This window comes from Actinokineospora sp. PR83 (genome assembly GCF_021056305.1).
Classification (GTDB): Bacteria; Actinomycetota; Actinomycetes; order Mycobacteriales; family Pseudonocardiaceae; genus Actinokineospora; species Actinokineospora spheciospongiae.
On sequence record NZ_JAJCXD010000031.1, the window covers coordinates 1 to 56,968 of the forward strand.

Consider the following 56,968-nt stretch of genomic DNA (forward strand, 5'->3'; position numbering starts at 1 on the left):
GTCGGCTCAGTCGTCGTGGTCGTCGGCTCAGTCGTCGTCGTGGTCGGCTCGGTGGTGGTCGTCGTCGGTTCCGTCGTGGTGGTCGTCGGTTCCGTCGTCGTCGTGGTGGGCTCGGTGGTCGTGGTGGTGGGGTCGGTGGTGGTCGTGGTCTCCACCGGCGTGATCTGGAACGTGGCCAGCGTGTTGTTCTGGCCCGGCACCTGGGTGCACGCCGAGTCGAAGGTGCCCAGGCCGGTCAGCGTGCCGTCGGCCCGCTTCGGCGACAGGGTCAGCTTCAGGTTGCCGACGGTGATCTTCGCTTCGCCGGGGGTCTGGAACGACAGCGAGGGAGTCTGCCCGCCTGCCGGGATGTCGAACTCGCCCTTCGCCGGGACGTTGGTCTTCGGCACCGTGATCGGGACGTCGACCGGCAGCGTGATGTCCGGGGCCGCCACGGTCGCGCCCGCCAGGGCGGTGCCCTCCACGGTGGCCGCGCCGACCAGGGTCAGGCCCTGCGTCGCGGTCTCCGGGACGGTGGTGATCGCCTGGATGTCGAACGCACCGGTCTGCTCGCCGACGCCGATCGAGGTGGGCAGGTCGGTGTTGATGACAACCTTCAGGTTCTGGTTGCCGATCAGCGGGAACGGGCACGAGTAGTTCAGGGTCAACGACACCGGGGCCGCGGAGCTGGTGCCGCCGCCGAGCAGCAGCCCGGTGGCGACCAGACCGACGGAGGTGGTGGCGGCGAGACCCGCCAGCACCTTCTTGGAAACCTTGGGACGCATCAGGGTTTAGACCTTCCTGGGGTATCAGCGGTGATACAGGGAAATACTTCCAGGCCCGCCCGGCCCGAATGTTCTTTCCGAGGGGTCCGCAGGGGAAACGAAACCACGCTCACCTGTGCCCGCGCAAGGAGCGTTGTTTCTTTTCCGTTGTGTACACCTATCGGTTACCAGGCAACGACGCTGTGTGGTTTACAGCGCTCGATCCGTTGTCCCGCTTGGCAATTGCCGAACTGCGCGAAGCGTCCACTTCCTCGCCCGCGTTTCGTCCGGAAGTGATGAAAAACGTTCCGGCGATCACCAGCCACAGGCTCCAGAGGACATAACCGGCGAAATTGACCGTATCCGCGAAACCGAGGCCGAGTGGCACCAGGACGCCCGCCGCGATCATCGGCGCCGAGGTCGCCGCGAGTGTAAGGGAGAACCGCCCGCCCGGCATCCGGCGCCCGAGCGCGACCACGGCGAGGGTGGTCCACACGGCGGTCAGCAGGTACCCGATCGTCTCGCCGAGCACCGTGCCGAGCACGGTGTGGGCGACCGGGAAGGACTCGACGTCCAGGAACGGCACCAGCAGCGGCCAGCGCAGCAGTCCGACGACCTGGACCGCCGCCGCGGCCACGCCGATCACCGCGAGTGCCCGGCCGTGTCCGCCCGCGTGGCGGCGCAGGCGCAGCGCGATCGGGGCGAGCAGGCCCGCGCCGACCGCGAGCAGCAGGAACGCCGAGCCGATGAGGACGGGGTGCCGGTGGAAGCGCCCCAGTACCTCGCCCGCCGGGTGGCCGAGCACGTCGGGGTAGTCGAACACCGCGCCGAGCACGGCGAAGGCGGTGTTCGCCGCCGCCGCTCCGGCGATCATCAGCGTTCCGGTGGTCCGGTCGCGCACGGCGACCCCCTTTCTGTACGACGTACAATTTGTACGCTGTTCAGAGTTAATCCTGTACGCTGTCCAACGTCAAGTGCGGATTCGAGGAGGAGCCGAATGCCGGGACGCCCGGGACCCCGGCGCACGCTGTCGCCGGAGGCCATCACCGACGCCGCGCTGCGCCTGCTCGACGAGGGCGGGGCGGAGGCGCTGTCGATGCGCGGGATCGCCGCCGCGGCCGGGGTCGCGCCGAACGCCATCTACACCTACTTCCCGGACAAGGCTGCGGTCGTGCGCGCGGTCTTCGACCGGCTCCTCGGCAGGCACGGCATCCCGCCGTTGACCGGACCGGGGCGCTGGGACGAGCGGCTGCGCGGGGCCGCCGTGGGGTTGCGGGAGGGCGTGCTGGCCCACCCCGGCTCGGCGGCGCTGCTGATGTCGGCCCCGCTGGACGGACCGGAGGCGCTGCGGCTCGGCGAACTGGTGCTCGACGCCCTCGGCGAGGCGGGCCTGGACCGCGAGACCGCCGCGCGGGCGTCCTACTCGGTCATCGTCCACGTGCTGGGCTCGATCGCGCTGGAGGCCGCCGACCAGGGGGCGGCGCCATCGGAGGCGGAGCGCATCGGCGGGCGGCGGGCCGGGCTGGCCGCCCTCCCGGCGGACCGGTACCCGCGCACGGTGGCCGCCGCCGACGTCATCGCGCGGTACAACACGGTCGAGCAGTACCTCTGGGGCCTCGACCGGCTGCTCGCCGGGATCACCGGCTGCTGACCCCCGTCCGTCCACAGGGGACGTTTCGGTCGCGGGCTCGACACGTCTGGTAGGACAGGCGCATGCAGTGGACACTCGAAGTCGTCGTCGTGCCGGTCTCCGACGTGGACCGGGCCAAGGAGTTCTACGCCGAGCGGCTCGGCTTCACCCTCGACCACGACGCCCGCGTCAGCGAGGACATGCGGGTGGTGCAGCTGACCCCGCCCGGCTCCGGCTGCTCGATCGTGATCGGCACCGGCGTCGGCGTCATGGAACCCGGGTCCCTCAAGGGGTTGCAGCTCGTCGTCGGCGACATCCGCGCCGCGCACGCGCAGCTCGCCCAGCGGGGGGTGACGACCACGCCGGTGCAGGTCGCCGGACCCGGCGGGTTCCGCCCCGCCGAGCCCGACGACGACCTGAACAACCAGGGCTTCCTGTTCTTCGACGACCCCGACGGCAACGGCTGGGTCGTCCAGCAGATCACCGCCCGCCTCAACCCGCCGGGTACGTCCGAGGGGTGAACACGGCCGTCGAGCCGTCGCCGCGCTCGACCACCCTGGTCTGCGACGAACCGATCAGCAGCAGGCAGCGCATGTCCACGGTGGTCGGGTCCAGCTCGCCCAACCGCAGCACCCGGACCGTCTCCTGCGGACCGCCCACGTCGCGCCCGACGACCACCGGGGTGTCCGGGGAGCGGTGGCGCAGCAGCACGTCCCGCGCCTCGCCGAGCTGCCAGGTCCGTGACTTCGACGCCGGGTTGTAGATCGCGATCGCCAGGTCGGCGGCGGCCACCGCGTCCAGGCGGCGCACGATCACCTCCCACGGCTTGAGCCGGTCCGACAGCGAGATCGTGGCGAAGTCGTGCCCCAGCGGCGCCCCGACCCGGCTGGCCACCGCCTGCGCGGCGGTCAGCCCGGGCAGCACCCGCACCGGCACGTCCTTCCACTGCGGGTCGGTCGCCACCTCCAGCACCGCAGCGGCCATGGCGAACACGCCCGGGTCACCGGAGGAGACCACCGCGACCCGCCGCCCGCGCTTGGCCAGGTCGAGCGCGAACGCCGCCCGCTCGGCCTCCACCTGGTTGTCCGAGGCGTGCCTGCGCTGCCGCGGGTTCGGCGCCACCCGCGCCAGGTACGTCGTGTACCCGACCAGGTCGTCGGCCACCGCCAGCGCCTCCTGCGCCTCCGGCGTCAGCCACGGCCGCCCCGCCGGACCGGTGCCCACGACGGTCACCGATCCTTCGGCCGATTCCGCCGCCACGTACGGGGAAACCCCGGCCGCGACCCCGTCGTTGACCGGGCTGGGCAGCAGCGCCAGGGAGAAGTACGGCACCGACGCCGGGTCCACCTCGGCCAGCGGCAGCGCCCGCCCCTGCTCCCAGGTCGCCCGCTCCACGTACAGCGCCCGGTCGAGCTTCCCGGCCGCCTCGAACGCCCCGCGCACCTTGTCGAAGTTGCGCCCCAGCTTGAGCACCGCCGCGGAGTCGGTGGCCGCGAGCTGCGCCGACAGCGCCTCCGCGGGCAGCGTCCCCGGCAGCACGGTCAGCACCTCCTCGCCCTCGACCAGCGGCACGCCCAGGACCGCCGCCGCCGCGCTGACCGAGGTCACCCCGGGCACGACCTCGGTGGCGTAGCGACCGCAGAGCCGCTTGTGCATGTGCATGTAGGAGCCGTAGAACAGCGGGTCGCCCTCGGCGAGCACCACCACGTCGCGCCCGGCGTCGAGGTGCGCGGCCAGCCGGGCGGCGGCAGCTTCGTAGAAGTCGGCCATCGCGCCCGCGTAGCCGCCGGGGTGGTCGGTGGTCTCCACCGTCAGCGGGTAGACAAGCTGCTCCTCGATCTGCCCCTCCCGCAGGTAGGGGGCGGCGACACCGCGCGCGATCGACCGGCCGTGCCGGGCCGAGTGGTAGGCGACCACCGCGGCCGAGGAGATCAGCCGGGCCGCCTTGACCGTCACCAGCTCGGGGTCGCCGGGGCCCAGGCCGACCCCGTACAGCGTGCCGGTCATTCCTCCTCGCTCGCGATCGCGTTGACCGCGGCCACGGCCATCGCGCTGCCGCCGCGCCGACCGCGCACCACCAGGTACGGGATCTCACCGGGGTACGCGGCCAGGGCGTCCTTGGACTCGGCGGCGCCGATGAACCCGACCGGCAGGCCGAGGACCGCCGCCGGGCGGCCCGCGCCCGACTCGATCAGCTCCAGCAGCCGGAACAGCGCGGTCGGCGCGTTGCCGATCGCCACCACGGCGCCGTTGAGGTGGTCGCGCCACAGCTCCAGCGCCGCCGCGCTGCGGGTGTTGCCCAGCTCCTCGGCCAGGCCCGGCACCCGCGGGTCCGTCAGCGTGCAGAGGACGTCGTTGTCCGCGGGCAGCCTGCGGCGGGTGATGCCGGAGGCGACCATGTGCGCGTCGCACAGGATGGGGTGCCCGGCCAGCAGCGCGGCGCGCGCGGAGCTGACCACGTCGGGGGAGTACGCGACGTCGTCGACCAGGTCGACCATGCCGCAGGCGTGGATCATCCGCACCACCACCCTGGCCACGTCCTCGGGCAGCCCGTCCAGCCGCGCCTCGGACCGGATCGTGGCGAACGACCGCCGGTAGATCTCCTGGCCGTCCTTCACGTACTCGGGCACCGTGTAGCCGTTCTCGCTGTACTCGCTCACCGCTGTTCCCTTCCCTGGGTCGCCGCCTCGACCACCCGCTCGCCGGGCACCGCCCGACCGTCGACGAGGTAGCCGGCCTCCGTGGCCACCACGTCCAGCACATCCCCGGCGGGCCGCCCGCACCGCCGGTCGCAGCCCGACCAGTGCACCGCCCGCCCGCCGACCCGCAGCCCGCGCGCCGCCGCCTGCACGTCGGCGTGCGCCTTGGCGCAGCCCGGCCGCCCGGTGCACGCGGTCACCCCGATCCCCGGGTCGTCCGCCGAGGTCAGCAACCCCACGTCGGCCAACCCGGACCCGTCGCCGCGCACCACCGCACCCCGCCAGGGGGTGAGCACGACCTCGCCGCGGTCCGCCAGCGCGGCGGCCTGCTCGCGGGTGATCCGCCCCAGTGGCACGGCCACCGCGTACCCGGCACCGCCGTCGCCGAACCCGACCGGCCCGATCGGCCCGGCCGTCACCGGCGGGGTGACCGTAACCCGCGCGGGCCCCGCGCCCAGCCGGGTGGCGATCTCCGCCACACCCGCGCCCAGCTCGCGCACCCGCCACTGCCCGTCGCGCAGCTCCAGGAACGCCCGCGCGGCGGCCAGCACCGCCCCGACCACCTCGTCCTGGCGCACCCGCACGCCGTGGTCGGCGCCGCCGAGCAGGACCGCCACCGCGTCGCCGACCGGCAGCGCGGCCACGTCGGCCCCGGCCCAGGCCACGTCGCCGCGCCCGTCGTCCAGGCAGAACAGGAACCGGCCGGGCAGCCCGGCGAGGGCGGGGTCGGCGCACAGGCCCGCGTCCAGCTCGGCCACCCACCGCTGCCCGCCCAGCGGGGAGGCCATGATGTTGCGCACTTTCTCGTGCGTCGGCGACGGCAGCAGCCCCACCCTGGCCAGCCGGTCACCCAGCTCGACCTCCGCGCCCGGGGCCAGCCCGCGCACCTGGAGGTTCGCCCGCGAGGTCAGCTCCAGCACGGGAGTGCCCAGGTCGGCGGCCGCTTCGGCCACCGCGAGCAACTGCTCGGGCCGCAGCAGACCGCCCGGCACGCGCACCCTGGCGAGCCCGCCGTCGGCCGCCGCGTGCGTGTCGAGCGCACCGGGGCAGGCATCGGCGCCCGTTCGGCGCTGGGGGAGGGGCACCCGGCGAATATAGAGTGAGCGCGACACAGCAATGGCACGTGGAGGAAGCCGGTGCGAAACCGGCGCGGTCCCGCCACTGTCACCCGGGCACCCGCCCGGGGAGCCAGGAACTCCGGCCATTGCCCACCGATCCAGGGGCGCGGACACCCCGGGAAGGGACTTGATGATCCTGCTGCTGTCCACCTCGGACACCGACCTGCTCTCCGCCCGCGCCAGCGGCGCGGAGTACCGGCTGGCCAACCCGGCCCGGCTGCACGTCGACGACCTCCCCGGCCTGCTCGACGGCGTCGGCGTGGTCGTCGTCCGGCTGCTCGGCGGTCGCCGGGCCTGGGAGGACGGCCTCGACGCGCTCCTCGCGGGCGATCGGCCGGTGGTCGTGCTCGGCGGTGAGCAGGCGCCGGACGCGGAACTGATGGAGTGCTCCACCGCCCCCGGCGGGCTGGTCGCCGAGGCCCACCGCTACCTGGCCTACGGCGGCCCGGCCAACCTGCGCGAACTGGCGCACTTCCTGTCCGACACGCTGCTGCTCACCGGCCACGGCTTCCAGCCCCCCGTCGAGCTGGCGCCGTGGGGCCGCCTGGACTGGACGCCCACCCGCACCGAGGGCCCGCGCGTCGGCATCCTCTACTACCGCGCGCACCACCTGGCCGGGAACACCGCGTTCGTCGCCGCCCTGGCCGACGCCGTGGAGGCCAAGGGCGGGCAGGCCGTACCGGTCTACTGCGCCTCGCTGCGCACCGCCCCGACCGAGCTGCTCGACGTGCTCGGCACGCTGGACGCCCTGGTCGTGACCGTGCTCGCCGCGGGCGGCACGCTGCCCGCCGCCGCGAGCGCGGGCGGCGACGACGGCGCCTGGGACGTCGGCGCCCTGGCCGACCTCGACATCCCCATCCTGCAGGGTCTCGCCCTGACCTCCTCGCGCTCGGCCTGGGAGGAGAGCGACGACGGCCTGTCCCCGCTCGACACCGCCACCCAGGTCGCGGTGCCGGAGTTCGACGGTCGGCTGATCACCGTGCCGTTCTCGTTCAAGGAGCAGGACCGCGACGGCCTGTCGGTCTACGTGCCCGACCCCGAGCGGGCGCTGCGGGTGGCGGGCATCGCCGTCGCGCACGCGCGCCTGCGGCACGTGCCGCCGGGTGAGCGCAAGGTCGCGCTGATGCTCTCGGCGTACCCGACCAAGCACGCCCGCATCGGCAACGCCGTCGGCTTGGACTCCCCGGCCAGCGCGGTGCGCCTGCTCAAGGCACTGCGCGGCGCCGGGTACGACATCGGCCCCGCCGAGGGCCCGGACGCGCTGCCCGGCATCGCCGCCGACGACGGCGACGCGCTGATCCACGCCCTGATCGAGGCCGGTGGGCAGGACCCGAACTGGCTCACCGAGGAGCAGCTCACCGGCAACCCGGTGCGCATCTCCGCGGCGGAGTACCGCGAGTTCTTCGCCACGCTGCCCGCCGAGCTGCGCGAGTCGATGGAGGAGCACTGGGGCCCGGCCCCCGGGTCGCTGTTCGTCGACACCTCGAACGACCCCGGGGGTGAGATCGTGCTCGCGGCGCTGCGCGCGGGCAACGTCGTGCTGATCGTGCAGCCCCCGCGCGGCTTCGGCGAGAACCCGGTGGCGATCTACCACGACCCGGACCTGCCGCCGAGCCACCACTACCTGGCCGCCTACCGGTGGGTCGCAGCCACCTTCGGCGCGCACGCCATGATCCACCTGGGCAAGCACGGGAACCTGGAGTGGCTGCCTGGCAAGAACCTCGGCCTCTCCGCCGCCTGCGGCCCCGACGCGGCGCTGGGCGACATGCCGCTGGTCTACCCGTTCCTGGTCAACGACCCCGGCGAGGGCACCCAGGCCAAGCGGCGCGCGCACGCCACCCTGGTCGACCACCTGGTGCCGCCGATGGCCCGCGCGGAGAGCTACGGCGACATCGCCCGGCTGGAGCAACTGCTCGACGAGCACTCCAACATCGCCGCGATGGACCCGGCGAAGCTGCCCGCCATCCGCGCGCAGATCTGGACCCTGATCCAGGCCGCCAAGCTCGACCACGACCTGGGCCTCGACGACCGCCCGCACGACGCGGAGTTCGACGACTTCCTGCTGCACGTCGACGGCTGGCTGTGCGAGATCAAGGACGTGCAGATCCGCGACGGCCTGCACACCCTCGGCGACCCGCCGGTGGGCGCGGCCAGGGTCAACCTGGTCAACTCCATGCTGCGCGCCCGGCAGATGTGGGGCGGGCAGGCCGCCGCGCTGCCCGGCCTGCGCGAGGCGCTGGGCCTGTCCGAGGACGGCACGGAGACGCGCACCCGCACCGACGAGATCGACGCGCAGGCCCTCGCCCTGGTCCAGGCCATGGAGGACCACGACTGGGACCCCGACGCCGCCGCGCGCGTCTCGGACGACCCGGCCGTCATCGAGGTGCTGACCTTCGCCGCGGTGGAGGTCGTGCCCCGGCTGGCCCGCACCACCGACGAGATCGACAACGTCCTGCACGCCCTCGACGGCGGCTACGTGCCCGCCGGGCCCAGCGGCTCACCGCTGCGCGGGCTGGTCAACGTGCTGCCCACGGGTCGCAACTTCTACTCCGTCGACCCCAAGGCGGTGCCCAGCCGCCTGGCCTGGGAGACCGGCTCGGCCATGGCGGAGTCGCTGGTGCAGCGCTACCGGCGCGACACCGGCGAGTGGCCGCGCTCGGTCGGCCTGTCGGTGTGGGGCACCTCGGCCATGCGCACCGCGGGCGACGACATCGCCGAGGTGCTGGCCCTGCTCGGCGCCCGCCCGGTCTGGGACGAGGCGTCCCGGCGCATCAGCGGCCTGGAGGTCATCCCGCTCGACGAGCTGGGCCGCCCCCGCATCGACGTCACCGTCCGCATCTCCGGCTTCTTCCGCGACGCCTTCCCGCACGTGGTCTACCTGCTCGACGACGCCGTGCGGATGGTCGCCGCCCTGGACGAGTCCGAAGAGGACAACTACGTCCGCGCCCACGTCCAGGCCGACGCCGACCGGGGTGAACGCCAAGCCACCACCCGCATCTTCGGCTCCAAGCCCGGCGCGTACGGCGCGGGCCTGCTCCCGCTGATCGACAGCCACAACTGGCGCGACGACTCCGACCTCGCGGAGGTCTACGCGGTCTGGGGCGGCTTCGCCTACGGCCGCGACCTCGACGGCGTCGCCGCCCGCGCGGACATGGAATCGGCCTACCGCCGCATCAACGTCGCCGCCAAGAACGTCGACACCCGCGAACACGACATCGCCGACTCCGACGACTACTTCCAGTACCACGGCGGCATGATCGCCACCGTCCGCTCGCTGACCGGCAAGGCCCCCGCCGCCTACATCGGCGACAGCACCAACCCCGACGCGGTCCGCACCCGCTCCCTGTCGGAGGAGACCAACCGCGTCTTCCGCTCCCGCGTGGTCAACCCCCGCTGGATCGAGGCCATGCGCCGCCACGGCTACAAGGGCGCCTTCGAACTGGCGGCCACCGTCGACTACCTCTTCGGCTACGACGCCACCACCGGGGTCGTCGCGGACTGGATGTACGACAAGCTCGCGCAGACCTACGCCCTGGACCCGGAGAACCGCAAGTTCCTCACCGAGTCCAACCCGTGGGCCCTGCACGGCATCGCCGAACGCCTCCTGGAAGCCGCCGACCGCAAGATGTGGGCCGAACCGGACCCGGACACCCTGCGGCAGCTCCAGGAGCTGTACCTCCAGGTCGAGGGCGACATCGAAGCCGGATCGGAGTAGCGGTCGGCCGAGCCCGGTCCGCCTTCGGGCGGACCGGGTTCTCGTGCGGGCACCGAGTCGGGTCCGCCGGCTCCCCGGGGGCGGTCACCCCGTGTGGGGGCGGCGGGGTTGAGTGCGGTCGTCGCCGGGTACCCACCCGGCGACGTTCCCAGCACGAAAGGCCCACCACATGCCCACCACCGACGTGATCGAGCTGATCCTGGACGACCACCGGCGCTTCGAGGAGCTGTTCCGGGGTCTGCGGGACCGCACCAGCGACCGGGCCAAGCTGCTCGACGAGCTGGCGCACGTGCTCGTCGGTCACGCCGAGGCCGAGGAGTCCGAGGTCTACCCCGCGCTGCGGCGGTACAAGGGCGTCAGCGACCACGAGGTGGAGCACGGGGCGGAGGAGCACGCCGAGGGGCACGTGGCCCTGCTGGAGCTGATGGAGATCGAGGACACCGACTCCGACGACTGGGACGAGAAGCTCGAAGAGCTGGTCAAGGCCATCAACCACCACGTGGACGAGGAGGAGCGCACCATCCTCAACGACGCGCGCGACAGCGTCGCCGACGACCGGCGGGCCGAGCTCGGCACGAAGTTCGTCAGCGTCCGCGACGAGCGCGTCAAGGCCGGGTGCGGTTCGATCGACCACGTCCGCGAGCTGGTCGAGCAGACCAAGCACCGGATCGACTAGAGAGGACAGGCCCGATGATCTTGCGCAGACTGGCGCGCCCGATGCTTGCGGGGATCTTCATCGCAGGCGGTATCAATGTGCTGCGCAACCCCGAGGCGCACGTCGAGGCGGCCAAGCCGGTGCTGGACGGGACCCTGAACAAGGTGGGCGACAAGCTCCCCGAGCAGGTGCCCTCCGACGCGCTGACCCTGGTGCGCATCGATGGCGCGGTGAAGGTCGGCGCGGGTGCCCTGCTCGCGCTGGGCCGGTTCCCGAGGCTGTCGGCGCTGCTGCTCTCCGGCAGCCTGGTGCCGACCACGCTCGCCACGCACCGGTTCTGGGAGGAGAAGGACGCCTCGAACCGCCAGCAGCAGCAGATCCACTTCCTGAAGAACGTGGGCCTGCTCGGCGGCCTCCTGCTCGCCTCCGCCGACACCGCGGGCAAGCCCTCGCTGGGCTGGCGCGCGAAGCGGGCGGGCAAGAAGCTCAACAAGACCGCCCACGACTTCAGCGCTTGGACCGCGGACACCACCGACACGGTGGGCGACACGCTCAGCAGCGCCCCGAAGAAGGCCCGCAAGGCCATCGCGGGCGTGCTGCCCGGCTGATCACCGGATACGCGACCCCGCCCCCGCCGCACCACGCGGCGGGGGCGGAGCCGTGCCCGGGTCGTGGTCGGGACCGGCGCGCGGGAACAGCTCAGCCGATGTCGGCGCCGTAGACCCGGGTGACCGCGATCGTGACGAGCACCCGCCGGTCGTCGACCATCGCGGCGCGGTACTCGTCCCAGTCCGGGTGCTCGCCACCCGAGGCGACCCGGTACCAGTCCACCAGCGCCTGGACCTCGGGCCCGTGCGCGTCGGTGCTCGGTCCGGTGATCGTGACCGTGCCCTCGGCGGTCGCCCAGGACTTGCCGTCGGCGCTGGTGACCTCCAGCGCCGCGCGCTGGTCGCGGCGCAGGTTCCTCGTCTTCGACAGTCCCTCCCGAGTGGAGATCCGGATGGTGCCCGCCTCCTCGTCGTAGTACGGCAGCACCGGGGAGAGCTGTGGCAGGCCGTCCGCCTTGATCGTGGCGAGGACGCCGAGCCTGCTCTCCGCGAGCAGGGCGTGGGGGTTGAACGGTGTGGTGGTCATGCTCAGGTAGTGGTCGCGAGGCCGCGGTTCTATTCCCCGTCCCGGTGCACGGGAGATCACTCCGGTCCTCGTCCGGTCCCCGCCGCCCCGGGAACTAGCCTGGGGGGATGACCGACGTTGCCGTGCCCAGCGAGTCCGCGCTCCGCCGAGCCCTGCGCCGGGCCCGCGACGGGGTCACCCTGGACCGGACCGAGGCCGAGGTCCTGCTGCACGCCCGCGGCGAGCACCTCGACGACCTGGTCACCACCGCGTCACGGGTCCGCGACGCCGGTCTGGAAGCGGTCGGGCGACCCGGTGTGGTCACCTACTCCAAGAAGGTCTTCATCCCGCTGACCCGCCTGTGCCGCGACCGGTGCCACTACTGCACCTTCGCCACCGTCCCCGGTCGGCTGCCCGCCCCGTTCCTCAGTCCCGACGAGGTGCTGGACATCGCCAGGCGGGGTGCGGCGATGGGCTGCAAGGAAGCCCTGTTCACCCTCGGTGACCGCCCCGAGGACCGCTGGGACGCCGCCCGCGAGTGGCTGGAGGCGGCCGGGTACCCGGACACGCTGTCGTACGTGCGGGCCATGGCGATCCGGGTGCTGGAGGAGACCGGGCTGCTGCCGCACCTGAACCCCGGCGTGCTGTCCTGGACGGACCTGCAACGGCTCAAGCCCGTCGCCCCGTCGATGGGGATGATGCTGGAGACCACCTCGACCGACCTGTGGGCCAAGCCCGGCGGACCGCACTACGGCTCGCCGGACAAGGAGCCCGCGGTGCGGCTGCGGGTGCTGGAGGACGCGGGCCGCAGCGCGGTGCCGTTCACCACCGGCATCCTGATCGGCATCGGCGAGACGCTCGCGGACCGGGTGGAGTCGATCTTCGCCATCCGGCAGGTGGCCCGGCGCTACGGCGGTGTCCAAGAGGTCATCGTGCAGAACTTCCGCGCCAAGCCGGACACTGCCATGCGCGGGATGCCCGACGCCGAGGCCGAGGAACTGGCGGCGACCGTGGCGGTGGCGCGGGTCGTGCTCGGGCCCAAGGCGCGCATCCAGGCCCCGCCGAACCTCATCGGCGGCGAGTTCGGCCTGCTGCTGCGCGCGGGCATCGACGACTGGGGCGGGGTGTCCCCGCTGACCCCCGACCACGTCAACCCCGAGCGCCCGTGGCCGCAGATCGAGGCGCTGGCCGAGCAGACCGCGGCGGCCGGGTTCCGGCTGGCCGAGCGGTTGACGATCTACCCCGAGTACGTGCTCAAGGGCGAACCGTGGCTCGACCCCCGGCTGCGCGCGCACGTCGACGCCCTCGCTGACCCGGAGACCGGCCTGGCGGTCGAGGACGCCCCACCGGTGGGCCGCCCCTGGCAGGAGCCGGAGGTCGCCCTCACCGCCTCGGGCCGCACCGACCTGCACACCACCATCGACACCGAGGGCCGCACCGCCGACCGCCGCGACGACTTCGACTCCGTCTACGGCGACTGGGACGAGCTGCGCACCCAGGTCCACCCCGGCACCGGCCCGGCCACCGGCGGCGGGGGCACGGCCCGCCCCGAGTTCCTGACCGCGCTGCGCCACGCCGAGCACCACCCGACCGCGCTGTCCGACGAGGACGCGCTGGTCCTGCTCTCGGCCGGTCCGGGCGCGGAGATCGAGGCGCTGGCCGCCCTGGCCGACGGGTTCCGCGAGGAGGCCGTGGGCGACGAGGTCACCTACGTGGTCACGCGGAACATCAACTTCACCAACGTCTGCTACACCGGGTGCCGCTTCTGCGCGTTCGCCCAGCGGCGCACCGACGCCGACGCCTACACGCTGTCGCTGGAGCAGGTGGGCCAGCGCGCCGAGCAGGCGTGGGCCGTGGGCGCGACCGAGGTGTGCATGCAGGGCGGCATCCACCCTGACCTGCCCGGCACCGCCTACTTCGACATCGCCGCCGAGGTCAAGAAGCGCGCCCCCGGCCTGCACGTGCACGCCTTCTCCCCGATGGAGGTCGTCAACGGCGCGGGCCGCACGAACCTGTCCATCCGCGACTGGCTCTCCGCCGCCCGCGACGCCGGGGTGGACTCCCTGCCCGGCACCGCCGCGGAAATCCTCGACGACGAGGTCCGCTGGGTCCTCACCAAGGGCAAGCTGCCCACCTCGGCCTGGGTCGACGTCGTCACCACCGCCCACGACCTGGGCATCCCCACCACCTCCACGATGATGTACGGCCACGTGGACACCCCCGCGCACTGGGTCGCGCACCTGAAGCTGATCGGCTCGCTGCAGGACCGCACCGGCGGCTTCTCCGAGTTCGTGCTGCTGCCGTTCGTGCACACCAACGCGCCGCTCTACCTCGCGGGCATCGCCCGCCCCGGCCCCACCCGCCTGGAGAACCGCGCGGTGCACGCCCTCGCCCGCATCCTGCTGCACGGCCGCATCCGCAACATCCAGACGAGCTGGGTCAAACTCGGCGACGAGGGGGTGGTGGAGGTCCTCAACGGCGGCATCAACGACCTCGGCGGCACGCTGATGGAGGAGACCATCAGCCGCATGGCGGGCAGCGACAACGGCAGCTACAAGACCATCGCCGACCTGGAAGCCCTGGCCGCCCTCGCGGGCCGCCCCGCCCGCCAGCGCACCACCACCTACGGCGAGGTCCCCGAAGAACGCCGCACCACGGCGCTGGCGCACGACGGCGTGTGGCGCCCGAACCTGCTCCCCGTCGTGGAGACCGGCCCACCGCAGACCGGCTGAGCCGAGGCCGGAGTGGACCCGTGCGGCTGCTCCACCAGGGTCGACGGGAACCGCTACCGCCCCACCGTCCACACGGGACCACGGCGCACGGCCGTTCGGTTGCCGTGGCCCGATCTGGCGCCTGTCCACGAAGCCGCTCGGCCACACCGCCAACCACCGGCCACCATGATCCCCGTCGGCGCAGCGACAACCAGCCACCCTGCCAATCGCCAGCCCAGCCACGCCGAACCCACCGCGCGCAGCAGCCGACCACCCGGGAAACCGCCGGCCCGGCTACCAAAATGCCCGGGTGGGTGGATGTGTTTGGCCGGGGGTGGCGATCATGTGCAAGCCTGCCTCTGGCGGTGGGGCATCCCTTCAGCCCCACCCTGTCACGCTGGGCCGCATGATCGCCGTAGGGGCCCGGCCAAGCACATCCACCCAGCCGGGCACCCCCACAAAAAGGCCGAGCTGTGCAAGACACGCCCCAGGCCGTGGAGCGTGCTCACCCGGTGATCGCCTACGGGCTGATCCCGGCCGCGTCCCACGCCATCAGCGCCGCGCCCGCGCGCCCCGCGTCCTGCCCGAGCGCGGCCCGTACCACCGACGGCCGCCGCTGGAAGGTCAGCCTGCGGCCCAGCGCCTCGGCCACCGGACCGGTCAGCGCCGCCCCCGCCTCGGAGAGCCCGCCGCCGAGCACGACCGCCTCCGGGCCGAACAGGGTGCACGCGGTGTGCAGGGCGGTCGCCATGGCCTCGACCATGTCCGCCCACACCCGGCGCGCGGCGGGGTCGTCGGGCAGCAGGGCGCAGATCTCCTCGGCGGTCCGCTCGACACCGGTCAGCGCCGCGTACCGGCGGGCCAGGGCGGGCGCGGCGGCCAGCGTCTCCAGGCAGCCGACCGTGCCGCAGCCGCAGGTGTCGCCCGCCGGGTCGACCACCACGTGCCCGATCTCGCCCGCGTACCCGCCCGCGGCCACCAGCCGCCCGTCGACCTGGACCGCCGCGGCGATGCCGGTGCCGATGGCGACGAACAGCGCGTTCCGCGCCCCCGCGGCGGCGCCCACGGTGAACTCGGCCAGCCCGCCGGTCCGCACGTCGTGGCCCACCCGCAGCGGTAGCCCGCACGCCGCCGCCAGCTCGTCGCGCAGCGGCAGGTCGGTCCACCCCAGGTTCACCGCCGCCCGCACCACCCCCGTGGCGTCGTCGACGATCCCCGGCACCGCCACCCCGACCCCGACCACGTCGGCGTCCCCGGCCAGCTCCCGGACCAGCTCCGCGATCGGCCCCAGCGCCACCGCCCCGCCGACCCGGCTGCTGGGCCGCCGCAGCGCGCGCAGCGGCGTGAGGTCGGGGGAGACCAGGGCCGCCTTGACCGAGGTGCCGCCGACGTCGACCGCCACCACCGCCCGCTCGCCCATTCGGCCTCCTCGGATCGCGTGAACATGCTCGTGGACGACCCGAATACTGCGTGATCTCGCACCCGATGCCAAGTGTGCGCGATACTGCGCACCCGATGACCACCGCCGCGGGGAGGACCGTGAACCGCTACGAGCGCCTGAGCGCCCTCCTCGACCTGCTGAGCGACCGCGGGAAGGTCGACGTCGACGCCCTGGCGGCGGACCTGGAGGTCTCCGCCGCCACCATCCGCCGCGACCTCGACCACCTCGCCGAACAGCAGCTCCTCACCCGCACCAGGGGCGGCGCCGTCGCGAACAACGTGGCCTACGACCTGCCCCTGCGCTACAAGACCGCGCGGAACACCTCCCGCAAGGAACGCATCGGCAGGGCTGCGGCCGCCCTGGTCGACCGCGGCATGGTCGTCGGCCTCAACGGCGGCACGACCACCACCGAGATCGCCCGCGCCCTCGCCGTCCGCCCCGAGTCCTGCCCGACCGGCGAACCGGCGTTCACGGTCGTCACCAACGCCCTCAACATCGCCAACGAACTCGCGGTCCGCCCCCACGTCAAGATCGTCGTGACCGGGGGCGTGGCCCGCCCCCAGTCCTTCGAGCTGACCGGCCCCCTCGCCACCCGCATCATCGACGAACTCACCCTCGACATCGTCTTCCTGGGCGTGGACGCCATCAACCCCCGCCACGGCGCCTACGCCCACCACGAGGGCGAGGCCAACGTCAACCGCCTGATGGCCACCAGGGCCCGCCGGGTCGTGGTCATCGCCGACAGCACCAAGCTCACCGCCCACGCCTTCGCCCGCATCTGCCCCACCACCACCCTCGACCTCCTCATCACCGACACCGACGCAGATCCCGCAACCCTGGCCGAGTTCGCCGAGGCGGGCCTGACCGTGCAGACGGTCTGACCCACCACCCGGGCCCGTCACACCGCCGCGCGCACCTTGTCCATCGCCGTGCCCACCGTGGCCAGTTCCGCGTCGCTGAGGACGTCGATGACCAGGCGGCGGACTTCCCGGACGTGGTCCGCCGCCGCGGCTCGCAGGGCGTCCGCTCCGCTGGGGGTCAGGGCCGCGTGGACGCCGCGCCGGTCCTGGGGGCAGGGGCGGCGGGTGACCAGGCCCGCTCGGGCCAACCGGTCGACCGTCTGCGACAGGCGGGCGCGGGAGTGGCTCAGCCCGGCGGCGAGTTCGGACATGTGCACCTGGTGGTCGGACAGCTCCGACAGGCGCACCAGCACCTCGTACTCCGCCAGCGACAGCCCGTGCGCGCCGCGCAGGTGCCGGTCGAGGTGGGTGACGAGGCGACCCGCGCCGTCGACCAGGGCGCGCCAGGAGCGTTGCTGTTGCGGTTCGAGCCAGGGCGTCATGGGATCAGCCTAGGCCCACCGGACGACATAGTTGACAGTGCAACTACATCGGTCTACAGTCCGAGTTGGTTAAAGCCTTAACTACTTCGAGCGGCGAGACCTACGGGAAGTGGTCGCATGACTCAGCAACTGTCCGGGGTGGACATCCGGCGCGCGGCGGACCGGTTCGCCACGAAGATCAGCTGGTTGGACTCCAAGCACTCCTTCGCCTTCGGCCACCACCGCGACCCGGTGAACACCCACCACGGCCTGCTCCTGGTCAACAACGACGACGTCGTCACCCCCGGCGCCGGGTTCGAGACGCACCCGCACCGCGACATGGAGATCGTGACGTGGGTCCTGCGCGGCGCCCTGGTGCACCAGGACTCCGAGGGGCACAACGGCATCATCTACCCGGGCCTGGCCCAGCGGATGAGCGCGGGCACCGGCATCCTGCACTCCGAGAAGAACGACTCCTGGCGGGTGTCCGGCGGTCCCGAGCACACCGAGCCGGTGCACTTCGTGCAGATGTGGGTCGTGCCGGACGAGGCGGGCGGCAAGCCGGGGTACGAGCAGCTCGAGATCGACCACGAACTGCTCTCCGGCGGCCTGGTGCCGGTCGCCTCCGGGATGGAGCGGCACGCGGACGCGGCGGCCATCCGCATCGGGCAGAAGCATGCGGCCCTCTACGCCGCGCGCATGGAGCCCGGTGGCGTGGTCACCCTTCCAGAGGCCCCGTACGTGCACCTGTTCGTGCCGGTCGGCTCGGTGACCATGGAGGGCAGCGGCCCGCTGGCCACCGGCGACGCCGTGCGGCTCACCGCCTCCGGCGGCCAGCGGTTGACCGCCGGTCCCGAGGGTGCGGAGGTCCTGGTGTGGGAGATGCACGCGGGCCTGCGCCTGGGCTGACCCGCACTCCCGTCGACCCCGGCCTGACCCGGGCCGGGGTCAGGCCGGGACGACTTCCGCCCACAGGCTCGGCAGGTTGACCACCACGCCCTCCTGGCTCGCCGTGGTGCCGGAAACGGTGGCCGGGCGGGTCATGCCTGCGGTCTGCGCGGTGGCGCCGCTGAGGTCGGTGGCCCTGGTGCGGCGCAGCGGCCGGTGCCGGTCGTCGGTCATGGACCGGCTCCGGCGGCTCCGGCCGCTGCACGTGGGGATCTCAGGCCTTGAACTGCTCGGGGCGCTCCCGGGTGGCCTCGGCCAGGGCGGCCTTGAGCTTGTCGACCGGGTAGTCCTTGCCGTAGCTGGGCGAACCCGGCTGCTGGCGCCACGACTCGTCCAGGGTGCCCGCGTCCACCGGGTCGAAGCCGAGGGCATCGATCAGGTCGGACACGATGGCCTTCGCCGAGGGGTCGTCGCCCGCGATGGGCAGCGCGATGCGGTCGGGGCTGCCCGCGGGCAGGCCCTTGTCCTGAAGGTGCGCCGCCGCGATGCCGTTGAACGCCTTGACCACCGGCACGCCCAGGTGGTCGGACACCCAGCGGCTCTCGGTGACGCCGTCCTCGATCTCGGCGATCAGGCCGTCGCGCTCCTTGGGGTAGTAGTTGCCGGTGTCGACGACCACCGCGCCGGGGGCGGCGGCGTCGAGGACGCCCGCGGGCAGGTCCGGGACCCGCTTCTGCGGGATGGTGACCACCACGACCTCCGCGCCCTCGGCCGCCTCGCCCACCGCGACCGCCGTGGCCCCGGTCTCGGCGGCCAGGTCGGCCAGGGTCTCCGGGCCGCGCGAGTTGGCCACCCGCACCTCGTGGCCCAGCCCGCGCAGGCCGCGGGTGAGCGCGCTGCCGATGTTGCCCGCGCCGATGATGCCGATCTTCACTACGTGCTCCCTCGTCCGATCCGGCGGATCCCGCCGGTCACCGTGTGCAACAACGGGCGGCGGGCGGCCCATTCCACGTCCGGATGCTGGGATCGCCCGGTGCCCCGGCCGCCGCGACACCCGATTCGAGGGGACACGGGAATGTTGCCGTCGGCGGAAAACAGGTATCGCCGCAGAAACGCGGCGGTGACCGGGTCGTCGTGGACCATTGTGGGGAATTGCTCGGTCACAATCGGCTAACCGACTTCACACGCTTTGCACAGCGGGGGGCAACCGATCGCCCGGTAGGCTGGGCGGGTGAGCTCGAGACCTTCCGCGCCGACCTTCGCCGACCTGCCCGACGACGGCGGTCCGCTGCCCAGCGGCAGGCACCGCCTCGACCCGGAGCAGGTGCGCGCCTCGCAGCGCGGGAGGCTGCTGCGCGCGGCGCTGTGGACGGCCGCGCACAAGGGCTACCCGGAGATGACGATCGGCGACCTGGTCGAGCGGGCCAGCGTGTCCCGGCGCACCTTCTACGAGCACTTCACCGGCAAGCTCGACTGCTTCCTGGCCGCCATCGACTATGGCGTGTCCGACGTGGTCATCGCCATCGGCGCGGCCGAGACGGCGGTGTCCGGGCAGGACTGGCGGGTGCGGCTGCGCTCGGGCATCCGCGCCTACCTCAAGGTGCTGGCCGCCGCACCTGAGGCGTCCTGGGCGATCCAGATCGAGACGCTGCGCGCGGGCAACGAGGTGCTGGACAAGGTCATCGAGGGCCGCGACCAGTTCCTGCTGCTCTTCCGCGCCACGCACGCCTACGCCCGGTCGCAGGGCAGCCCGGTGGTGGACGTGTCGGACGAGCTCCTGCACATCCTCGTGGGCGGCATGGCCGACGTGATCCGGGCCTGCCTGCGCACCCGCGGCGCGGCGGCGCTGCCGGAACTGGAGGACTCGATGGTGGAGGCCACGCTCGCGATATTCGGAGTTCCGAGCGGAAAACCCGCCGGAGCCGTTGAAACCGAGTGACAAAGCCGGGCGGCCGGAATCTGCGGCCTTTTCCGTGGGCCTATTCCGGTGACCCGTCGGGCGTTTCCACCGAGTCGGCCGGTTCGGTGGTCCGGGGTCGCAGGAACACCACCCCTGCCTCCAAGTCCAGCGGGCCGCCGGGGTCGGCGCGCTCGCCCTTGCCCGCGTCCTCGTCGGACACCTTGCGCAGCTTCATGCCCGGGATGAGTTCACCGAAGGTCGCCATACCCGCACTGTAGGCGTGTGGGCGCGTCCCCGGCGGGGAACACCGCACCGTATGAGCGACTCCTGCGCGGTGGCGCACGGCGGGGCGGGTGGCGGTGGCGGCGAGCGGACCCTCGTGGTGGTGTTCGCCGGGGCGGTGGGGGAGTACCTGCTGCGCTACGGCGCGGACCTGGGCTACCGGACCGTGCTGGTCGAACCCGAGCGCGGTCGCGTGTCGGACACCTCCGCCCACGAGGTGCGCACCGCCGTGCCGCGCGACCTGGCCGGGGGCGCCGACGTCGTGGTCACCGACCACCACCGGGCCGAGCTCGGTCCGGTGGTGCGCGACGCGCTGGCCGCGGCGGGCGCCAGGGTCGGGGTGATGGGCAACCCGAGCCACCCCGCCCCGCACGTGGAGGCGCTGCGCGGGCTGGGTGTGCCGGAGAGCGACATCGCCAGGGTGCGCAGGCCGATCGGGCTCAACATCGGCTCCCGGACGCCCCCGGAGATCGCGATCGCCACGCTGGCCGGTCTGGTGGCCGAGCGCACCGGCCGGCCGGGCGGTTTCGACTTCGCCACCCCGGCGGCGGTGGACAGCCGGGCGACCCGGGGGGTAACTTCCTAAGCGCTTGCTTAGCAGGCGCCCGTGCCCACCAGAGCTGCTCCGGAGGAACCCCGTGTCCCAGTCCCGCACCGCCATCGTGACCGGCGCCGCCCGCGGCATCGGCGCCGCCGTGGCCAAGCGCCTCGCCAAGGACGGCTTCGCCGTCGCGGTGATCGACCTGGACGCGGCGAGCACCGCCGAGACCGTCAAGGCCATCGAGGCCGAGGGCGGCACCGCCCTGGGCGTCGGCGCCGACGTCAGCGACGCCGAGCAGGTCAAGGCCGCCGTCGCCGAGGTCGCCGAGAAGCTGGGCCCGCCCACCGTGCTGGTCAACAACGCGGGCATCCTGCGCGACAACCTGATCTTCAAGATGACCGACTCGGACTGGGACGCGGTCATCGGCGTGCACCTGCGCGGCTCGTTCCTGATGACCCGCGAGGTGCAGAAGCACCAGACCGCGCAGAAGTACGGCCGGATCGTGAACCTGTCCAGCACCTCCGCGCTGGGCAACCGCGGCCAGGCCAACTACGCCACCGCCAAGGCCGGGCTCCAGGGCTTCACCAAGACCCTCGCGATCGAGCTGGGCAAGTTCAACGTCACCGCGAACGCCATCGCCCCCGGCTTCATCGAGACCGAGATGACCGCCGCCACCGCCGAGCGCGTGGGCGTGCCGTTCGAGGACTTCAAGAAGGGCGCCGCCGCGATGATCCCGGTCGGCCGGGTCGGCACCCCCGACGACATCGCCGCCACCGCCTCGTTCCTGGTCAGCGAAGAGGCCGGGTTCGTCTCCGGGCAGGTCATCTACGTCGCCGGTGGGCCCAGGGACTGACGCGGCACCGACCAGCACCGACGCGGCAAGGGAGCCAGAGCATGCACGTCTTCGACGGTCCGGACTCGATCGCCCCGGCGATCGGCACCCACCTGGGCCACGGCGAGTGGGTGGAGATCACCCAGGAGCGGGTGACCGCCTTCGCCGACGCGACCGACGACCACCAGTGGATCCACGTCGACGCCGACCGCGCCGCGCAGGGCCCGTTCGGCGGGACCGTCGCGCACGGGTACCTGACGCTGTCCCTGCTGCCCATGCTGGGCAAGGGCGTCTACCGGTTCGACAACTTCCTGATGGGCGTCAACTACGGCCTCAACAAGGTCCGCTTCCCGCAGCCGGTCCGGGTCGGGGCCAGGGTCCGGCTGTCCTCGGAGCTGGTCGAGGCCAAGCCGGGCGCGCAGGGCGTGCAGGTGGTGCTGCGCAACACCGTCGAGATCGAGGGCGCGGACAAGCCCGCCTGCGTCGCCGAGGCCGTGGTGCTGCTGGTGCCCAAGCCGGGCGGCGGCTCGTGAGCGCCCCCACGACCGCACGGGAGGTCCGCGGCCTGGTCGCGGACCTACTGGCCAGGCACGACCCCGCGACCACCGAGCGCACCGAGTTCCTCAACGCCCGCTGGGACGCCGGGCTGGCCTGGGTCGGCTACCCGGTCGGCCTCGGCGGACTCGGCGCCCCGCGGGCGTTGCAGCAGGTCGTGGAGGCCGAGCTGGCCGCCGCGGGTGCCCCGGACAACAACCCCCGGCGGATCGGCATCGGCCTGGGCATGGCCGCGCCGACCATCCTCACCTTCGGCACCGACGAGCAGAAGCAGCGCTTCCTGCGCCCGCTGTGGACCGGCGAGGAGGTGTGGTGCCAGTTGTTCTCCGAGCCCGGCGCCGGGTCCGACCTCGCCGCCCTGGGCACCAGGGCCACCCGCGACGGCGACGACTGGGTGGTCACCGGGCAGAAGGTGTGGACCTCCACCGCGCACACCGCGCGGTGGGCGATCCTGGTGGCCCGCACCGACCCGGACGTGGCCAAGCACGCGGGCATGACGTACTTCGTCTGCGACATGACCGACCCCGGCGTCGAGGTGCGGCCGCTGCGCCAGATCACCGGCGAGGCCGAGTTCAACGAGGTCTTCCTGACCGGTGCCCGCATCCCCGACGCGCACCGCCTCGGCGAGGTCGGCGACGGCTGGCGGGTTGCGCAGACCACCCTGATGAACGAGCGCGTCGCCATCGGCGGCCGGGAGGTGCCGCGCGAGGGCGGCATGGTCGGCGTCGTGGCCGACACCTGGCGCGCGCACCCCGAGCTGCACACCCCCGAGGCGCTCGACCGGCTGACGAAGCTGTGGGTGGAGTCCGAGGCCCTGCGCCTCGCCGGGACCCGGATGCGCCAGCAGTTGGCCGCCGGGTCGCCCGGCCCGGAGGGGTCGGCGATGAAGCTGGCCTTCGCCCGCCTGTCGCAGGCGCTGTCGGGGTTCGAGGTGGAGCTGCTCGCCGAGGACGGGTTGCGCTACAGCGAGTGGACGATGTTCCGCCCGGAACTGGTCGACTTCACCGGCCGCGACGCCGGTTACCGGTACCTGCGGGCCAAGGGCAACTCCATCGAGGGCGGCACCTCGGAGATCCTGCGCAACATCATCGCCGAGCGGATCCTCGGGCTCCCGTCGGAACCCCGGGTCGACAAGGACGTGCCGTGGAAGGATCTGCCCCGATGAGCCCCGCACCGAACAGCCCCGACCAGGACCTGCTGTACTCCGACGTCGAGGAGGAACTGCGCGCCAGCGTGCGCGCCCTGCTCGCCGCCCGCGCCGACTCCGCGAAGGTGCTGGGCCGGGTGGAGGGGGAGCAGTCGCTCGACCTGGACCTGTGGCGCACCCTGGCGGTGGACCTGGGCGCGACCTCGCTGCCCATCCCGGAGGCCCTGGGCGGGCAGGGCGCGGGCTTCCGCGAGACCGCGGTCGTCGCCGAGGAGCTGGGCCGCGCCGTCGCGCCGGTCCCGTTCCTGGGCAGCGCGGTGCTGGCGACCGGAGCACTGCTGCACCTGCTCGGCCAGGGCCCCGACGCCCAGGCCGAGGCGGCGCTGACCCGGCTCGCCGAGGGCGCGGCCACGGCGGCGCTCGTGGTGCCGCTGTCGACCCACCCCGGCGGCCCGCTGCCCGCGGTCTCCGCCGACGGCGACGCGCTGACCGGCACCGTCCGGTCGGTGGCCGACGCCGCGGTGGCCGACCTGCTGGTCGTGCTCGCCGGGGACGGGCTGTTCCTGGTCGAGGCCGCCGCGGCGCAGGTCAGCCCGGTCGTGTCGCTGGACCTGACCCGCCCGGTGGCCGACGTCGTGCTGAACGCGACGCCCGGCGTGCGGTTGTCCGGGTCCGGCGAGGCGGCGGTGCGCGCGGCCGTGCTGGTCGGCGCGGGCATCCTGGCCTCGGAGCAGGTGGGGATCGCCGAGTGGTGCCTGACCACCACCGTCGCCTACCTCAAGGAGCGCTACCAGTTCGGCAGGCCCGTCGGCTCGTTCCAGTCGCTCAAGCACCGCCTCGCCGACCTGTGGCAGGAAATCGTCCTCGCCCGCGCCGCGGCCAGGGCGGCGGCGGACGCACTGGCGACCGGGGCCGAGGACCTGGAGATCACCGTGCTGGTGGCGCAGTCGCTGTGCGCCGCGGTGGCACTGCACGCGGCCGAGGAGGCGGTGCAGTTGCACGGCGGCATCGGCATGACCTGGGAGCACCCGGTGCACCTGTACCTCAAGCGGGCCAAGGCCGATGAGATCGCGCTGGGCACCCCGGGCAGGCACCGGGCGGCCCTGGCCCCGCTGGTGGGCCTCACCGCATGACCGAACCGGTCGACCTGTGGCCCGACGTCCGCCCGGACGCGGCCAAGCGGCTGATGGCGGCGGCCGTGGAAGCCTTCGCCGAGCGGGGCTTCCACGCCACCACCACCCGCGACATCGCCACCGCCGCCGGGATGAGCCCGGCGGCGCTGTACGTGCACTTCCCGTCCAAGGCGGCGGTGCTGTTCGCCATCAGCCGCAGCGGCCACGAGCGGGCGCTGCACATGGTGACCGCGGCGGCCGGTGCCCCCGGCGACCCGCTGAGCCGGATGCGCGCGCTGGTGGCCGGGTTCACCACCTGGCACGCCACCCGGCACCGGGTGGCCCGGATCGTGCAGTACGAGCTGCACGCGTTGCGCCCGGCCGATTTCGAGGTCGTCGCGGACCTGCGCCGCCGCACCGAGCGCACGGTCCGCGACCTCATCGCCGAGGGGGTCGCGGCCTCGGCGTTCACCGTCGCCGACACCCCGACCGCGGCCAGGGCGATCCTGTCGCTGTGCGTGGACGTCGCCCGCTGGTACACCCCGGAGTCCAAACCGGACCCGGCCGAACTCGGCGCCCGCTACGCCGACCTCGTCTCGGCCATGCTCGGCGCCCGCTGACCGGGGGCGTCGCCGCGATGCCACCGCACCCCTCATGTCCTCAGTGGACTCGCCGGTCCGGTGCGCAGAGGACGGTGGCGGGGTGCCATCTGCACCTTGCTGTTTCAGTTCTGCGGGTTGTCCACTCGATCAGGTAGAAACCCGGGTCGGCGCTGTACTGGTGACCTGTGCTGACACGAGAATCGCGGATGGCCCTCGTTGTGGGGGGCGAAACACTTCTCCGGCTATTTCCTGAAGGGCACCTGGGTGATGAGGGCTGGTGACCCTGGTGGGGTCACAGCGAACTCCGTGGACGGTGTGGGCGGGACGATCGTGCAGGCCGGGTGCATCGGGGGCGGGGTGCACCTGCACTTCGAGGGCCGCTCGGCGGCGGTGGCGCACGCGCGGTACGACCAGATCGTCCGGCAGTTCGTGCCCGCGGGCGGGGTGGTGGACCGGCGGGGCGAGCTGCGGCGGTTGACCGACTTCGCCCGCGGGTACGGGCGGTCGGACTACCTGGTCCTGGTGGCGCCGCCGTGGGCCGGGAAGTCCGCGCTGGTGGCCGCGTTCGTGCTGACGCCGCTGCCCGGGGTGGAGGTCTTCTCGTTCTTCGCCACCGCTCGGTACGGCGGGATGGACAACCGCGCGGCGTGCCTGGCGGTGCTGGTGTGGCAGTTGTCCGAGTTCCTGGGCAGGCCGCCGGTGCCCGGGCCGTCGCCGCACACCGGGGAGGTGGTGCTGCGCGGCCTGCTCGCCGACGCCGCCGCCCGGTGCGCGGGGATGGGCAGGCGCCTGGTGCTGGTGGTGGACGGTCTCGACGAGGACCGGGGGGTGAGCACCGGCGGCGAGGTGCACAGCATCGCCGCGATGCTGCCCGCGGTGCTGTCGCCGGGGATGCGGGTCATCGTCACGACCCGGCCCGGCCCGGCGATCCCGTGCGACGTCCCCGACGGGCACCCGCTGCGCGGGCGCGACGTCGTCGAGGAACTGCGCGCCTCGCACTCGGCGCAGGTGGTGCGCCACGACATGGAGCGCGAACTGGGCAGGCTGGTCGACGGCACCGCCGCCGAGCGCGGGCTGCTGGCCTGCGCGGTCGTCGCGGGCGGTGCGCTCACCGCGGCCGACTTCGCCGAGCTGACCGGCAGCACCGAGCAGGGCGTCCGCAGGGTGTTCGACGGCGTCGCGGGCCGCACCTTCGTCCCCGCGCGGCTCAAGTGGGGCGACGGCGTGGCCTACCTGCTCGGCCACGAGGACCTGCGCCGCCGGGCAGCGGAACTCCTGGACCGGGCGGAGCTGGTCGAGTACCGCAACCGGCTGGGCGCCTGGGCGAGCGCGCACGCCGACCGGGGGTGGCCCGAGACCACCCCGGAGTACCTGCTGGAGGGCTACCCGCGGTTGCTGGTGGACGAAGCGCGGGTGCCCGAACTCGTCGTGCTGGCCACCGACCCGGCCCGGCACGACCGGATCCGCGCGCTCACCAGGTCCGACGTGGCCGCCATCGGCGAGATCCGCGACGCGCGGGAATCGGTGTTCGCGGGCCGTGCCCCGGACCTGGCCACCGGCGTCCGGCTCGCCGTCCACCTGGAGATGCTGCGCGCCCGCAACCGGGACACCCCCGTTGGCCTCCCCGCCCTGCTGGTCGCCCTCGGCCACGGCGCCAGCGCCGACCTGCTGCTCCCCGGCACCCGGACCGCCCGGGAGCGGGCCGAGGCCCGGGTGCGGATGATCGCTGCCACGCTGGACGGCGCCGCGGACTCCGACGTGGGGGAACCGGTCGCGGCGCTGGTGAGCGGCACCGCCTCCGGCATGGGCCCCTACGAGCGGGCGGACCTGCTGGGGCGGCTCGGCCTCGCCTTCGGCAGGCACGGCCGGATCGGCGAAGCGGTCGACTCCCTCGCGCTCATCCCCGAGCGCGCCTGGCGGCTGGACCGGCAGCGCAGGCTGGTGCACGAACTGGCCCGCCGCGGGCACGGCGAGGCCGCGGCCAGGGTGGCGGCGCTGGTCGACGAGCAGGTCGTGCGCGCCGACGCCCGGGTGCTGCTGATCGCGCTCGACGACCCGCCGCGCGCCATGGAGGCGGTGCTCGGCACCCCGCTCGGGCCGCGGCGGATCGTGCTCCTGGCCGCCGTCGCCGACATCGCCGCCACGGCGGGCCGGGTCGACGACCGGGTGCGGATGGTGCGGGTCCTGGAGCGGGAGGCCGAGGCCACCGACCCCGCGGCGCGCGCGGCGCTGCACAACGCGGTCGCGGTGCTGCACGCCGCCGCGGCCGAGATCGCCCCGGCGGTGGCCGCACTCGACCGGGTGCGGGCCGCGCTGCGGTCGGTGCGGGACCCGTTCACCCTCGCCGAGGCCGCGAGCGCGATGGCGCGGGCGCTGTCGCTGCTGCCGGGGGGAGTCGACGTCGACGGGTTCCTGTCCGTGGTCGAGGACGTCCGGGCGCAGGTCCCGCTCGACGAGGACCTGGTCGACGCCGTGGTCCGGTTGGGCGGGGTGGGGCGCGCGCTGAAGCTGGCACCCCCGGACAACGAGCTGCCGGTCCAGTTCGACCACCTGGTGGCCGTCGCGCACGCCGCGCACCGGGTGGGCCGGGACACCGACGTGCGCAGGCTGCTGGAGTCCATGGACGAGCGGGTGCGGGCCACCACGAACCCGCTGCTCGCGCCCGCGCTGCTCGGGTGCGTGGCCGCCCACCGGGCCGCGCGCGGTGAGGTGGACACCGCGCTCGCCGTGCTGGAGCGCATCGACGACCCGGCGGTGCGCGAGCAGCACGTCGTCGAACTGGCGGTCGGGCTGGCCCGGCAGGGCCGGGTCGACCGGGCGGTCGCCGTGGCCGTCGGCGCGGGCAGCCGGGCGGTGGCCGTCGTCGAGTTCGCCGCCAGGGCGGTGGCGCTGGCGCCGCCGGGCACCCTGCACGTGGTGGTCGCCGCGGTCGCCGAGCACGTGCGGGCGGCGGGGCAGCACGCGCTGGTCCTGGTCCGGGCGCTGGTGGGGATCGGCGAGTACGACCACGCCGAGACCGTCGTGCGGGTGCCCGCCCGGGGCAGGCACCCGACCGCGGTCGCGGTCACCGGCCTGGCCGTCATCGCCAGGGTGGCCGGGGCGCACGGCCACCACGACCGCGCGGCCCGGCTCGCCGCCCGGGCCCACGACCTGCTCGGCGCCGCCGGGGTGGACGGCGGGCCGGTCCTCGACTCCGCGCTCGCCGAACTGGCCTTCGCCCTGGCGACGGTCGAACCGGGGTCGGCGGCCGAGGTCGCCGCCACCATCGTCGAACCCGACATCCGCGCGCAGGTCCTCACCCTGCTCGACCGCGCGGACGGCGGACCGGCGCGCGCCTGCTTCCTCGTCGACCCCGACCTCGACGTCCTCGACCTGCGCGCGCTGGTCGACACCGGCGCCGAGGCCGAACCGCTGAACCGGCTGGAGGACGCCCTCGCCCGCGACGACCTTCGGCTGGGCGAGGCGGTCGTGGAGCAGCTCGCCGACCCGGTCGCCCAGGCCGAGGCGCTGGTGCGGCTGGCCGCCAGGGCGAGGACCCTCGGCGACACCGCGCGGGCCCTGCACTTCATCGACCGCGGCGAATCGCTGGCGCTGCGGGCGTTCGACCCGGGGGTGCGGCTGCACGTGCTGCGGGTGGTCGCCGCCGCCGCGGTGCGCAGCGGCTCGCTGAGCCGGGCCTGCCGCATCGCGCGCCGGGTGGACGACAGCCGCGACCGCACCGCCCTGCTGGTGGCCATCGCCGAGTGCGTCGACCACGACCAGCGGGCACCGCTGTTCGCGGACGCCCTGCGGGAGGGGTGCCTGGAGGTGGTCATGGGCGCGTTGCAGGTGTTCGACCCGGCTGTGCTGCCCGCGTTCGAGGAGGAGTTCACCAAGCTCGTCCCCGGGATGCACTTCCTCTGAACCGCCGGGCGGCGGCGAGCGCGGCGGGGCCGTGGGCGGGTTCGCGGCGCAGGCCGCCCTGGTCCGCGACGGCGGTGTCGTGGTCAACACCACCGTGTGCATGCCCGCCCCCGCCGACGAGGAGCGCGGGGTGCGGGGCATCGACCTCTACGTCCGCGGCGACGCCGGGGAGCTGTCGGAACTCGTGGCCAGGGTGGACCGCGGCGAACTGACCGTCGACGTCGCCGAGCGCGTCCCGCCTGCCGACCTGCCGTCGGTCCACGCCCGGAGGCCGCGGGAACCCTCTCGGGCAAGGTCGTCGTCGTGGCCACGGACTGACCCGCCGACGGGCGGGACCGGCGGGTTCTAGGCCGTCGGGGCCCAGTTGCCGTGGAAGCCCTCGGGGACGCGGACCGGGAGGTGCACCGCGGCGACCCGGTCGAGGGTGGCCGCGTCCAGGATGGTCAGGTCGGTGCTGTCGGTGCGCGGGTCGTGCACGAAGCCCAGCAGCACGCCGTCGTCCTCGGGGGCGTCGGGGGTGCGGGGGTGGAAGACGAACTCGCCGATCGAGGCGCCGTGCTTGAAGCGGCGAGTGGCGACCGCGCCGGTGCGGTAGTCGTGCTTGAGGAGGGTGTCGCTGAGGCCGTCGCGGTTGAAGGCCACGCTGTAGCCGTAGCGGTGGCGGCGGCCGGTCAGGCGTTCGTCGACCCGGGGGAACTCCTGCGGGCGGTCGTCCACCCTGGACTGGGTGACCTTGCCGGTGGTCAGGTCGACCGTCCACTGGTCCAGGGTGGGCGGTCCCTCGGTCGGGCCGTGCGGGTCGGTGTCGAAGGTGCGGTCGTGGCGGACCACGTCGAGGACGACCGAGTCGCCGGAGTCGTAGGCGTTGACGGCGTGGTAGACGTAGCCGGGTTCGACGTCGAACCAGCGGACGTCGGCCGCGGTGCCCTCCCTGGGCAGCAGGCCGACCCGGGCCGGGTAGCGGTCGTCCCAGGCGTAGGGCAGGTTCGCGTTGGACCCGGCGCTGCCCGTCATCGCGGTGGCGATCGGGTCCGGCACCCGCACCCGGCCGATCAGCGCCGAGAGCACCAGCCGCACCGGCGCGCGCATCAGCCGGGGCACCCCGGTGGCGACGGCCTTCTCCGCGTTGAAGGTGACCGGCAGGTCGTAGATGACGACGTACTTCTCGGTCAGCGAGAAGTTGTGCATCATCGGGCTGCCGCCGACCGGCACGTCCACCTGGCGGCGCAGCCTGCCGTCGGCGCCGATCACGGTGTAGCGGACCTTGTTGCCCCAGCCGAAGTAGTACGACACCGCGTGCAGCTCCCCGGTGGCCGGGTCGCGCAGCGGGTGGGCGGTGTAGCCGCCGCGCAGGGTGCCGTCGAAGTCGCAGGCGCCGACGGTGTCGAGCTCGTCGGACAGCTCGTAGTTGGTGATGCCGCCCTCGACGAGCGCCAGGGTCTTGCCCGCGTGCTCGATGACGTTGGTGTTCGCGCCGAGGGTGGGCAGCGTGCCCGGGGTGGGCGCCGGGCCGCCCATGGCCTGGGTCCGCACCCACCGGTTGCGGTACCACTCGGCCCTGCCGTCGCGCAGCCGCACGCCGTGCACCATGCCGTCGCCGGTGAACCAGTTGTAGGCGTCCGGGTCGACCTCGGCGACCGGGTTGGGGCCGTTGCGCAGGAAGCGCCCGTCGAGGAAGTCGGGGATCACCCCGGTCACGGCCAGGTCGGTGAGCGTGTGCTCCTGGCGCACGGGGGCGTAGTTGGCCTCCAGGTACGGGTTGCCCATCGGAATCCCCTCATCGGCTATAACCTTGTTATGTGCCTAGGTATAACCGAGTTATGCCAGAATGGCAAGCATGGCCGAGCCGCACGTGCGCGAGAAGCTGGTGACCGCAGCCCTGGACCTGCTGGCCCACGGGGGTCCGGACGCGGTGCAGGCGCGCAAGGTCGCCGCCGAGGTCGGCGCCTCGACGATGGCCGTCTACACCCACTTCGGGAACATGGGCAGGCTCGTCGACGCCATCGCCGCCGAGGGCTTCCGCCGCCTCGGCGCCCGCCTCGACGCCGTCGCGCGCACCGACGACCCCATGGCCGACCTCACCAACCTGGGCCTGGCCTACCGGGCGCACGCCCAGGACAACCCCGACCTCTACCGGGTCATGTTCGGCGTCACCGCCATCGGCGGCCACCGCCCCACGCCCAACGACCCCACCACGGCCCCGGACGACCCCGACGACGTGGCACTGAGCGCCTTCGGCGCCCTCACCGACGCGGTCGAGACGGTCACCTCGGCGGGCCTGATCCGCCCGGTCGCCCCCGCCAGGATGGCCGCGCAGCTCTGGAGCGCCCTGCACGGCTTCGTCCTGCTGGAGATCGCCGGGTTCCACGGCACCGACGGGGTGGAGCGGGTGCTGGCGCCGATGATGATGAACCTGCTGGCGGGCGCGGGCTACCGGGCCGGTCCCTGACGCCGCACCAGCGCGGCGACCCTGGCGGCGGCGACGGCGAGGCAGCCCAGCGCGGTCACCGCGAGCACCAGCACGAACACCGGGTACAGGTACGCGACCTGGAGCCACGACACCTCGCGTCCCCGGTACAGGAAGCCCACGACCCCGTCGAGCGCGGCGAGCAGCAGGACCGGCAGCAGCAGCGCCGCCAGCCGCACGACGGTCCACGGCCCGACCCGGCGGTCCGCCGCCCACCGCCGCGCGCGGACCACCCCGCGAACCGCGCCCGCACCGGCCCCCAGGCCCGCCGCGAGCAGCACCACGTCCACCGTGGAGTACGGGTCCTCGGCAGGCGCCCGCTCCCTGCCCTCGATCAACGCGATCAGGCGTTCCCCGATCGCCTGGGCATCGCCGTACTGCGAACCGGTGTTGGCCATGACGGCCACGCCGTACCCCGAGGCGGGGAGCACCGCCTGGTAGGCGGTCGAGGTGAACAGGTCGCCGCCGTGGTCGAGCAGCGGTGCGCCGGACCCGGTGGCACCGGTGAACCAGCCCAGGGCGTACGAGTCCGACCGGGCGGACGGCGTGTGCGTCGCGGCGACGGTCTCGGGTGTGGCGACCGACCCGCCGGTCGGACCGCGCCCGCCGTTGTTCTGCGCGACGAGCCACGCGGCCATGTCGCGCGCGGAGGACAGCACGCCACCGGAGCCGTTGCCGAACGCGGCCGGTTCGGGCAGCGCCACCGCCGCACCCAGGACCTTGAGGTGCCCCCGCGCGCTCGGCGGCAGGTCGCGCTCGGTGTCGACGGTCTCGCTCTCGCCCATGCCGAGCGGCTCGAACACGCGGCGGCGCAGGTGATCCCGGAACGGCGAGCCGCCCACGACCTCCACCAGCCGGGCGGCGACCTGGAAGTTCCGGTTGTGGTACTCCCACCGGGTGCCGGGGTCGGCGGCCAGCTCCGCGCCCCGCATCGCGGCGACGGCCTCGCGCAGGGTGCGCACGCCGTCCTCGGGTGCGGCGGTCCGGTCGGACAGGCCGGAGGTCTGCTCCAGTAGCTGCCGCACGGTCACCTCGGCGCCGCGCGGGTCGGCCGGGGCGAACTCCGGCAGGTGCGCGTGGACGGGGTCGTTGAGCCGAACGCGGCCGTCCTGCACCAGTTGCATGACCGCCAAGGCCGTGAAGGACTTGCTGACCGAGGCGACCGCCATCGCGGTGTGCTCGGAAACGGGGGCGCCACCGGCGGTGCGGCCGTACCCGGCGGTCCGCACCACGGTGGCGCCCCGGGTGACGGCCACCGCCACACCCGGGACGGTCGTCTGCGCCCGGTACGCCTCGACCACAGCGTCGACGGCATCGGCGTCGACGGTTGCGGGGGGTGCGTTGAGCGTGGTGGTGAGGAGCAGTGCGGACAGGATGGAGGTGAGCACGGCGGGAGTCTCCCGGCGTTCCGCGCGGCGCACATCGGACCGTGGTCCGAGTTCGGCGGGCGGCGCCCTGGATACCGTGGCGCCCATGCTCGGTACGAGAGGCGCGCGGCTCGTCGATGCGGTCGCGGTGGTCGTGGTCGTGGCGCTGGCCGTGGTGCGGTCACCGCAGGCGGGTCCGCTCGGGTGGGGTGTGGCCGCGGCGCTCGGTGCCGCCGTGGCCGCGCGCCGGTGGCGGCCGGTCGCCGCACTGGTCGCGGCGGGGGTGATCGGGGTGGTGTCGCTCGTCGTCGGAACCGGGGAGGATGCGGTGGCCGTGGCGGTCGGGCTGGTGCTGCACCGGGTGGCGCTCACCTCGACCAGGGCAGGCTCCCTGGGGGTTGCCGGGGCGTTGTCGGGCGTGATCGGGACAGGAGTCGCGGTGTGGGCCGTCCCCGGTCTGCCGCTCGTCCCAGCGCTGGAGGGCGCCGAATCGTTCAGCACCACCCCCTTGTCCGCGACGGTCTACACCGCGGTGGTCATCACCGGGGCGTGGGCGCTGGCCACGGTGGTGCGCACCCGCGGGCGGTACGCCGCCGAGCTGGCGGAGTCGCGCACCGCGCGGGCGGTCGCCGAGGAACGGCTGCGCATCGCCAGGGACGTCCACGACGTCGTCGGGCACAGCCTCAGCCTGATCACCATGAAGGCCGCGGTCGCCAACGCCGTGGCGGGGGACCGCCCGCGCGAGCGGGAGGACGCGCTGCGGACCATCGAGCAGGTCGGCCGCGCCGCCCTGGCGGACGTCCGCACCGTCCTGGGCGCGGTGCGCGCACCCACCGCCCCGGCCCTGGACGACCTGGTCGACGCCGCCCGGTCGGCCGGGGTCACCGTCACCACCGACCAGGCCGACCTGACCGGCGCACCGGCCGCCGTGCGGATCTCCGCCCTCCGCATCGCCCAGGAAGCCCTGACCAACGTCCGCCGCCACTCCCACCCGGCCCGCTGCCACCTGAGGACGACCGCGGAACCCGGTGCCCTCACCGTCTCCGTCGTCGACGAGGGCACGACCCCGCCGGGACCGCCGGGCCACGGGCTGCTCGGCATCCGCGAACGGGTCGCCCTGCACGGCGGAACCCTGCACGCGGGCGCCGCTCCCGGCGGCGGCTTCGGTGTCCACGCCGTCCTCCCGTTCGAGGGGACCGCCCCGCGTGCCACCTGAGCCGATCCGCGTCCTGCTCGCCGACGACGAACCCGAGTACCGCGCCACCGTGCGGACGCTGCTGGAGGTCACCGCAGGCGTCGAGGTGGTCGCCGAGGCGGCCACCGGCCGCGCCGCCTGCGACCTCGCCGCCCGCCACCCCGTCGACGTGGCGGTCCTCGACGTCCGCATGCCCGACCTCGACGGGATCGCCGCCACCCGGCGGATCACCGCCCTGCCCGGGGGTCCCAGGGTCCTCATCCTCACCACCTTCGACCTCGACGCCGCGGTGTACGAGACCCTCCGCGCGGGTGCGAGCGGCTTCCTGCTCAAGGACGTCCCCCCGCCGCGGCTCGTCGACGCCATCCGGACCGTCGCCGCGGGGGAGGCCCTGCTCGCCCCGACGGTCACCCGCAGGCTCATCGCGGACTTCCTCCGCGCCCCCACCCGCCCGCACCGCCCCCTCGACGGCGTGACCGCCCGGGAGCGCGAGGTCCTCACCCTGATCACCCGCGGGTTGTCCAACGCGGAGATCGAGGAGGCCCTGCACCTGAGCAGGCACACGGTGAAGACCCACATCGGCCACCTCAAGGCCAAACTGTCCACCCGCGACCGGGCCCAACTGGTCATCGCGGGCTATGAAGCGGGCCTCGCCGACGACAGGCCCGCTCCCTGACCGCGGTGCCGGGCGCGTTGTCCCGGCGGGATGGGCGCCACGCCTCGACCAGTCGTGTGTGGACGGTGGGGCGGGAGGTGCGCTCCTCAGTCGACCCGGACGCCGGACTCGGCCACCGCCGGGCCGAGGACCTCCAGGATGCGGCGCATGGCCGCAGGCGGGTTGCTCAGCACCAGGTGGGCCCCCGGGGGGAGGGTGGAGGCCGCCCGCAGCAGCGAGATCACGCCCGACACGTCGATGAAGTCGAGTTCGGCGAGGTCCAGGTGGACGTCCCCGGTCGCCTGGCCGCAGAGCACCAGCAGCAGGGCCTCCACGTCCGGGCGGGTGGTCAGGTCCGCGTGGCCCTGCAGGCGGGGGGCGGGTGCCTGGTTCGGGATGAGCGCCGCGGTCGGGTCCACGTGGGCCCGCGGCTGCACCGGCTCAGTGATGGTGACCACCGCCGTACCAGGGGTGCCGCGCACACGCGCGCATGGCGACCACCCACCCCTCCCAGTGGCGTCGGAACCGAGTGCTCGGCAGCCTACGCGGGCCCGACGCCGCTGTCCCAGGGGTCCAAAGTCCTCAGCCGAGGGGCGCAGCCAGGTCGTACACCGTCTGGCCGCCGATGCTGGTCTGGGTGAAGTTCTCCCGCACCCAGGTGGCGATGTCGTCACTGCCGCCGGGACCGCCGATCCCGCGGCCCTGACCGCCCGCGATGTAGTACCGGACCTGGCCTTCGGCCACATACCGCTGGAATTGGGCCAGCGTGGGCGCCGGGTCGCCGCCGTTGAAGCCACCGATCGGGATCACCGGTCGGCCACTTGCCAGTTGCAGGCTGCCCGCGCCCATCGACCCGGTGCTCGCCGCCGCCCACGTCCCGGTGGTGGCCCGCAGCGCCCGCACCAGTTCCGCGCTGACCTCCTGCCCGCCGCCCGGACCGCCACCGACGACGAACGCGCCGCCACCCGCCGACGCGGGACCGGAGGCCGGGAGCGAGCCGCTGTGCCCGGTCGTGGCGGTGGCCACCGCGTACGCCGTGGTGGCACCGCCCCCGGCCAGCAGCGCCACCAGCGCCACCGGCACGGCCGCCCTGGCGAACCGGTGCGCGCCCACGCCGATCGCGGTCGCGGCGAGCACGCCGAGCGCCGCCACCACCCAGCGCAGCCAGGGCAACCACTGCGCGTCGTGCTCCAGCAGCACGAAGCCCCAACCCGCGCCGACCGCCACCACGGCCGCCAGCACGACCCGCGCTCCCCGGTGGTCTCGACCACGCCACAGCTCCCGGGCGCCGATGCCGAGGACGCCCGCGACGCCGGGGGCCAGCGCCACCGTGTAGTACGGGTGGATGGTGCCCTCCATGTAGCTGAACACCAGCGCGGTCACCACCGTCCACCCGCCCCAGAGCAGCAGCCCGGCGCGGGCGCGGTCGGTGCGCGGGGCCCGGCGGGTGAACCAGAGCCCGGCGACCAGGGCGATCAGCGCGGACGGCAGCAGCCACGACACCTCGGAGCCGAACGCGGCGCCGAACATCCGGCCCAGCCCGGTCTCCCCGCCGAACGCGGTGCCCCCGCCGCCGCCCCCGCCGCCGTTGCCCGAACCGCCGAAGATGCGGCCCAGGCCGTTGTAGCCCAGGGCCAGGTCGAGTTCGGTGTTGTCGGTGGAACCGCCGATGTAGGGCCGCGAGTCGGCGGGCCACAGGTCGGTGACGACCACGAACCAGCCCGCCGAGACCACCAGCGCCACGACCGCGCCCAGCAGGTGCAGCAGCCGCCTGCCCAGACCGGTGGGGGCGGCGACCAGGTACACCAGCCCGAAGGCGGGCAGCACCAGGAACGCCTGCAACGTCTTGGCCAGGAACGCGAAACCTATTGCGACTCCGGCCAGGGCCAGCCACCGCAGGCTCGCCGCCTCCGTCGCCCGCACCACGCAGTAGCCGCCCGCCACCATCAGCAGCACCAGCAGCGCGTCCGGGTTGTTGAACTTGAACATCAGCGCGGCCACCGGGGTCAGCGCCAGCGCGGCACCCGCGATCAGCCCGGCGACCGGACCGGACCAGCGCCGGACCGCGTTGTGCAGCAACCACACCGAGCCGATCCCGCACAGCGCCTGCGGCAGGAGCATGCTCCACGAGGAGAACCCGAAGACCCGCCCGGACAGCGCCATCAGCCACAGCGCGGCGGGTGGTTTGTCGACGGTGATGGTGTTGCCCGCGTCGAGCGAGCCGAAGAACAGCGCCTTCCAGCTCTGCGTCCCCGCCTGCGCGGCGGCGGCGTAGAATTCGTTGGCCCACCCCGAAGCGCTCAGGTCCCACAGGTACAGCGCGGCCGTCACGGCCAGCAACCCGATCAGCGCGGGTCGCTCCCAGCCGCGCCGGGCCGCGGGCACCGGGGTGGCGACCGCGGGCGCCGGGGCGGTCGAGGCGTGGCGGGGTTCGGACGTCGTGGTGGTCATCGCGCGTTCTCCGCACTCGGCGCCGCGGCGCCGGTCTCCTCGAGGGTGGACCGCTCGACCGCGCGGCGGAACACCCAGCCGCGCAGCAGCAGGAACCGCAGGACGGTGGCGGCGAGGTTGGCGCCGACCAGGACGACCACCTCGGTGCCGCGGCCCGGGTCGCCCAGGCCGTGCAGCAGGGCCAGCGACCCGCTGGTGAGGCCCAACCCGAGGGCGAACACGAGCAGCCCCTGGAACTGGTGCTTGGCCGCGCCGCCGCTGCCGCGCACGCCGAAGGTGAGCCGCCGGTTCGCCGCGGTGTTGCCGATCGCGGTGACCAGCAGCGCGGTGAAGTTCGCCGCCTGCGGGCCGACGCCGCCGCGCAGCAGCACGTACAGCACCAGGTACGCCGCGGTGCTGAGCACACCGATCGCGCCGAAGCGCACCACCTGCCGCAGCAGCCCCGCGGGCACCCCCGGCGGGTCCGCGCTGATCGCGCCCCGGGACAGCTGCTCGCGCAGCCGGGCGATCGGGATGGCCCCGGTGGTCAGGCCGCGGCCGAGGCGGGCGATGCCGCGCAGGTCGGCCAGCGCGGTGGCCGCGATGTCCACCCGGCTGTCCGGGTCGTCCACCCAGTCCACCGGGACCTCGTGGATGCGCAGGCCCGCGCGCTGGGCCAGCACCAGCAGTTCGGTGTCGAAGAACCAGCCGGTGTCGGCCACGTGCGGCAGCAGCGTGCGCGCCACGTCGGCGCGGATGGCCTTGAAGCCGCACTGCGCGTCGGAGAAGCGCACGCGCAGGGTGCCGCGCAGGATCACGTTGTAGGCGCGGGAGAGGAACTCGCGCTTGGGCCCGCGCACCACCCGCGCGCCCCGGGCCAGCCGCGAGCCGATGGCCACGTCGGAGTGCCCGGAGATCAGCGGGGCCACCAGCGGCGACAGCGCCGCCAGGTCGGTCGACAGGTCGACGTCCATGTAGGCCAGCACCTCGGCGTCGGAGCCGAGCCAGGTGGTGTGCAGCGCCCGGCCGCGGCCCTTCTGCTCCAGCCGCACCGAGCGCACCTCGGGCAGCGCCTCGGCCAGCGCGTCGGCCACCTCGGCGGTGCGGTCGGTGCTGGCGTTGTCGGCCACGGTGATCCGGAACCGGTACGGGAACTGGGCTTGCAGGTGCGCGTGCAGGCGGCGCACGCACGGTTCGAGGTCGACCTCCTCGTTGTGCACGGGCACGACGACGTCGAGCACGGGGGCCGGTCCCGCGACCCGCACGGGACCGCGGCCGAGACCCCGCTGGGCGGGGAGGGGGAGCGAGGTGGCTGTCATGGCTGCGAGCCTCCGGGGGTCCGCTGGGTGGTCGGTGTGCCGAAGCTGTGCGGGACCTGTGTCCTCATCGGTCATGACGCGGATCACGTTGTGGCAGTGGGGGTCGACAGGTCGTAGAGCGCGGTGCCGTCGACGGAGGTGGCGGTGAAGTTGTCCGCGACCCACTCGGCGATCTCCCTGGCGGCGTCGCTGCCGGAACCGCCGGACATGATCGTGCTGTCGATGAACCAGTGGACCTGGCCGTCGGCCACCATCCGCTGGAACCGCGCCAGGGTCGGCGCCGGGTCGGTGCCGTTGAAACCGCCCAGGGCGAACACCGGCAGGTCGATGGCGAGCTGGTAGCCCGCCGCGTTGTTGGAGCCGACCACGGCCGCCGCCCACGTGTAGGACGCGGAGTCCCGCGACAGCGCGGCGACCACCTCGGCGCTGGGTGTCGGGGCGCCGAGCAGACCACCCATGCCGCCGCGCCCACCACCGCCGGGTCCGCCGAAGCCCGTGGCGCCGCCCGGGCCGACCGAGGGCAGCGCACCGGAGTGCGGCTGCGCGGCGGTGGCGACGGAGTACGCGCCGGGGGCGGCGAGCACCACGACCAGCGCCAGCGCCGCGACCCCCGTGGCGGCGTGCCGGGGCAGCACCGGGGCCAGGACGATCAGCGCGGCCACCACCAGCCCGCCGAACAGCACCGCCGGTCGCAACCAGGGCAGCCAGCCCGATTCCCCGGCCAGCAGCAGCGACGCCTCGACCGCGGTCAGCGCCACGCCCGCGGCCAGCAGCCCCACCGAGGCGAAGTCGTGCCGCGACCGCCAGGCCGCGCTCGCGCCGATGCCCACCAGGGCCGCCACCGCCGGGGCCAGCGCCACCGCGTAGTACGGGTGGATGATGCCGTCCATCAGGCTGAACGTGACGCCGGTGACGACCAGCCACCCGCCCCACAGGACCAGCGCGGCCCGGGTCCGGTCGGTGCGCGGGGCGCGGCGGGTCAGCCAGAGGCCGCCGAGCAGGGCGAGCAGCGCGGCGGGCAGCAGCCAGGCGATCTCGCTGCCCATCTCGGTGCCGAACAGCCGCGACCAGCCGGGCGAGCCCCAGCCCGCGCCGCCCCCGACGCTGCCGACCTCGTTGCCGGTGAGCCTGCCCAGGCCGTTGTAGCCCAGGGCCAGCTCCAGCACGCTGTTCCCCTGCGAACCGCCGATGTAGGGCCTGCTGCCCGCGGGCACCAGCTCGACCACCGCGACCCACCAACCGCCCGCGACGACCACCGCGCCGAGCGCGGCGGCCAAGTGCCCGACCCGCCTGCCCAGCCCGGTGGGGGCGGCGATCAGGTAGACCAGCGCGAACGCGGGCAGCACCAGGAACGCCTGCAACATCTTGGTCAGGAACGCGAACCCGACCGCGGTCCCGGCCAGCACCAACCACTTCAGGCTCGCCGTTTCCAGTGCCCGCACCACGCAGTAGGCGGCGGTGACCAGCAGCAGGACCAGCAGCGCGTCCGGGTTGTTGAAGCGGAACATCAGCGCCGCCACCGGGGTCAGCGCCAGCGCAGCACCCGCGATCAGCCCCGCCGCCGGGCCGGACCACCGCCGGACCGCCGCGTGCAGCACGGCCACCGACGCCACCCCGGCCAGCGCCTGCGGCACCAGCACGCTCCACGAGCTGAGCCCGAAGACCCGCACGGACAGCCCCATGAGCCAGGTCGCGGCGGGCGTCTTGTCGACGGTGATGCCCCCCGCGGAGTCGGTCGCGCCGAAGAACCACGCCGACCAGCTCTCCCCGCCCGCCTGCGCGGCGGCCGAGTAGTAGGCGTTGGCCCACCCGGAGGCGCCCAGGTTCCACAGGTAGAGCGCGGCGGTCCCCACCAGCAGCGCCGCCAGTGCGACGCGGTGCCGTCTCGGCGGGGGAGCGGTGGGGGTGTCGGGGATGCCACCGGGCTGGTCGGTGGGCGCGGCGCGGTCGGCGACGAGGGTCATGGGCCCACCGTGGTGGGCCGCGCTGGGTGGGTTTTGTGCGTTCCCTGTGAGTCACCTGTGCAGCGGGCGGACGGCGGATGTCACGGCTCACACCCCGGACCGCCCCTCTCCGATTATCGCGTTATTCACCCGATTGCCGAGGAATACTCCGAACCAGGGCGGAACGCTCGTCGCCCGCCGACCGCCACAACCACTGGCATCGAAACCCAGTGCTGCCAACGGAAGAGCTCCGGCAGTCATGGCCAGGACATCGGCCGCCATTCCCGTTCTTTGCGACCCTGGGAAGCATTTCCGTCGAAGGGAAAGCCTTGCCCGGACATCGTGCCGCGCTGGTGGCCCTGTCCGCCACCCTGCTGGCGGTGGCCGGTCTCGCCACCCCCGCCCAGGCCGTGCCCGTGCGCGGGCAACCGGGTGCTGCTGGACCCGGGCGCGTGGAACGTCGGGTTCGCCGCGCACGAGATGCTGCACGGCTACGGCCTCGGCCACTCGTTCTCCGACGACCCGGTCCACCGCAACTCCCCGTGGTCGCAGATCGGCGAGTACGACGACCCGTGGGACGAGATGAGCGCGATGAACGTCTTCACGTTCGCCACGGCCCACTTCGGCACCAGCGCGGTCGGCCTCAACAGCTACTCCCGCGACAAGGTCGGTTGGCTGCCGAATGTGCGTGATGTCCGCCCAGCGCACCCAGGCCGTCACCGACAACGCCGCCGCGTTCGGCCGGATCGCACAGCCCTGACGGTGAACCCGGTCCGGCCGGGACGTTCCCGGCCGGACCGGGTGTCACATCCGCTTCGCCCGGTCCCGCACCCGCCGCGCCTCCACGTGCGTGGCGGTGATCGCGCGCGTGGCGAACACGGAATCCCCGGGCTCGATGGTGCTGAGCCGGTGGTAGCGCACCCGCAGCAGTTGCAGGTAGCTCATCAACCCCGCCAGCTCGGCCGCCAGCGGTTCCGGGAGCGGCTCCGCGACCGCGTCCACGGCGGCCCGCAGCACGTCGTGCTGCTCGACGAGCACCGGCAGCACCGCGCCGATCGGGTACGCCCCGCCGCCGCGCGGCCGGTGCCCGTCGAGCACGTCCGCCACGGCCGACGCGGCGGCGGCGACCGCGGCGGGGAACCCGCTCATCCCGCCACCGCCCGGCGCAGGTGCTCGCCGGTCGCGGTGCCCGCCGCGCACAGGTCGCGCGGGGTGCCCTCGAACACGACCTGCCCGCCGCGCCTGCCGCCCTCCGGGCCCAGCTCCACGACCCAGTCCGCGTGGCCGATGACGTCGAGGTTGTGCTCGATGACCACAACGGTGGAGCCGTAGGTGTCGACCAGCCGGTCCAGGACGCCGAGCAGCCTGCCCACGTCGGCCATGTGCAGGCCGGTGGTCGGCTCGTCCAGGACGTAGGTGGTGCCCGAGGTGTGCAGGCGGGTGGCGAGCTTGACCCGCTGGCACTCGCCGCCGGAGAAGGTGGTCAGCGGCTGGCCCAGGCGCAGGTAGTCCAGGCCGACGTCGGCGACCGCGGTCAGCACGGCGGCGACCTTGCGGCTGCCCCGGAAGAACTCCAGCCCGTCGGCCACCGACATCTCCAGCACGTCGCCGATCGAGCGCCCGCGCAGCCGGTGGGCCAGCACCTCGTCGGTGAAGCGGCGCCCGTCGCAGGTCTGGCAGACCTGGGCCACCGAGTCGAACGCCGCCAGGTCGGTCTGGGTGAAGCCCAGGCCCGCGCAGTTGCGGCAGGCACCGGCGGAGTTGGCGCTGAACAGGGCCGGGGCCACCCCGTTGGCCTTGGCGAACGCGGCCCGGACCTGGTCGGCGATCCCGGTGAAGGTCAGCGTCGTCGACCGGCGGTTGGCCCGCGGCGGCGACTGGTCGACAAGCACCGCCTCCGGGTGCTGGGCCCGGAACGCGCCGCCGACCAGGCTCGACTTGCCCGACCCCGCCACCCCGGCGATCACCGTCAGCACCCCGGTCGGCAGGTCCACGCTGACGTCGCGCAGGTTGTGCGTCCGCGCGCCCACCACCGACAGGCTGCCGGTCCTGGCACGCACCCGGTCCTTGACCGTCGTCGCGGCGGTGAGGTGCTCGCCGGTCGGGGTGCCCGCGCCCGCGAGCCCGGCCAGGTCGCCCGCGTAGACGACCCGCCCACCCGCCGCGCCCGCACCCGGCCCGATGTCCAGCACGTGGTCGGCGGCGGTGATCACGTCCCGGTCGTGCTCCACGACCAGCACGGTGTTCCCCTTGTCCCGCAACGTGTGCAGCAACGACGTCAACCGGTGCACGTCGCGCGGGTGCAGGCCGATGCTCGGCTCGTCGAACACGTAGAGCATGTCGTTGAGGCTGCTCGACAGGTGGCGCACGATCTTCACCCGCTGCGCCTCACCGCCCGACAGGGTGCTGGTCGCCCGGTCGAGGCTCAGGTAGCCCAGCCCGATGTCGACGAGGTGGCCCACCAGCCCCACCAGCGCGTCGACCACCGGCTGCGCCTTCGGCACGTCGAAGGCGGTGAGCACGGCCAGCAGCTCGTCGGCCTCCAGCGCGTTGAGGTCCGCGATGGACCGGCCGTCGACCTTGCAGTCGCGGGCCAGTTGCGACAGCCGCGTGCCACCGCACGACGCGCACGGCACGGAGGTGGTGAAGCGCTGCACCATCTCCTTGGTGCGCGCGCCCTTCTCCTCGGCGGTGTCGACGTAGCGGCGGCGGAACTTCACCACCGCGCCCTCGTAGGTCATCTTCACCGTCGAGCCGTTGACGTCCAGCGGCACGTGCCCCGACGTGCCGTGCAGCAGCTCCTCGCGCTCGGCGTCGGTGTAGTCGGCCACCGGCTTCGCCGGGTCGAACCGGCCGGACTCGGCGTAGATCCGCCAGTCCAGCGACCCGACGGCGAACGCGGGCGCCAGCAGCGCGCCGGAGTCGAGGGACTCGGCCGGGTCCAGGAAGGCGGCGAGGTCGACCCCGGTCACCTGCCCCAGCCCGTCGCAGTCCGGGCACATCCCGGCGGGCATGTTGAACGAGAACGCGTCCGCGTACCCGATGAACGGCTCACCCGCGCGGGAGAACAGCAGCCGCAGCAGCGGAGCGATGTCGGTGATCGTCCCCACCGTCGACCGGGAACCACCGGTCAGCGGCCGCTGGTCCACCGCGATCGTGGCGGGCAGGTGCTCGATCAGGTCCACCGCGGGCCGCCCGGACGCGGGCAGGAACGACCGCACGAACGCGGGCAGCGTCTCGTGGAACTGCCGCTGCCCCTCCACGGCGATGGTGTCGAACACCAACGACGACTTGCCCGACCCCGACACCCCGGTCACCACGGTGACCCGGCGCTTGGGGATGTCCACATCGATCCCGGTCAGGTTGTGCTCGTGCGCACCGACCACCCGGATCCACTCCGCCACCGGCGCTGAACTGGCTGAATTCACACTTCAACCCTATCTTTGAACAACCAGTTGAAACCTGGTCTGGAGGTGGCTGGGAAAAGCCTCAACCACCGTGGTAGGCATGGACCATGCCGCTGCGCCCGGTCGACCTCGCCCGCCACGCGGGCATCTCCACCCAGCAGGTCCGCAACCACGAGGCGGCGGGCGTGCTGCCGGAGGTGCCCAGGACCGAGTCCGGGTACCGCCGGTATGGCCCCGAACACCTGCGTGCCCTCCTCGCCTACCGCGCCCTCGCCCGCGCCCTCGGCACCGACCGGGCCACCGCCGTCCTCCACGCCGCCAACGCGGGCGACACCGTCACCGCCCTGCACCTCGTCGACGCCGCCCACGCCACCCTCCACGCCGAGCGCCAGGCCGCCGAGAGCACCGCCGAGGCCCTCGGCGCGGTCGCCGACACCCCGGTCACCCCCGGCCCGGACCGGCTGGTCGGCGAGGTGGCCGCCGTGCTGTCGGTCCGCACCTCCGCACTGCGCGTGTGGGAGGCCGCGGGCCTGCTCACCCCCACCCGCGACCCCGCCACCGGCTACCGCCGCTACACCCCACTCGACGTCCGCGACGCCCGCGTCGTCGCCATGCTCCGCAAGGCCCACTACCCGTTCCCCCGGATCACCCAGGTCCTGACCGACCTGCACCGCACGGGCAGCCGCGAAGCCCTGGCCGCCGCCATCGCCGAACGCCGCGCCGCCCTCGACGCGCAGTCCCTCGCCCTGCTCGAAGCCGCCGGTCTGCTGCACGCCCACCTGACCGCTCACCAATGAGGACCTGGTCGGTCAGGCGCTGGCACCGGTCCGCGACCAGGTGGTGATCGCCACCAAGTTCGGGATCAAGCACGGCGAGCACGGGCCGACCCCGATGTGCCCATCGAAGACGTGGCGGGCACGGTCAAGGAACTGATCGCCGAAGGCAAGGTGAAGCACTTCGGCCTGTCCGAGGCAGGCGCCGAGACGATTCGTCGCGCCCACGCCGTGCAGCCGGTGGCGGCACTGCAGAGCGAGTACTCGCTCTGGGTGCGTGAGAACGAAACCGAAATCATTCCGACCCTGGAGGAACTGGGCATCGGTCTGGTGCCCTACAGCCCGCTCGGCAAGGGATTCCTGACCGGCACGATCGATTCCAGCACGCCGCTGGCCGGCAACGACCTCCGCCGCCTGCTTCCGCGCTTCAACCCTGGAGCGCGGCAAGCCAACCAGGTGCTGATCCACCTGCTGCAGCAGATCGCCGACGACAAAGGAGCCACGCCCGCCCAGATCGCTCTCCCGGTCAGCGCCCTGGCACGTGAGCGATGTGCATCGCCACTTCCTACCGACGTGCGGCGCGTTGCCACCCGGGACACGCGGAGGATCGGCTGGCCCGGTCAGCATGCCGTCGATGTGGCGGCACGCTTCGCTGGAGCACACCGAGCGCACTGACTCGTCCGTGTGGCGCGCTGTTGACGTTGGCACACTGATCACATGACAGATCTGACCGCCGAACTCGTGGCCGAGGGGCACGTTCCGCAGACCCCGGCTCTCGCTCCGAACGGGCATCTGCTCTGCTACGTCCTCGCCCCCACCAGCCGAAGTGGTGACCACTTCGACACCGCACTCTGGCTGGCCGACATCGAAGGCGACGGTGCATGGCGTCGGGCGACCGCCGACACCGCGACGGAGTTCCGGCCTCGCTGGTCCGCGGACTCGCGCACGCTGTACTTCCTGTCCGATCGCGCGGAGCGTGGCACTCCGCAACTGCACCGGTCCACCCCCGCTGACGGCGCGGTGATCGCGTTGACCGGCTGGCGCGCGGGCATCATCGACCACCTGCCGCTCGCCGATCTCAACCTGGTCGCGTTGCTCGCCGAGGACGAGCCCACCGAGCAAGACATGCGCCGCGCCCGGGACCGCGACGACGCCATCGTCGTCGGTGAACACGAACGGCGTGCCCGGTTGCGCCTGCTCGACCTGCGCACCGGCCAGGTCACCACCCCGAGCGTGTTCGGTGATCGGCACGTCGTGGAACTGCGGCAACGACCCGACGGTGGCCCGCTCGCCGTGCTCACCCGGGCCGGCGCCGACCTGGACTACGGCCCCCGCACCGGCAGGCTGCACCTGTTCGACCCCGCCACGGGGACCGCGGAGGACCTCGGGCCGGTCGAGGTCGACGCACAATCCCTGGCCTGGTGGCCTGCTGAAGACGGTTGGCACCTCGGTTACGTCGCCCTCACCCCACCGGTCCTCCACGCAGGCAACGCGGTGTTCGACCTGGCCATGGGCAGCCGCGTCCGGCGCAACCGCACCGCAGGTCTTCCGATGTGCCCCACCGAACTGTGCCAGACCGGCACCGCCCCTCTGGTGGTGTTCGCCGACGGCCTGAACACGACCCTGGCCCGGCTCGACCCCGGTGGTCCCACGACCCTGTCGCAGCATCCCGGCCGCCTCGACTCCCTCACCGCCACCCCCGAGGGCACGATGATCGCGGCACTGACCGGCACCCGCTACGAACCTGCGAACGTGCACATCGGACCACCAACCGGGCCGCTGCGGAAGATCACCGACACCCGCCCTGAGCTGAACGGCGTCACTTTCGGCACCCAGCGGCCACTGGCCTACCGCGCCGCCGACGGCCTCGAACTGGACGGTCTGCTCGTACTGCCGGTCGGGAAATCCGCTTCGGACGGCCCGTTCCCGCTCATCACGCTCGTGCACGGCGGCCCCTACGACCGGTTCGCCGACCGCCTCCAGCTATTCTGGTTCCCCAGCGCGCAGTGGCTGGCCACCGCAGGCTACGCGGTGTTCCTGCCCAACCCGCGCGGCGGCCAAGGCCACGGTCACGAGTTCGCCGCCTGCGTCGCGGGCAGGGTCGGCCGGGAAGAATGGACCGACATCCTGACCGGCATCGACCTGCTCATCGCCGAGGGCATCGCAGACCCCGATCGCCTGGGCATCGCAGGCGGGAGCCACGGCGGGTTCATGGCCGCCTGGGCGATCGGACAGACCGACCGGTTCCGCGCCGCGCTGGTCAGCGCGGGCATCACCGACTGGGGGATGCTCGCCGCGACCGGGGAGAACGGCCAGCTCGATGGCACGCTCGGTGGCAGCACCGGCTGGGACGGGATCGGCCCGCACCCGCATGACGCGGTCAGCCCGATCTCCTACGCCGGCCGCGTCCGCACCCCGGTGCTCATCCTGCACGGTGCGGAGGACACCAACGTCCCCCTCGGTCAGGCCGTGTACTTCCACCGGGCACTGCGCCACTTCGGCGCCGAGCACGAATTCGTGATCTACCCGAGGGAGGGTCACTCGCTTCGGGAACGCAACCACCAGCTCGACATCCTGCGCCGCACCCGCGCCTGGTTCGACCGCTGGCTCCAGCCCTGACCGTGAACGCCCGCCAGCGCCGCCCCCTCGGTCTCAGCCGCCTTCTCCCACACCACGCCCAGCAGCCGGAACCACCGCGGCAACCCGAACGCGTAGCCGCGGCCGGTCAGCGGGGTACCGTCGCCCAGCACGAGATCCCGCGAGTACTCCGTGACATCGACCGCCCTCTACCGCCGCCGGGGGCCAGCCGCCCCGCTGCCGGGCTGTGGGAGCCACCCGTTCGGCCGGGGCGGTCACGAACAGCAGTCAGCCCCAGCGTCTTGGTGGAGACCGGGGCTGCCGGTGTGCCGACCTGGACTGGCTCACTCGCTGCCGTCCTGGGGGACGGTGGTTCAAGCAAAGCGGTCCTGGTCGCCCACACCGTCTACGACAAGCTCAACCGGCCGATCGAGCAGCTCACACCGTTCGACAAGGACGACGCGCTGATCAAGACCCCGGACAAGACGACCTACGTCTACGACGAGGTCGGTCGCATGACCGAGACGTCGACGCCACCCTCGGCCGGGCAGGCGGTTCGCAACACCACCAGGTACTCCTACTTCGACAACGGCTGGGTGCGCGAGTCGACCGACCCGTGGGACATCGCCACCGCCTATGACCACAACCCGCTCGGACAGCAGACCCTCCGCACCGTCAAGTCTGCGGGCGGTTCGTCGAACCGGACGATGACCTGGGACTACTTCCCCGACGGCAAGCTCAAGTCGCGCTCGGACAGCGGCGTGCCGGTGGGCGAGCACGTCGCCTTGGTCGACAACTCCAACACCGCCAACGTCGTGTCCGCCGGAACCTGGACGTCAGTCAGCTCGGGTGCGGGCTAGCAGGGCTTCGGCTACCAGACCGCGCCCGCGGCCACCGGCACGTCGGCGCTGACTTGGCCCCCGATCGTCCCGGCCGACGGCACCTACACGGTCTACGTCAAGTACCCGACGGGCACCGCGACCAACGTTCCGTACACAGTGGACATGGGAACGACGCAGACACCGAAGCCGGTCAACCAGACCCAAAACGGCGGCCAGTGGGTCAGCCCCGGCGCCTACCCGCTCGCCGCGGGCAACGCCGCGAAGGTCACCCTGACCGACGCCGCCAACGGCCCGGTCAACGCCGACGCGGTCAAACTGGTCCGCACCGTCACCGAGACCGACAACGAGGCCAAGACCTTCCCCCACGCCTACGACGCCAACGCCAACCTGCTCACCCTCACCGACAGCAGCCCCGGAGCCAAGGTCGACGCCTACGCGATGACCTACAACGGGCTCAACCAGCTCACCAAGGTCGAGGAGAAGCTCGCGTCGGTCGTGAAGAACACGACCCAGTTCACCTACGACGAGAACGGCGCCCCACTCACCCGCGACCACGACCGCCAGGACTCGCTGTTCCGGTACGACCCGCGGGACATGCTTGACAAGGTCACCAACACCGAGACCGGCGGCACCTCCAAGATCACCACCTTCACCTACACCCCGCGTGGGCGGGTGTCCAAGGAGACCAAGCCCAACGGCAACACCGTCGACCACACCTACAACCTCGACGGCTCACTGGCCTCCCAGATCGAGAAGAAGTCCGGCGGCATCCTGGTCGCCCAGCACCTCCTCGACTACACCGCCAACGGCAACCGCGCCTGCGACGCAGCCAAGATCCAGAACGCCGACAACGCCACGGCCTACCTCGACCACGTCTACGACCCCCTCGACCGCACCTCGGCCAAGACCGACAAGGCGGGAACCCCTTCGGCGAAGACCACCGACTTCGCCTACCTGGGCCTGACCGACAAGGTCGTCACCGAGGAGATCGCAGGCCAACTCCAGCGCACCTACCAGTACGACGCCTTCGACCGCCGCCTCACCCAGGTCAAGAAGGACACCGACGGCGCGGGCCCGGAGGTGGCCGAGGACTCGACTTACGGCTACAACCCGCACACCGACGTCAAAACCCCGACCAAGGACAACGGCGACACCCGCGCCACCTACGGCTACACCGCCTACGGCTCCGACGACGGGCAGGACTTCACCGGCATCGACAAGCCCGACACCCAGCAGCCGGACAAGGAGCCCTTCAACTTCTACCGCTACAACGGCAAGCGCTACGACCCCGCCTCCAGTTCCTATGACATGGGCTTCCGGGACTACAACCCCAGCATCAACCGCTTCAACACCCGCGACACCTACAACGGCGCCCTCGACGACATCAACCTCGGCACCGACCCCTTCAACGGCAACTGCTACGCCTTCACCGGCGGCAACCCCATCACCGAAATCGAACAAGACGGGCAGGCCTTCTGCGCGGACGAGAATTGCACGGAGAGTTGCTCGGAGTGCACAGAGACGGAGTTGACCGCCATCGCCACCAGCCTGAAGGTGATGGAAGAAGCGAGCGTGCGTGCGCTGGCGGTCGCAGCGCCGTCTGATCAACGCTCGGTGAGTACGACTCCCAGGTCGAAAGTGGGATTCAACCCGGCGAGCATGCTCCTGCTGCTGGCCGAGATGCTCACTGCGGATTCATCGTCGAATCCGGACAGGCGCCAAGTCGATGTCAAAGAACAGGCGCGCCAGTGTTCAGCGGCTCCTGGGCACGTCATCGCCGAGATCATCTACCACAACCGTGACCACTGGGATCGTGCGACCGGCGCAGAAGCGCGCTTGAAAATCGGGTCGCGGACTTCGATGAGAAAGGCCGGTTCACTCCTCCCGGTTTCAAGGAAGGGATGGACCGAGGTCATCTCAGCGCGCGGATGTTCGGAGGAGACAACGCGAAGTCGGAGAACTTCGTCCCGCTGTACCTCACAGCCAATCAGGTCACGATGAGGCGGATCGCAGACATGGTTGCCCGGCGACTGGATGCAGGCGAGCGCATCTACTACTACATGCGCCCGGAATACAACCCGCAAACGGCATCGGGTATCCCGCTATCGGTCAGCATTTTCGTCGCCGGTGATTCCGGTGGCCAATGGTACTCTGTGTCCAACAAGTAGATTGGCACGTTCGCGTGCGCCGCGAACGTGCCAACGGATGGAGATGTGCCGGTGCAATCGTGGGAAAAGTTCCTCGCCAGCATCGACTGGCCTGGCGAAACAGGAGATTCTCCTGATTGGCAAGCCGTCGAGTCGGCGCTCGGGCTCACGCTGCCAAGTGACTACAAGGCGATCGTCGAGGCGCTACCAGACGGTGTGTTCCGTGCAGATTTCCGGCTGATCCGGCCCGACGGGGACGACTACCTCGGCTACTCCCGGTATCGGCTTGAAGACATGAGGCAGTGGCGCACATCGGAACCTGAGCGCTTCCCATACCCGATCTACCCCGAAGAAGAAGGGGTGCTCCCGGTCGCCCAAGGCGCTGGCAACGCGTTTATCTTCTGGCAGGTTGTCGAACCTCCGACGACTTGGCGCCTCATCGTCACCGATGAAGAATTCACGCACTGGAGCGAGTTCGATGGCGGACTCGTGGATTTCCTGGTCGAATTGTCCGACGCTCCCTCTGATCAGCCCAAGTTCGTCAGTCAGGCGAGCCGGGTCGCCAAGGCCAACGTATCGAATTCGACTTCGATCTGGAACCGGTTCCCGCTCCGCAATGGTCCTCCGTCCGACACGCTGGACGAGTTGGCGCAAGACTTCGTCCCGGTGCGGGTCGAAGAGCACGACTGGACTGGCCTGCGGCTGCCGCGGGACTACGTGACGTTCATCGACAGGTTCGGACCAGGCCGCTTGGCGGACATCGAGATCACGTCTCCGTTCGGCCCGGGGCGGTGGTCGATGGGTGTTCTGAACGAGCGACCGGTTCCGGCGGGCAGCGAGTTGACCTTGGGCAGCCGTGCAGGAGGTCTCATACTGTGGGGCACCACTCCAGATGGGTGGTCTTGCGGTTGGGGTGTTGACTCGGACGATCCTGATATGTGGGGCGTGGTACTCGTGGAGCCCGATTTCACCCAGTTCGAGTATCCGGACGTCCACTCATTCAGTTCATTCTTGTTGAAGTACACTTCGCCGGATGAAGTGTACTTCTTTCTCGGGCGGAATTCGTGCGACCGGTTGCGGAAGTGGAAGCCCGCCGACGAAAGATGGTAGGCGCCGCGCCAGGCCATGAAGTGCTCCTGTTGGCCTCAGAGGGAAGCCTCGCCAATTTATTCAACTTCTTGCCTCAGGGGTCAGATCAATACTCCAATGGGTACTGAATGAATGCGCGGTTGCGGACCCTGGTGTGCCGTCTCGCGTTTGTCGTAGGCGTGCTCGTGGCGCTGATTTCCTGTAGTAAATCTGAAATCAAGGTCACGCGAGACAGTGTCTTGGATTCGCATTTCGCGCACTGGTGACGGAACGTCGGCATTCGCCGTTGGCTGACTTGGTCGAGGGTGATTGGGATCAGGTGCATGTCTTCGCGATGGATATCCTCCTCGAAGAGGGGGTTGAGGAGGACATAGGGCAATTGTTGGACATGCCTGACTACTACCTCGGTCACGGCAGCGTGCTGGTGTTCCTTTCGCAAGGTCGAGTTCTGCGTGCCGTGGAGTCGTACAAGGTGTTCCTCCACCCCCGCGTCTTCGATCGGTAACGACATGGACACCATCGTCGCGACGAGCGGCAAAAATCAGTAACGTGGCGCCGTGCCCACTCCGACCGAAGTCACTCTGAACCGCGGCCCGGCGGATATCGCTCGAGACTACGATTCGGAGTGGAAGCTTCTCGAACATCTTGCGAAGGGAAGATCAGGGCAGGAAAAAGGGTGGATCCGCATCTACTCAGAGCGCCCGGTCTGCGAGTCCTGTCAAGCGGTCATCGCTGACTTTGAGAAAAAATTTCCCAATGTCACGGTCACCTACGAAGATCTCGGACGCGGGAAAAAAATAACTCGATGAACATGCAGAAGAACCCCATGCCGCCACCTTACCCCGACGTCATCGACCTGCTGACAACGACCGGGCGGGCTCGCCCGGAGGACATCAGGCCGTGCACCCTCGACGAGATCAGTGAGATCCGAACCGCTCGCGGCGGCTCATTGCACCCCCAGTACGAGCAGTTCCTCGCTGTGATGGGCGGGGGAGCGGGCATATTGTTGCGCGGTACGGACTTCTTCCACCCCGACGTCGTCAACATCGGTGTGGAAGGAATCGAGCTGCTCACCGACGACGACGCACTCGACCTGCTCCCCGCAGGCTCAACGCTGGTGGGCCTGCACGGGGGCTCAGAGCTGTACTGGATCGAGCCGGACGGCACGGTCCGCTGGTACAAGGAAGGGCGCGGCATCTACCGCAGTTGGCCGTCGTTCCCAGAGTTCCTGCTTGCTCAGATCCGCGCTGAGGTCAATGCCGCTGCCGAACTCGAACGTTTACGACGCAGGTGAGGTCGAGATCAAGAGGACCACCGGCCGAGTTGGTGGCCGGCGTGGGAGGAGCCCCGCTCGCACGGGAAGGATCCTCGAGATTGATGCGTGGGTGGATCGAGTGATGTCACATTCCGGTGTGGATGTGCGCCCCGCAGTGCGTCGGCAGCGCCGGGTAGGAATTCCGATATCGGCGCAGCACGTGGTTGAGTGTGGTTGCGTCGGTGTCGGGTGGCCGGGTGCCGTTCCAGGTCACGGTGGCGTAGAACGCCTCGGCTATTTCGGGGTTGTCGCGGGTGCGCCAGAGCGTTCCGATGACGCCGCGATAGTCGGCGGGGTGGAAGGCTGAAGCAAGGTCGAGCGGTTCGTCGCGGTGGTGCGGGTCGGTGGCGGCGGCGTCGCAGGCGGACAGGAACGCCAACAGGGCGTCGGTGGGCCGCGTGCGGTAGACGGTGCCGGGGGTCAGCGTCCTCGTGCTGAGCGTCAACCCCGGTCGTACAACAGCGGCGTGGATTGCTTCAGTGCGCCGTGGCAGGCGAAGTGGGCGAGAGCGTGGTGATGCAGGCCCTCTTTCAGCGCGGGATCCTCGGCGGCGCCGTCGAGCAGCACGGTCGATCCCGGCACCAGCCGGGCCACCGCCTCGACCTCTGCGCGCCGGCGGCAGCACCGGCTGGCCGTCCACCGTGCCCACCCCGACCAGCAGCGCCGTTGCCGATGCCCGGGGTGGCTGTCGCGACTCGATCAACACCAGCCAAGCCCGGCTGGAACAGCCAACTAACCGAACTTCCACCAAACCCGGGGCGGTTCAACTCAGAGGTCCTGACAAAGTCGTTGGACGTGTCTCCAGGTGATGATGCGGGTGGCGAGGGCGAGGAAGGTCTCGTGGATGTCGTCGCGGCGTTCCCATCGGATACGCAGGCGTCGGGGTCCCGACCTCCAGCACCTCCGGCAGCCGCACGGACGTGCGCTGCCGCAGGGGCTGGGTGCCGATCAGCGGTGCCGGCCTTGCCCGTGCCGAGGATCGCGGTTTTCACGGGTTCTTCCTGAGGTGGTTCGGACGATCGACATGTGGGGATGCGGTGTCGACAGCGCTGCCAGGCTGCTTGCGGTGGCGATCGCGGCTCACGCGTCGTCTTGTCGGGCGTGCGCGTTGCGGGCTACTTGGTTTCGACCTTCGCCAGGGGCGTCTTCCGGGTTTCCAGGGCTTTCACGGCGATGTCCCAGGACATGTCGCCGGGGAACAACTGGGAACGCAGGTAGGCCCACACCAGCGCCCGCAGCGCGGCAACCCGTTCGGGGTTCTCGTCGGAGGTTTCCGCGGCGTCGTAGCCGGAGATCCCGCCGAACAGGTGCTGTGCGCCCAGGAAGGTCAGCAGCGTCTTGTTCCCGCCGGGGCTGTGGGTGTAGGCGTCCCAGCGGTAGCTGAGCCGGGAGGAGAAGTGGGGGTTGAGGTCCTCGTCGCCTGCGATGACGAGTGCGGCGCCGGTCATCTGCCCGAAGTCGATGTACTTCATCATGGGGTAGTGCTCGGCGGCCCACGGCGAGAAGTGCTCGTCGGCGGTGCCCGGTCCCCCGATCACGACGCCTGCCTTGACCCGGGGATCGGAGAGGTCCTTCTCCCGGGGGTCGTTCGGGTCGGTCACCTGCGAGCCCAGCAGCAGCGAGACCGTGTGGCCGCCTGCCGAGTGCCCGACCGCGGCCACCTTCTCGGTGTCGACGCGGCCCGGCAGTCCTGGAACCGCGGCGAGGACCTCCTCCAGGTGGTCGAGGACGGTGTGCATGTCGACGGCGCGGTCACGCCAGAACAGCGGCGCGTCGGGCAGGTCCTGGTCGCGCAGCCCGAGCACTGTGGAGTCCAGGTGTGTCGGCTGGACGACGACGAACCCGTGGGCGGCCCAGAAATCCGCGACGGGGCCGTAACCGCGCAGCGAGGAGATGAAGTTGGCCATGCCGTGCCCGTGCGAGAGCAGCATCACCGGCAGATCGGTCCCGGTCACTGGCGCCGAGACCTTGATCTCCAGCGGCACGGGCCTGTCCGGTACCTCGAGCGAGACGGGACTGTAGCTGAGGATGGGGGTGGGGTCGCTGACCGGGAAGCCTGCGGCGTCCGCGTAGGACAGGCTCATGGTTGTTCCTCTCAGGCCGTTGGTCCGTGAACCCGTTGTTCGACGGGCTCGGTGGGTGGTCGACTTCGACCGCCCGACAAAAGATTGCCATGGACGGCAAGTTTGCACAAGGAGGTATTTTAGCTACGGGGTGCATGTATGCTGGGGCGCGCAGGCTGTGATCAACGGAGTGCAGGAGAGTGCGACGGTGACCAGTGACGGTCCGGGGCTTCGGGAACGGTCCAAAGCACGACGACGGCGGCTGATCCTGCACACGGCCCTGCGCCTATTCGCCGAACACGGGTATGAACGGACCACGATCGCCGACATCGCCGAGGCGGCCGAAGTCGCGCCGCGGACCGTGACGGGCTACTTCCCGTCGAAGCTCGACTTGATCACCGAGTGGCCTGCCTCCATCGAGCAGCGGGTCATCGCGCTGTACCAACAGGACCCCAGCGTGGAGTTCATCGATCTGGTGGACAGGTGGTGGCACGACCTGCGCGACAACATCGACCCGGAGGAAGCCGCACTCACCCGCGCCATGGCCCTGGCCAACCCCGGCGTGGTCGCCATGGCGGAGGCCGAGGTCTCACAACGAACCCCCGGAACCGGCTTCCCCTTCGACGGAACCGATCGCGACGACCTGTTCGGAGCCGCAGGTCGAGCCGCGATCAGGGGCGTCAACCACGTGTTCCTCCGCGGTGTCGCCGAGGGCCGCATGACCGACGAACTCCACGGCGACCTGCTGCACCTGATCCGCGCCATCGCCGACAGCGCCAACGTCGGCCACGGCTCGCTCAAGCTGGACCCCTGAGGGCTGTCCCGCAACCCGGCCACCGGCGATCACCGGGTGGCGAGACAGCCCCCAGGCGCAGGCCCTCGTTCTGACCGGTTCGGTGCCGCCATCAACTGCGACACGGAAACACCTGCGACAGCGTTGACATGACCACCGCCATCCTCACCAAGTGGGTGCCCGGCCCGGTCTCCCGGGACTTCGACCTGCGGGACCTGGTCGTGGTCATCGGTATGACCGGGCAGGAGTGGCCTGCCACCCGCCGGCTGGTGGAGCGGCGGCCCGCTGACCTGGTGGTCGGCGGGCCGCCGTGGGGTCTACGAGCAGACGAGGTCCTCCGCCGGGCGCTCGCCCGTGGTCAGGTAGGTCGTGACCGCGTCGTTCAGGCACTGGTTCGCGCCGAACAGGTAGGCACCGTGGCCACCCTGCTCGGCGGTGACCATCCGGGACCGGTCACCGAGGGCTCGGCGCATCTTCTCGGCACCGGCCAGCGGGGTGCCCGGGTCATTGGTGTTCTGCGACAGCAACACGTTCGACGGCCCGCGGTCATCGACGTGAACGGGCGGCTCGGCCGGTTCGGTCGACCAGAACGCACACGGGCGGATGTTGGCCCCGGCCCCACCGAACAGGGGGAAGCGCTTCCGGTCCACGGCGGTGTCGTGCACGTAGGTGCCGATCGACCGCGGCCAGCGGTTGTCGTTGCAGAGCAGGTGGAGGTGGCTGGACACGAGGTTGTCCACATCCTGCGCCGCCGCTTCGGTCGCGGTGGGCGGCAGCGGCCGGTTCGTGTCGAGCGCCCGCCACGTCTCGGCCAAGCGGGGCATCCGGTTGTCGCGGTAGAGCCCGCCGAAGGTCAGCAACCGGAACATCGAGCCGTCGATGCCGTCCACCGGCTCCTGGTCCAAGCGGTCGGACAGCTCGTGGAACTTCGCGGTCACCGCCTCCGGCGTGGCGCCGAGGCCGTACTCGGGATGCGAGGCGGCGAACGCGGCGAAGTCCGGGAACCGCGTTTCCATGCCGAGGCCGAACAGGCGGCTGGCCTCGCGGTCCAGTCCGGCCGGGACCAGGTTGCTGTCGAGCACGATCCGGTCGCTGCGCTCGGGGAACAACGTGGTGTAGACCGCGCCGAGATGCGTGCCGTACGAGTAACCGAGGAACGAAATCTTGTCCTCGCCCAGCTTCCTGCGGATCAGGTCCATGTCCCGCGCGGTGGCCGCGGTCGAGATGAACGGGAGCAGGTGCGCGGTCTCGGACTTGGCGCACTGCTCGGCGACGGCCTTCGCGTTCTTCGCCTGCTCCAGCACGTCGACCGCGTTGTGCGCGTAGGGCGGGATGTTGCCGCGGCTCTGCTGCTCCGGCGTCAGGTCGCAGGTCACCGGCGTGCTGCGGCCGACACCACGCGGGTCGAACCCGATGATGTCGTAGGTGTCGAGCACGCTCTGCGGCAGCCCGAGGCCGACGGGGAAGTCCAGTCCGGCTCCGCCCGGCCCGCCGGGATTGGTCAGCAGCACACCCCGGCGCTGCTCGGGATTTTTGCTCGCCAGCTTGGACAGCGCGATCTCGATCTGCGGCCCGTCCGGGTTCCGGTGGTCGAGCGGAACGTCCACGGTGGTGCACTGCAGGCCGGGAACGCCCAGCCCTTCGCAGTCACCCCACCGCAACGACGGTTCCGCGAGCG

The 56,968-nt window shown here is 72.3% G+C and carries 54 protein-coding genes, 1 pseudogene and 1 riboswitch (1 of these 56 cut by a window edge); of the genes and pseudogenes, 31 read left to right on the plus strand and 24 right to left on the minus strand.

The genetic code is table 11. The features are described 5' to 3' along the window. The coding region (locus tag L6E12_RS10995) for a DUF6801 domain-containing protein (protein ID WP_374201860.1) at positions 1-764 on the minus strand (764 nt) is incomplete at its 3' end. 157 nt (positions 765-921) lie between these two features. After that, complete coding sequence (locus L6E12_RS11000) at positions 922-1,644, minus strand: DUF4386 domain-containing protein (protein WP_236227783.1); 723 nt, start codon at positions 1,642-1,644, stop codon at positions 922-924. Between the two features lie 96 nt (positions 1,645-1,740). Between L6E12_RS11000 and L6E12_RS11005 the strand changes: the two genes are divergently transcribed. Together L6E12_RS11005 and L6E12_RS11010 are read left to right on the plus strand one after the other, a co-directional pair. Beyond that, a complete protein-coding gene (locus L6E12_RS11005) occupies positions 1,741-2,394 on the plus strand; it encodes a TetR/AcrR family transcriptional regulator (RefSeq protein ID WP_236227784.1) in 654 nt (217 codons plus the stop codon). 62 nt (positions 2,395-2,456) lie between these two features. Beyond that, complete coding sequence (locus L6E12_RS11010) at positions 2,457-2,894, plus strand: VOC family protein (protein WP_236227785.1); 438 nt, start codon at positions 2,457-2,459, stop codon at positions 2,892-2,894. Here L6E12_RS11010 and L6E12_RS11015 read toward each other — a convergent pair. From L6E12_RS11015 to L6E12_RS11025, 3 genes are read right to left on the minus strand one after another with little or no spacing between them, the layout of a single operon-like run. Then, on the minus strand, positions 2,866-4,380 hold the full coding sequence (locus tag L6E12_RS11015) for a precorrin-2 C(20)-methyltransferase (RefSeq protein WP_236227786.1): 1,515 nt from the start codon (positions 4,378-4,380) through the stop codon (positions 2,866-2,868). The genes L6E12_RS11010 and L6E12_RS11015 overlap by 29 nt on opposite strands. Further along, a complete protein-coding gene (locus L6E12_RS11020) occupies positions 4,377-5,003 on the minus strand; it encodes a precorrin-8X methylmutase (RefSeq protein WP_236227846.1) in 627 nt (208 codons plus the stop codon). Before L6E12_RS11020 ends, L6E12_RS11015 begins: the two co-directional genes overlap by 4 nt. Positions 5,004-5,029: 26 nt before the next feature. Beyond that, a complete protein-coding gene (locus tag L6E12_RS11025) occupies positions 5,030-6,157 on the minus strand; it encodes a precorrin-3B synthase (protein WP_236227787.1) in 1,128 nt (375 codons plus the stop codon). 41 nt (positions 6,158-6,198) lie between these two features. Beyond that, a riboswitch (cobalamin riboswitch) is annotated at positions 6,199-6,270 on the plus strand. A 50-nt stretch (positions 6,271-6,320) separates the two neighbouring features. Between L6E12_RS11025 and cobN the strand changes: the two genes are divergently transcribed. The 3 genes from cobN (at position 6,321) to L6E12_RS11040 (ending at position 11,168) form a co-directional block, all read left to right on the plus strand. Further along, entirely contained in the window at positions 6,321-9,905 is a 3,585-nt protein-coding gene (gene cobN, locus L6E12_RS11030) for a cobaltochelatase subunit CobN (RefSeq protein WP_236227788.1), read from the plus strand. A 169-nt stretch (positions 9,906-10,074) separates the two neighbouring features. Then, entirely contained in the window at positions 10,075-10,581 is a 507-nt protein-coding gene (locus L6E12_RS11035; RefSeq protein WP_236227789.1) for a hemerythrin domain-containing protein, read from the plus strand. A 14-nt stretch (positions 10,582-10,595) separates the two neighbouring features. Continuing rightward, entirely contained in the window at positions 10,596-11,168 is a 573-nt protein-coding gene (locus tag L6E12_RS11040; RefSeq protein WP_236227790.1) for a DoxX family protein, read from the plus strand. 91 nt (positions 11,169-11,259) lie between these two features. Here the strand turns inward: L6E12_RS11040 and L6E12_RS11045 are convergent, their stop codons facing one another. After that, a complete protein-coding gene (locus tag L6E12_RS11045) occupies positions 11,260-11,694 on the minus strand; it encodes a PPOX class F420-dependent oxidoreductase (RefSeq protein ID WP_236227791.1) in 435 nt (144 codons plus the stop codon). 107 nt (positions 11,695-11,801) lie between these two features. Here L6E12_RS11045 and L6E12_RS11050 point away from each other — a divergent pair, with 107 nt between their 5' ends. Continuing rightward, positions 11,802-14,405 carry a bifunctional FO biosynthesis protein CofGH gene (locus L6E12_RS11050; RefSeq protein WP_236227792.1) on the plus strand — a complete coding sequence of 868 codons (2,604 nt, stop codon included), beginning with the start codon at positions 11,802-11,804 and terminating at the stop codon, positions 14,403-14,405. Positions 14,406-14,904: 499 nt separating this feature from the next. Here L6E12_RS11050 and L6E12_RS11055 read toward each other — a convergent pair whose 3' ends face one another. Continuing rightward, the gene (locus L6E12_RS11055) at positions 14,905-15,804 is read right to left on the minus strand and encodes an ROK family protein (protein WP_236227793.1); all 900 of its coding nucleotides are present in this window, start codon (positions 15,802-15,804) and stop codon (positions 14,905-14,907) included. 119 nt (positions 15,805-15,923) lie between these two features. On the opposite strand from L6E12_RS11055, the gene L6E12_RS11060 reads away from it, so the two are divergent. After that, entirely contained in the window at positions 15,924-16,706 is a 783-nt protein-coding gene (locus tag L6E12_RS11060; RefSeq protein WP_236227847.1) for a DeoR/GlpR family DNA-binding transcription regulator, read from the plus strand. A 17-nt stretch (positions 16,707-16,723) separates the two neighbouring features. Here the strand turns inward: L6E12_RS11060 and L6E12_RS11065 are convergent, their stop codons facing one another. After that, on the minus strand, positions 16,724-17,167 hold the full coding sequence (locus L6E12_RS11065) for a MarR family winged helix-turn-helix transcriptional regulator (RefSeq protein WP_236227794.1): 444 nt from the start codon (positions 17,165-17,167) through the stop codon (positions 16,724-16,726). A gap of 117 nt (positions 17,168-17,284) precedes the next feature. On the opposite strand from L6E12_RS11065, the gene L6E12_RS11070 reads away from it, so the two are divergent. After that, on the plus strand, positions 17,285-18,055 hold the full coding sequence (locus L6E12_RS11070; RefSeq protein WP_236227795.1) for a pirin family protein: 771 nt from the start codon (positions 17,285-17,287) through the stop codon (positions 18,053-18,055). Between the two features lie 39 nt (positions 18,056-18,094). On the opposite strand, the gene L6E12_RS11075 is transcribed toward L6E12_RS11070, so the two are convergent. Together L6E12_RS11075 and L6E12_RS11080 are read right to left on the minus strand one after the other, a co-directional pair. Continuing rightward, positions 18,095-18,268 carry a hypothetical protein gene (locus L6E12_RS11075; protein WP_236227796.1) on the minus strand — a complete coding sequence of 58 codons (174 nt, stop codon included), beginning with the start codon at positions 18,266-18,268 and terminating at the stop codon, positions 18,095-18,097. A gap of 40 nt (positions 18,269-18,308) precedes the next feature. Beyond that, entirely contained in the window at positions 18,309-18,968 is a 660-nt protein-coding gene (locus L6E12_RS11080) for an NAD(P)-binding domain-containing protein (protein WP_236227797.1), read from the minus strand. Positions 18,969-19,265: 297 nt separating this feature from the next. On the opposite strand from L6E12_RS11080, the gene L6E12_RS11085 reads away from it, so the two are divergent. Next, positions 19,266-19,973, plus strand: a complete 708-nt coding sequence (locus L6E12_RS11085; protein ID WP_236227798.1) for a TetR/AcrR family transcriptional regulator — start codon at positions 19,266-19,268, stop codon at positions 19,971-19,973. A gap of 40 nt (positions 19,974-20,013) precedes the next feature. On the opposite strand, the gene L6E12_RS11090 is transcribed toward L6E12_RS11085, so the two are convergent. Beyond that, positions 20,014-20,199, minus strand: coding sequence for a hypothetical protein (locus L6E12_RS11090; RefSeq protein WP_236227799.1), 186 nt, complete (start codon positions 20,197-20,199; stop codon positions 20,014-20,016). Positions 20,200-20,250: 51 nt separating this feature from the next. Between L6E12_RS11090 and L6E12_RS11095 the strand changes: the two genes are divergently transcribed. The 8 genes and pseudogenes from L6E12_RS11095 to L6E12_RS11130 all read left to right on the plus strand — a co-directional run. Next, positions 20,251-20,802 (plus strand): XdhC family protein, encoded by a 552-nt coding sequence (locus L6E12_RS11095; protein WP_236227800.1) that lies wholly within the window; start codon positions 20,251-20,253, stop codon positions 20,800-20,802. 52 nt (positions 20,803-20,854) lie between these two features. Then, positions 20,855-21,610, plus strand: a complete 756-nt coding sequence (fabG, locus tag L6E12_RS11100; protein ID WP_236227801.1) for a 3-oxoacyl-ACP reductase FabG — start codon at positions 20,855-20,857, stop codon at positions 21,608-21,610. A gap of 41 nt (positions 21,611-21,651) precedes the next feature. Then, positions 21,652-22,122 (plus strand): MaoC family dehydratase, encoded by a 471-nt coding sequence (locus L6E12_RS11105; protein WP_236227802.1) that lies wholly within the window; start codon positions 21,652-21,654, stop codon positions 22,120-22,122. Further along, complete coding sequence (locus L6E12_RS11110) at positions 22,119-23,309, plus strand: acyl-CoA dehydrogenase family protein (protein ID WP_236227803.1); 1,191 nt, start codon at positions 22,119-22,121, stop codon at positions 23,307-23,309. Before L6E12_RS11105 ends, L6E12_RS11110 begins: the two co-directional genes overlap by 4 nt. Continuing rightward, positions 23,306-24,424 (plus strand): acyl-CoA dehydrogenase family protein, encoded by a 1,119-nt coding sequence (locus L6E12_RS11115; RefSeq protein ID WP_236227804.1) that lies wholly within the window; start codon positions 23,306-23,308, stop codon positions 24,422-24,424. Before L6E12_RS11110 ends, L6E12_RS11115 begins: the two co-directional genes overlap by 4 nt. Continuing rightward, the gene (locus tag L6E12_RS11120; protein ID WP_236227805.1) at positions 24,421-25,023 is read left to right on the plus strand and encodes a TetR/AcrR family transcriptional regulator; all 603 of its coding nucleotides are present in this window, start codon (positions 24,421-24,423) and stop codon (positions 25,021-25,023) included. Before L6E12_RS11115 ends, L6E12_RS11120 begins: the two co-directional genes overlap by 4 nt. Before the next feature lie 288 nt (positions 25,024-25,311). Further along, the gene (locus L6E12_RS11125) at positions 25,312-28,908 is read left to right on the plus strand and encodes a hypothetical protein (RefSeq protein ID WP_236227806.1); all 3,597 of its coding nucleotides are present in this window, start codon (positions 25,312-25,314) and stop codon (positions 28,906-28,908) included. A 43-nt stretch (positions 28,909-28,951) separates the two neighbouring features. Then, positions 28,952-29,226 (plus strand): annotated as a pseudogene (locus tag L6E12_RS11130) (NADP-dependent oxidoreductase); the annotation flags it as partial. A 27-nt stretch (positions 29,227-29,253) separates the two neighbouring features. Here L6E12_RS11130 and L6E12_RS11135 read toward each other — a convergent pair. Then, positions 29,254-30,675, minus strand: coding sequence for a carotenoid oxygenase family protein (locus L6E12_RS11135; protein WP_236227807.1), 1,422 nt, complete (start codon positions 30,673-30,675; stop codon positions 29,254-29,256). A gap of 70 nt (positions 30,676-30,745) precedes the next feature. Between L6E12_RS11135 and L6E12_RS11140 the strand changes: the two genes are divergently transcribed. After that, positions 30,746-31,357 (plus strand): TetR/AcrR family transcriptional regulator, encoded by a 612-nt coding sequence (locus L6E12_RS11140; protein WP_236227808.1) that lies wholly within the window; start codon positions 30,746-30,748, stop codon positions 31,355-31,357. Here L6E12_RS11140 and L6E12_RS11145 read toward each other — a convergent pair. After that, positions 31,339-32,763, minus strand: coding sequence for a serine hydrolase (locus tag L6E12_RS11145; protein WP_236227809.1), 1,425 nt, complete (start codon positions 32,761-32,763; stop codon positions 31,339-31,341). The genes L6E12_RS11140 and L6E12_RS11145 overlap by 19 nt on opposite strands. Positions 32,764-32,848: 85 nt before the next feature. Here L6E12_RS11145 and L6E12_RS11150 point away from each other — a divergent pair, with 85 nt between their 5' ends. After that, positions 32,849-33,958: a sensor histidine kinase gene (locus L6E12_RS11150; RefSeq protein WP_236227810.1), complete on the plus strand. Its 1,110-nt coding sequence runs from the start codon at positions 32,849-32,851 to the stop codon at positions 33,956-33,958. Next, the gene (locus tag L6E12_RS11155) at positions 33,948-34,613 is read left to right on the plus strand and encodes a response regulator transcription factor (RefSeq protein ID WP_236227811.1); all 666 of its coding nucleotides are present in this window, start codon (positions 33,948-33,950) and stop codon (positions 34,611-34,613) included. Before L6E12_RS11150 ends, L6E12_RS11155 begins: the two co-directional genes overlap by 11 nt. A gap of 86 nt (positions 34,614-34,699) precedes the next feature. Here L6E12_RS11155 and L6E12_RS35070 read toward each other — a convergent pair whose 3' ends face one another. The 7 genes from L6E12_RS35070 to L6E12_RS11190 form a co-directional block, all read right to left on the minus strand. Next, entirely contained in the window at positions 34,700-35,050 is a 351-nt protein-coding gene (locus tag L6E12_RS35070; protein WP_308074676.1) for an STAS domain-containing protein, read from the minus strand. A 124-nt stretch (positions 35,051-35,174) separates the two neighbouring features. After that, positions 35,175-37,043 (minus strand): glycosyltransferase family 39 protein, encoded by a 1,869-nt coding sequence (locus L6E12_RS11165; protein ID WP_236227812.1) that lies wholly within the window; start codon positions 37,041-37,043, stop codon positions 35,175-35,177. Then, positions 37,040-38,341, minus strand: a complete 1,302-nt coding sequence (locus L6E12_RS11170) for a bifunctional glycosyltransferase family 2/GtrA family protein (protein WP_236227813.1) — start codon at positions 38,339-38,341, stop codon at positions 37,040-37,042. Before L6E12_RS11170 ends, L6E12_RS11165 begins: the two co-directional genes overlap by 4 nt. A gap of 83 nt (positions 38,342-38,424) precedes the next feature. Continuing rightward, a complete protein-coding gene (locus L6E12_RS11175) occupies positions 38,425-40,305 on the minus strand; it encodes a glycosyltransferase family 39 protein (RefSeq protein ID WP_236227814.1) in 1,881 nt (626 codons plus the stop codon). 470 nt (positions 40,306-40,775) lie between these two features. Next, positions 40,776-40,931: a hypothetical protein gene (locus L6E12_RS11180; protein ID WP_236227815.1), complete on the minus strand. Its 156-nt coding sequence runs from the start codon at positions 40,929-40,931 to the stop codon at positions 40,776-40,778. 157 nt (positions 40,932-41,088) lie between these two features. Beyond that, on the minus strand, positions 41,089-41,433 hold the full coding sequence (locus tag L6E12_RS11185; protein ID WP_236227816.1) for a hypothetical protein: 345 nt from the start codon (positions 41,431-41,433) through the stop codon (positions 41,089-41,091). Then, complete coding sequence (locus L6E12_RS11190) at positions 41,430-43,688, minus strand: ATP-binding cassette domain-containing protein (protein ID WP_236227817.1); 2,259 nt, start codon at positions 43,686-43,688, stop codon at positions 41,430-41,432. Before L6E12_RS11190 ends, L6E12_RS11185 begins: the two co-directional genes overlap by 4 nt. A 110-nt stretch (positions 43,689-43,798) precedes the next feature. Between L6E12_RS11190 and L6E12_RS11195 the strand changes: the two genes are divergently transcribed. From L6E12_RS11195 to L6E12_RS11235, 10 genes are all read left to right on the plus strand, one after another. Beyond that, a complete protein-coding gene (locus L6E12_RS11195) occupies positions 43,799-44,488 on the plus strand; it encodes a MerR family transcriptional regulator (RefSeq protein WP_236227818.1) in 690 nt (229 codons plus the stop codon). A 111-nt stretch (positions 44,489-44,599) separates the two neighbouring features. Further along, positions 44,600-45,139 (plus strand): aldo/keto reductase, encoded by a 540-nt coding sequence (locus L6E12_RS11200; protein ID WP_236227819.1) that lies wholly within the window; start codon positions 44,600-44,602, stop codon positions 45,137-45,139. A gap of 42 nt (positions 45,140-45,181) precedes the next feature. Further along, complete coding sequence (locus L6E12_RS11205; RefSeq protein WP_236227820.1) at positions 45,182-47,083, plus strand: prolyl oligopeptidase family serine peptidase; 1,902 nt, start codon at positions 45,182-45,184, stop codon at positions 47,081-47,083. Positions 47,084-47,367: 284 nt separating this feature from the next. Then, entirely contained in the window at positions 47,368-47,901 is a 534-nt protein-coding gene (locus L6E12_RS11210) for a hypothetical protein (RefSeq protein ID WP_236227821.1), read from the plus strand. Positions 47,902-48,045: 144 nt separating this feature from the next. After that, a complete protein-coding gene (locus tag L6E12_RS11215; protein WP_236227822.1) occupies positions 48,046-49,884 on the plus strand; it encodes an RHS repeat domain-containing protein in 1,839 nt (612 codons plus the stop codon). Next, positions 49,812-50,051, plus strand: a complete 240-nt coding sequence (locus tag L6E12_RS35685) for a hypothetical protein (protein WP_374201861.1) — start codon at positions 49,812-49,814, stop codon at positions 50,049-50,051. Before L6E12_RS11215 ends, L6E12_RS35685 begins: the two co-directional genes overlap by 73 nt. 51 nt (positions 50,052-50,102) lie before the next feature. Beyond that, positions 50,103-51,140 carry a hypothetical protein gene (locus L6E12_RS11220; RefSeq protein ID WP_236227823.1) on the plus strand — a complete coding sequence of 346 codons (1,038 nt, stop codon included), beginning with the start codon at positions 50,103-50,105 and terminating at the stop codon, positions 51,138-51,140. Between the two features lie 265 nt (positions 51,141-51,405). Then, positions 51,406-51,624 carry a hypothetical protein gene (locus L6E12_RS11225; protein WP_236227824.1) on the plus strand — a complete coding sequence of 73 codons (219 nt, stop codon included), beginning with the start codon at positions 51,406-51,408 and terminating at the stop codon, positions 51,622-51,624. Between the two features lie 52 nt (positions 51,625-51,676). After that, entirely contained in the window at positions 51,677-51,928 is a 252-nt protein-coding gene (locus L6E12_RS11230) for a deaminase domain-containing protein (RefSeq protein WP_236227825.1), read from the plus strand. Next, entirely contained in the window at positions 51,925-52,413 is a 489-nt protein-coding gene (locus tag L6E12_RS11235) for an SMI1/KNR4 family protein (protein ID WP_236227826.1), read from the plus strand. Before L6E12_RS11230 ends, L6E12_RS11235 begins: the two co-directional genes overlap by 4 nt. A 106-nt stretch (positions 52,414-52,519) precedes the next feature. On the opposite strand, the gene L6E12_RS11240 is transcribed toward L6E12_RS11235, so the two are convergent. The 3 genes from L6E12_RS11240 to L6E12_RS11255 form a co-directional block, all read right to left on the minus strand. Further along, complete coding sequence (locus tag L6E12_RS11240; protein ID WP_236227827.1) at positions 52,520-52,879, minus strand: CHAT domain-containing protein; 360 nt, start codon at positions 52,877-52,879, stop codon at positions 52,520-52,522. After that, on the minus strand, positions 52,876-53,028 hold the full coding sequence (locus tag L6E12_RS11245) for a hypothetical protein (protein WP_236227828.1): 153 nt from the start codon (positions 53,026-53,028) through the stop codon (positions 52,876-52,878). Before L6E12_RS11245 ends, L6E12_RS11240 begins: the two co-directional genes overlap by 4 nt. A 521-nt stretch (positions 53,029-53,549) precedes the next feature. After that, a complete protein-coding gene (locus L6E12_RS11255; protein WP_236227829.1) occupies positions 53,550-54,518 on the minus strand; it encodes a chlorophyllase in 969 nt (322 codons plus the stop codon). Positions 54,519-54,705: 187 nt separating this feature from the next. Here L6E12_RS11255 and L6E12_RS11260 point away from each other — a divergent pair, with 187 nt between their 5' ends. After that, positions 54,706-55,311: a TetR/AcrR family transcriptional regulator gene (locus tag L6E12_RS11260; protein WP_236227830.1), complete on the plus strand. Its 606-nt coding sequence runs from the start codon at positions 54,706-54,708 to the stop codon at positions 55,309-55,311. 296 nt (positions 55,312-55,607) lie between these two features. Here L6E12_RS11260 and L6E12_RS11265 read toward each other — a convergent pair whose 3' ends face one another. Beyond that, positions 55,608-56,968, minus strand: partial view of an alpha/beta hydrolase gene (locus L6E12_RS11265; RefSeq protein ID WP_236227831.1) — the 3' portion only. It continues 64 nt past the right edge of the window; the window shows 1,361 of its 1,425 coding nt (coding positions 65-1,425); its start codon lies beyond the right edge, outside the window; its stop codon occupies positions 55,608-55,610.

What these genes read in the sequence shown, in the direction of transcription:
- L6E12_RS11095 (WP_236227800.1), top strand. Translation starts at nt 20,251, where the DNA reads ATGAGCGACTCCTGCGCGGTGGCGCACGGCGGGGCGGGTGGCGGTGGC.
- L6E12_RS11045 (WP_236227791.1), bottom strand. Translation starts at nt 11,694, where the DNA reads ATGACCACCACACCGTTCAACCCCCACGCCCTGCTCGCGGAGAGCAGG.
- L6E12_RS11065 (WP_236227794.1), bottom strand. Translation starts at nt 17,167, where the DNA reads ATGACGCCCTGGCTCGAACCGCAACAGCAACGCTCCTGGCGCGCCCTG.
- L6E12_RS11040 (WP_236227790.1), top strand. Translation starts at nt 10,596, where the DNA reads ATGATCTTGCGCAGACTGGCGCGCCCGATGCTTGCGGGGATCTTCATC.
- L6E12_RS11165 (WP_236227812.1), bottom strand. Translation starts at nt 37,043, where the DNA reads ATGACCACCACGACGTCCGAACCCCGCCACGCCTCGACCGCCCCGGCG.
- L6E12_RS11205 (WP_236227820.1), top strand. Translation starts at nt 45,182, where the DNA reads ATGACAGATCTGACCGCCGAACTCGTGGCCGAGGGGCACGTTCCGCAG.
- L6E12_RS11185 (WP_236227816.1), bottom strand. Translation starts at nt 41,433, where the DNA reads ATGAGCGGGTTCCCCGCCGCGGTCGCCGCCGCCGCGTCGGCCGTGGCG.
- L6E12_RS35685 (WP_374201861.1), top strand. Translation starts at nt 49,812, where the DNA reads ATGTTCGGAGGAGACAACGCGAAGTCGGAGAACTTCGTCCCGCTGTAC.
- L6E12_RS11195 (WP_236227818.1), top strand. Translation starts at nt 43,799, where the DNA reads ATGCCGCTGCGCCCGGTCGACCTCGCCCGCCACGCGGGCATCTCCACC.
- L6E12_RS11035 (WP_236227789.1), top strand. Translation starts at nt 10,075, where the DNA reads ATGCCCACCACCGACGTGATCGAGCTGATCCTGGACGACCACCGGCGC.
- L6E12_RS11215 (WP_236227822.1), top strand. Translation starts at nt 48,046, where the DNA reads ATGGGAACGACGCAGACACCGAAGCCGGTCAACCAGACCCAAAACGGC.
- L6E12_RS11135 (WP_236227807.1), bottom strand. Translation starts at nt 30,675, where the DNA reads ATGGGCAACCCGTACCTGGAGGCCAACTACGCCCCCGTGCGCCAGGAG.
- L6E12_RS11070 (WP_236227795.1), top strand. Translation starts at nt 17,285, where the DNA reads ATGACTCAGCAACTGTCCGGGGTGGACATCCGGCGCGCGGCGGACCGG.
- L6E12_RS11170 (WP_236227813.1), bottom strand. Translation starts at nt 38,341, where the DNA reads ATGACAGCCACCTCGCTCCCCCTCCCCGCCCAGCGGGGTCTCGGCCGC.
- L6E12_RS11255 (WP_236227829.1), bottom strand. Translation starts at nt 54,518, where the DNA reads ATGAGCCTGTCCTACGCGGACGCCGCAGGCTTCCCGGTCAGCGACCCC.
- L6E12_RS11105 (WP_236227802.1), top strand. Translation starts at nt 21,652, where the DNA reads ATGCACGTCTTCGACGGTCCGGACTCGATCGCCCCGGCGATCGGCACC.
- L6E12_RS11120 (WP_236227805.1), top strand. Translation starts at nt 24,421, where the DNA reads ATGACCGAACCGGTCGACCTGTGGCCCGACGTCCGCCCGGACGCGGCC.
- L6E12_RS11140 (WP_236227808.1), top strand. Translation starts at nt 30,746, where the DNA reads ATGGCCGAGCCGCACGTGCGCGAGAAGCTGGTGACCGCAGCCCTGGAC.
- L6E12_RS11150 (WP_236227810.1), top strand. Translation starts at nt 32,849, where the DNA reads ATGCTCGGTACGAGAGGCGCGCGGCTCGTCGATGCGGTCGCGGTGGTC.
- L6E12_RS11055 (WP_236227793.1), bottom strand. Translation starts at nt 15,804, where the DNA reads ATGGGCGAGCGGGCGGTGGTGGCGGTCGACGTCGGCGGCACCTCGGTC.
- cobN (WP_236227788.1), top strand. Translation starts at nt 6,321, where the DNA reads ATGATCCTGCTGCTGTCCACCTCGGACACCGACCTGCTCTCCGCCCGC.
- L6E12_RS11115 (WP_236227804.1), top strand. Translation starts at nt 23,306, where the DNA reads ATGAGCCCCGCACCGAACAGCCCCGACCAGGACCTGCTGTACTCCGAC.
- L6E12_RS11075 (WP_236227796.1), bottom strand. Translation starts at nt 18,268, where the DNA reads ATGACCGACGACCGGCACCGGCCGCTGCGCCGCACCAGGGCCACCGAC.
- L6E12_RS11050 (WP_236227792.1), top strand. Translation starts at nt 11,802, where the DNA reads ATGACCGACGTTGCCGTGCCCAGCGAGTCCGCGCTCCGCCGAGCCCTG.
- L6E12_RS11005 (WP_236227784.1), top strand. Translation starts at nt 1,741, where the DNA reads ATGCCGGGACGCCCGGGACCCCGGCGCACGCTGTCGCCGGAGGCCATC.
- L6E12_RS11015 (WP_236227786.1), bottom strand. Translation starts at nt 4,380, where the DNA reads ATGACCGGCACGCTGTACGGGGTCGGCCTGGGCCCCGGCGACCCCGAG.
- L6E12_RS11010 (WP_236227785.1), top strand. Translation starts at nt 2,457, where the DNA reads ATGCAGTGGACACTCGAAGTCGTCGTCGTGCCGGTCTCCGACGTGGAC.
- L6E12_RS11175 (WP_236227814.1), bottom strand. Translation starts at nt 40,305, where the DNA reads ATGACCCTCGTCGCCGACCGCGCCGCGCCCACCGACCAGCCCGGTGGC.
- L6E12_RS11090 (WP_236227799.1), bottom strand. Translation starts at nt 20,199, where the DNA reads ATGGCGACCTTCGGTGAACTCATCCCGGGCATGAAGCTGCGCAAGGTG.
- L6E12_RS11235 (WP_236227826.1), top strand. Translation starts at nt 51,925, where the DNA reads ATGAACATGCAGAAGAACCCCATGCCGCCACCTTACCCCGACGTCATC.